This window comes from Marinomonas spartinae, from assembly GCF_900089775.1.
Lineage (GTDB): Bacteria > Pseudomonadota > Gammaproteobacteria > Pseudomonadales > Marinomonadaceae > Marinomonas > Marinomonas spartinae.
In genome coordinates, this window is record NZ_FLOB01000019.1 from 1 (window position 1) to 46,567 (window position 46,567).

Below are 46,567 nucleotides of genomic sequence, written 5' to 3' on the forward strand. Positions count from 1 at the left end.
GTCCATTCTTAGAAACTTTGGATCACAGAGTGGTTGAAATGTGGGAAAACGCAGAGTGGAAAACATTCTGTGAAATGCTGCCTGAATACGCGGCAAAAGGTCACGGTGAAGGGTTTATGCATGATACCGCCATGCTATTGGGGGCATTAGGTTGGTCGGATTATGATCAAAAAGTAGAAGTGGTGACGCCATACTTTGGGAGTTCTGGTACGGGGCAGATCAATGCTATTTTTCCTGTTTCACCACAAACGGGAGAGGCGGTTCCTGGTCCACAAGCCTCTGTGGAAAATGGCTCGTTTGTTTATGGTAAAAGTCGCTTGTAATGTTGACGCTTGGCAAGATGTTACCAGTTGATCAGAGGGCATGATCTTAGGGATAATCCGGCTGATTATCCCTAAGTGTGTTTGTGATCATCATAGCTACTGATGACTTGTTTTTTAATCTGCTTACCTAAAGATAGGGCAATTAATAAGGCAAGTAATGCGCTGGTTGATAGAGTTAACCAAGAGGGCAGCAACGCCTCTTCTTGACCCAGTTGTGGCATCACTTGAATGTTGAACTGTGTGACCGCTAGGTCAACCAAGTAACCGAAGAAGAGTGCACCACCCAATACGCCAGTTAAATACCCCATTAGGGCTCGTTTACCGAGCTCTTTGCTGACAACGCCAAGTGTTGCGATGTTTGTGGCAGGCCCTGCCATCATGAAAACCAACACGGCCCCAGGTGAAACCCCAGCCAAGAGAAGTCCTGCCGCGATGGGGGTGGAAGCAGTCGCGCAGATATACATTGGTATAGATACGATTACCATCACCAGCATAGCAAGTAATCCGTTACCCCATTGAGCTAAAAAACCATCAGGTAAATAAGCTTGCACTAACGCTGCGAAGCCAAGGCCAATTAATAGCCAAAGAGCGGTATCATCGAGTAATTCTGTCGCTGAGTAAACCAGCCCTGAACGTATTTTACCGACAATGCTGCTGGGTTCTTGTTTCCCATCATGGCCTTGACCGCAACAAGAAGAAGTTGCTTGTGTTTTCGACGAGCAACCGTTTGTATTGACCTCCTGTTTTTGCCCCGCACAGCAGGTTTTAGGTATTGATAGGGTCTGTCTGTCTTTGACTTCGCCTTCGTCTTTACCGACTAGTACCCCTGCAATAATGGCACTGCAAACTGCAGCAATAGGGCGCACAATGGCCATAAAAGGCCCAAGTAATACATAAGACACCGAAATGGAGTCCACTCCCGTTTCAGGCGTCGACACGAGAAAGGAGGTGGTGGCCGCTTTTGATGCCCCCGCACGACGTAAGCCAACTGCCGCAGGAATAACCCCACAAGAACACAGTGGCAGTGGAGCGCCGAATAAGGCGGCTTTTATGGTGGTTTTTAAGTCATGTCCTCCAAGTTGAGTCGTCATCCAAGACATGGAAACAAACATCTTTAACATGCCTGCAAGGACAAGGCCGATGAGTAGCCAAGGGGCAGACTCTAAAAAAAGGACGTAGAAATGCTCTAAGAAAATCATGCTAGGATGCCTCATGATGGTGATGTTCATGGCGAACTTGGCTGGTATCAGACTCCAGAGCCGCTAAAATCGTACAGTGCTCAGCGCTTTCTTCGCCGCCACAGCAAGCCTCAGATAAACGTGTTAGGGAGGTCTGAAAGCGTGTTAATTCGGCGAGTTTCTGCTCCACATCAAGCAGCTTTGCATCCACTAATTCTTTAACATCCGCGCAGGCGTTATTGGCTTTATCCACTTCAATGGACAATAACTCACGTATCTCCGCCAAACTAAACCCCACCCCTTTTGCGCGGAGAATGAACTGTAGTATTTCCTTGTCTTTTTCCGAATAAAGACGGTAGCCTGAATCAGAACGGTCAGATGGTCTCAGTAAGCCGTTCTTTTCGTAAAAACGCAGTGTGTCATTATTGATTTTGCAGGCCTTTGCCAATTCGCCAATTCGATACATAGTAATGACCCCTTCATGAGCGATGACATTAAGTAGTGAATGATCAGTATAAACCTTTGAGTTAAGTCACAGGTCAAGGCATTTTTTATCGAATGGTTTTTTTTCACGACATCTGTCCATGCGCAACAAAATAAGACAAACAAATGGAACAGAATCGACTAGATTTATAGAACGATCTATTAAATGTAACCATTTGCAGTAAATGTGATGAGTTTGTCGGGGTGGAATAGGGTGTCTGTATGAAAAAGATGTCGACTGTTTTAATTGTGGATGATGTTCCTGAGAATTTACGGGTGCTAAGTGACGTCATCGCCAGTGAAGAATGTCAGGTCATGGTTGCCAATTCTGGTGAGCGAGCATTAGAACTGTTAGAACGAAATAAGCCGAGTTTGGTGTTGTTGGATGTCATGATGGGCGGAATTGATGGCTTTGAAACTTGTCGTCAGATCCGTGCGAACCCCATGCTAGTGGATTTACCTGTTATTTTTGTCACGGCTTTAGTTGATGACATTACTAAGGGGTTTGCTGCGGGGGGGAATGATTACATAACCAAGCCTATTCGAGTCGATGAAGTACGGACCCGCGTTGAACATCAACTGGAACGCTTCTATTTACTGCAACAGCTTAAAGAGTTAAATAACACGCTTGAAGAGCGAGTGCGCGAACGAACTCACGATCTCAATGCTGTTAATCGCAGTTTGCAAAAAGAGGTCAGCGAGCGGCGCTATATGCAAGATCGTTTAAACTATCTTGCCCAGCATGATTTTGTCACCAAACTCTATAATCGAGATGCCTTAGAAGAACATGTGACCCACCTTATTTCAGGTGTTCAGCATAAGTCGAATGTGAGTGTACCTTACTTTCTCCTTATCGATATTAATGAGTTCCGTTTGATTAATGATGCTTGCGGCTGTGTGGCGGGCGATAGCTTATTGTTTCAAGTCGCACAGATTATCAATCATGTAGCCGATCCTAAAAAATATTATTGCGCGCGCCTTACCGGAGATAAATTTGCTATCGCCGTTGGCAGAAGCAGCGCACAGGATATCGAAGCCTTTTTTGAACAACTCAATACAGAAATCGAGAATTTTGTTTTTAGCTGGGATGGCCGAAACTTTACGACATCCATAACTCAAATCGCCATTCCTATTACCCTAGATATGGTGACCTTTGATCAAGTCATTATGATTGCGGATGAGGTGAGTTACGCTTCCAAACAATCCGGTTCTCATCAACGGGTTGTAGTTGATGAGTCAGAGTTGGCTCTTGATGAACGCCGTAGTAACTTAAATTGGGGGTTAACCATTATCGATGGGTTGGAGAAAAATTTATTTGAAGTGCATTTTCAACAGGTCTTTTCTCTTGATGACGACAATGATGATAAGAAAAAACGTATCGAGATATTAGTACGGCTACGAGATGACAAAACAGGAACGCTTATTTATCCGAATGATTTTATTCGTTCAGCTGAGCGCTTTGGGATCGTCTCCAAAATAGATCGTTGGGTTATCCAGCATACTATGATGCAATTGTCTGAACGTCCTGAACTTTGGAACAGCATTGACCAAGTGGCTCTGAATGTGTCTGCTTTATCAGTGAGGGAGCCGAACTTTGCTCCGTTTATATTGGAAAATTTACAGAAATATCAGTTAGATGGAAGTAAGTTTTGCTTTGAAATCACAGAAACAGAAGCCCTCAATAACTTCACGGAAACACGATATTTTATGTCTTTACTGCATGAGTCTGGCTGCACTATTGCTCTGGATGATTTTGGAACAGGGTTTTCGTCTTTCTCTTACCTAACAGACTTACCCTTTGATGTGATCAAGATAGATGGCGAGTTTGTCCGAGATATGCATGTGAATAGCATTCATCACGGTATGGTCGATTCCATTGTTAAATTGGCTAAGTTACTAAATAAGCCCGTTGTCGCTGAGTTTATTGAACATCAAGAAATTGTGGTGGCCTTACGGGAGTTGGGTGTGGAATGGGGGCAAGGGTACCACTTTCATCGACCTGAAAAATTATAACGGAGGCGCGTGGAATGCCTGACTTTGAGTTGTTTGATTGGGTGTTGTTTTTGTTTGTTGTGGTCTTCTTTATTGGTTCGTTGTTATTGGCTAGACAATGGCGGGCCTTGTCATTAGAAAAAGAGCGGCACTATAGAGCCATTCATAATGCTCAGTTTGGGCTATGGCAATGGTTTATTAAACCTGATCGCTTTGAATTGTCTTTGGATTTTATTGAAGGCTTTGATGAACACCACCTACAAGTTCAAACAAAAGACGATTGGCTAGAGCACTTAAGTGAGTACGATAAAGAAGCCTTTATTGACTGGCTGATGGCAATAAAAGAAGGGAGTTCAGAGCCCGGTCTACGACTAAGCATGAGCTCTGAGCATGGCGTTGCTCACTGGATAGAGATGCGTGGTAGTGTGGTCGAAAGTGATGGGGATAATCAGCCGACCTGCATTGCAGGCACCGTTCATTGCATTTATCACCTTGTGGCGCTGCAAGAGTCATTCTTAAAAGAGACAACACGTAAAAATAAGAAAATGACCACTGAAGAAGCACTTTATTACTTGGGTGAAAATGCAGACGTTTTAGATGGTGTGGAGGTATTTGGGGACGAAGTACTTCAGGAGGAAGCGCCTCATCGTACTTCTCCTGCGTTGGCTGCAAAAGAGCAAAATTCACGTATATCAGGCATTAATGAGCTACATATTGATCCCGCTTTACAAAAAGAGGCTCAGCAACAGCAAAGTCAAAGTTACTTCCTAGCAAATATGAGTCATGAAATTCGTACGCCGTTAAACGCCATCATTGGCTACGCGCAACTATTGAGTGAAGATACGCACTTTGAGGGCGTTGCTCATACAAGGTTTCAAGCGATTATTGCCGCAGGCGAGCGCCTATTAAATATGCTCAATGATATTATTGATATTGCGCGTATTGAGGCAGGCCGTTTGGATCTGCAGGGTCACAAAATCAAACTTCATAAGGAAATTAACCAAGCGATTGATGTGATTAGTCAAACAGTTGAAGACAAAGGGCTTGATCTTAGAGTGAACAATCAAGTGAGTGAAGGTCTGTGTGTTTTGGGGGACTCTGTTAAGTTACAACGTATCTTCCATAATATTCTAACCAATGCCGCGAAGTTTACGCATCATGGATATGTTTCTGTCAGTGCCTTATATGAAAATGAAATCTTACGCCTTACGATTCAGGATACGGGCGTTGGTATGGATGATCAGTTAATTGAGCACTTGTTTACGCCATTTGTTCAAGAACGAAATGGCTGTGCTGAAAAGAGCTCTGGGCTAGGGCTGGCGTTAACAAATACCTTAGTGAAGTTGATGGAAGGGCAGTTAAACATTGACAGTATTTTAGAGGAAGGGACGAAAGTAACCATCCTGTTGCCTCTTAAAGAGGAGGTGGAAGACATTATGCCGATATTATCTGGTGAAGATATGAGTCATTTACACTTGAATCGAGGTATTCAAGTGTTGGTGGCGGATGATGATGATTGGTCTCGAGATATTCTTATTACGCTACTCGAAAAAGCGGGGTGTCAGGTTTGGGAAGCAGAGAACGGAGAAGAGGCTTTAGCCTTGTTTAAGAAGCACTCTCCTGATCTGGTGTTGACCGATATTCGCATGCCCAAAATGGATGGACGTGAGTTGCTGCAAGCAATTAGGGGGCTTCCTCAAGCTGAGCCTATTCCCATTATTGCCGTAACGGCTTCGACACTGATTCAAGAGCATCAAGCCTTGATTGATGTCGGCTTTTGGGAAGTAATATCCAAACCTTACAAAGTGGCGGAGCTTTATCAAAGTTTGGTTAACCATATTGAGGATCTGTCCTTTGTTTATGATAAAGAGGTTCCAGAGACAGGTGAAGGAAAGGAAAGTCATCACCCTGAGAGCGATGACGATATGAAAGCCACTCCACAGGTGACGAGTTTAACTGCTGAAGATTGGCGACCACTTCTATTTGCTGCCAAGGAAGGGGATATACAGCAAGCGGAAAAGTGCTTCCATTCTATCTTTCACAGTATGCCAAGTCAGCAGCGCCATGCGATCAGGCAGGCGTTGGAGCAGTTTGATTTAGGGTTGGTGGAGCAGCATGTGAAACAGTATTGTCCAGAAGCGATCAAACAGGACTTAGGGGATGTGTGAACCAAAAATTAGACGGTCATGTGCCATGTCATAAGACCAAGGTTTAGCTCAGAGCTTTGTGTTTGACTTAAAATAAGGCCTGTCCTAGTGTCTCCACAAGACAAACCGCATGAAAACCGCCTACAATAGGGCGGTTTTTTTTACATGTCACTTATTGAGTGCTTGATTGGGTTTATGCCACTCTTTTTGATTATATGAAACAGGTAACGCCAGCATGAGCAGTTTAGCCTATTGTAATTTTCCCTTTACCGCCGTTGCGGGGCAAGAGTCCTTGAAGCTTGCCCTTATTTTGGTAGCGATTAATCCGAAAATCGGTGGCGTGCTCATTAGTGGGCCGCGTGGCTCTGCGAAATCGACCCTAGCTCGTGGGTTATCTGGTGTTATGCCGACGCTGAGTGACGGGGCATTTGTGCCATTTGCTACGTTACCTTTAGGTGCCAGTGAAGATCGTCTCTTAGGGGCATTAGATTTAGAACAGGTTTTGCAAGACAAAGAGGTGGTGTTCAAACCTGGGTTGTTAAGCCGTGCCCATGGCGGTGTTTTGTATGTGGATGAAGTCAATTTGTTGGCGGATCATTTGGTTGATCAATTGTTGGATGTGTCTGCCAGCGGCGTAAACCGTGTAGAGCGTGATGGTATTAGCCATGAACACGAGGCGAAGTTCTTGCTGATTGGTACGATGAATCCAGATGAAGGGGAATTGCGTCCGCAGCTACAAGACCGTTTCGGTTTGATGGTGTCTTTGAGTAACCAATACAGTTTAGAAGAACGAATACAAATTGTGCGATTGCGTGATGAGTACGATCAAGACCCTAAAGGGTTTTGTGACGCGTTCAAATACAAGCAACGCAATCTTAGGCACAGTGTGAAGGCGGCCCGCGAGTTACTGACAGAAGTACGCTGCGCTGATGCCTTGCGTATGGACATTGCCACCCGTTGCTATGAAGCCAATGTGGATGGGGTGCGAGCCGATATCGTGTGGGTACGAGCGGCCATGGCGCATGCCGCCTGGCGTGGCGCACAGAGGGTCTCGATTGATGATATTCAAGCGGTTGAAGCGTTTGTCTTGGACCACCGTCGACAACCTCATCAGCAAGTCCCTCCTTCTAGTGTGCCGCCATCGCGTAGTGTGCCGCCATCGCGCCGTCCTGCTGATTCTTTTAAAGATCCAAAAATGCCGCCTTCACAAGCGCCAGACAACACTCGTAGCGAGCAGAAAGAGGGTCCAACCTCACAAGGAGAATGGGGCAGTATGATGCCAGAAAGTGCAGATAGTCATGGTCGAATAGCGCTTTCCGCAAGTGATATTCCCTCTCGCTCCGCATCGTCTAGTTCATCGATCAGTGAGGTGACGCCGGGAAAGCGCCGAGGTAAGCATCAAGGTGGCTATCGCCCTGATGCTTCAACAAGTAGTACGAGTGTGGATTGGTTTCGAAGTCTGACAAAAAATCCGCAAACCTGGCCACCAGAAAGCCTAACATCCAAAATGGCTAACACTGGTCAGCCAGTTTTGCACTTAGTCTTATTGGACTCGTCTGCTTCTACGTTGGGTCAGGGGAGTTTTGCAAAAGCCAAAGGGGTGATTATTGATATTGCGAAGCGCGCCTATCTTGCTCGAGAACACATGGCTATTTTAGGCTTTGGTCAGGACGGGGTCTCATCGGTTTTGCCCAGAGTACGTGCGCCAAAAGAGATCACCGAGTTATTAGATCAGTTAAGCGCAGGTGGCGGCACACCGTTTCGCCTGGTTATCGATAAGGCTTGTCAATACTTAAACCAGCAACGTAAGCGCCAAGCGGGTTTATTAAGTCGTACCTATATTTTGACTGATGGCCGTACCCAAGCGGATTTGTCAGACTTTTCAGGGTCTTCTGACAAAGGGGATTTATTGGGTGATTGCGTGCTGATCGATACCGAAAGCGCGGCCATTAAACGTGGTCGTGGACAAGACATCGCCCAACAATTAGGGGCGCAATACATATTATTGAATTCGATTTTAGGGACATCCTCATGACCAAGTCAATTGCTGCGCTGTGTCCGGCACTTTTTTTAACCGCACCGGCTTCTAATCAGGGGAAAACGACCATTACAGCGGCCTTGGCGCGGTATTTTACGAAGCAGGGTAAGGTGGTGCGTGTGTTTAAAACCGGGCCCGATTATTTGGATCCACAAATTCTGGCCCAGGCGTCTCAGCAACCTGTAGAACAGTTAGATATTTGGATGGCTGGAGACGATTACTGCCAAGATAGACTCTATCGTGCTGCCCAAGAAGCGGACTTGATTCTTGTTGAAGGGGCGATGGGCATGTTTGACGGCGAACCCTCCAGTGCTGATTTAGCGGCTCGTTTTGATATCCCCATGGCAATTGTGATGGACGTAAAGGGCATGGCACAAACCGCAGCGGCGGTTGCCTCCGGCCTAGCGAACTTTCGTCATGATGTTGAAATTGCGGGTTTGATCGCAAATCGCTGTGGCAGTGAGCGCCATGCTCAACTGATTCGTGATGCATTGCCAGATAATTTGCCCTTACTAGTAACGCTCAAGCGTGATGAAGAGGTGACGTTGCCAGAGCGCCATCTAGGGTTAGTGCAAGCCGAGGAAGTCAAAGATGAATTAGAATTGCGTTTTGAAGCCGCTGTCGATTGGTTGCAACAAAGTGCGGATAAAGGCTTATTAGCGCTGCCTAAAGTCGTGTCTTTTCAACCCGCGAAAAAACCAGTAAACACTATAAAGACTGAGCCATTACTGCAGGGAAAAACCATAGCCGTTGCCAACGATGCAGCCTTTAGCTTTATCTACGACGCCAATGTAAATGTGTTAACAGATCTAGGGGCGAAGGTGGTCTTTTTCTCGCCATTAAATGATGCAGAGGTGCCCGAAGCTGATGCTTTATGGTTGCCAGGTGGTTACCCAGAATTGCATGCCAAGGCGTTGTCAGAAAACGTCAGTATGCGCACGTCCATTCAGGCATTTTACCAATCCGGTCAGCCGATTTTAGCCGAGTGTGGTGGCATGCTTTATAGTTTAGAAACCTTGACGGATTTAGAGGAAAGCGAGTACCGCATGTTAGGTATTCTGGAGGGACAAGGCGCGATGCGGGGGAAGCGTGGTTGTCAAGGTATGCAAACGGCTGTTATGCCAGAAGGTGACATTCGTGGACATGCCCATCATCGGTCCCGTAGCGCCAATACCCCCACTCCTGTGGGTTATGGTCGCCGTCAGCGTCATCCTGCACCGGGGGAGCCAATTTATCAGCAAAAAGCGTTAACGGCGAGCTATCTACATTTGTTCTTTCCCTCTAATGTGGAAGCGACTGCAAAGTTATTTTTAAAGCAAGCTTCGTCCTTAGCGAGCGAGTAAGGCTAGGTAATTATGTGGCCAGAAAGTGCTGACGAGCCTGCTCCCCTTCGCACAGGGTTGACCACAGGAACCTGTGCAACAGCCTGTTGTGTGGCCGCGGCACAAGCGCTTTTAGGTGGTCATCAAACCTCACAGGTGAGTGTGACTTTACCTAAGGGGCAAACGGTTGAACTGACCATTGAGTCCTATCAAGCGTTGGACTTAACCTTGGAAAAGGGTATTAGAACATCAACGGTTAAGGATGCAGGAGATGATCCAGACGCGACCCATGGCGCAACGGTGTTCGTTGAGCTGCGTTTGACAGCCGAGCAAGGGGTTCAATTTTTTGCGGCTCAAGGGGTCGGTACGGTAACCCGAACGGGCCTTGTATTAGCCGTTGGTGAGCCTGCCATTAATCCCGTGCCTAGAAACATGATGGTGAGCCATTTGACCGAGTTCGCTAAACGTTATGATTATAACGGCGGCTTTGCTGTTTCTGTTGGCGTAGTCAATGGTGAGCAAATTGCCCTGAAAACCATGAACCCTCGTTTGGGCATTGTGGGAGGGCTATCTATTCTTGGCACCACGGGAATTGTGCGGCCTTTTTCTTGCGCTGCTTACATCGCCTCGATCCATCAAGGGATTGATGTGGCCCGAGCCAATGGTCTGACACATATTGCGGCCACGACGGGCAATGCCAGTGAAGTGGCAATAAAACAGCATTATGGCTTAACAGACATGGCTTTGATTGAAATGGGTGACTTTGTCGGCGCCGTGTTAAAGCATATTCGAAAAGTGGAGCACGCTGCCTCGATTCAATTAAGCAAACTCAGTATTTGTGGTGGCTTTGGTAAAATCAGTAAACTGGCCCAACAGCATATGGATTTAAACAGTCGAGTCTCGAGTATTAATTTAGAGGCCTTGGCGGATCTTGCGGCCACTCTGGGTGCCAATGAATCACTTCAAACGCGTATGCGAGGGGCCAATACCAGTGTGGAAGCCTTGGCGTTGTTTAAGCAACATGCTAATGGCAACCAAGAAAATTTGGCGGATGCTGTGTGCCAGCAGGCGCTGTTGTTTGCTCGCCGCTATATTCCTGATCATATGGCATTGGAAGTGTGGTCGATTGATCGCAAAGGCCAGTTTGTAGGCTTTGCCACCGATACAAAGATTGAATAGAGGGGATGATGGCGTTGGATGCAAAAGAGCGAACAAAAAAGCTGCTGCTACTTGGTGGAACGGCGGATGCCAGACGGCTGGCGGATGCGCTGCATCAAGCGGGCATCCGCGTGATATACAGTTTGGCTGGCTTGGTGCGCGTCCCTAAAGTGGATTGTGAATTAGTGGTCGGTGGCTTTACGCAATTTGGTGGGTTAGCCAACTATCTAACCGAACAGAATGTTGCTGCTATTTTGGATGTCACCCACCCTTATGCGCAAACCATGAGCAGCAAAGCGGTTGAGGCCGCTAGGGAGGTTGGTATCCCTTGTTGGCGTTTCCATCGCCCCGCGTGGCAAGCTGTCGCGGGAGATCAATGGCGTTATTATGACGACGATGAAGCACTTATTTTGCAATTAGCTCATTTTAAGCGTCCATTACTGAGCGCGGGTCAAGTGAACGAAGACTCGTTGCAACGCATTTTACAGCTGCCAAGTATTGAATATGTAGTGTTGCGAACGGCAGTGGCGCCTGCATTTGATCTGCCTAGGGCAGTACATTGGGTAAAAGCCATTGGGCCTTTTCACCTGGAAGAAGAACAGCATTTATTGCAGGCTCAACAAGTGGATGTCATTGTCAGCAAAAGCAGTGGAGGCAGCGCCACCTATGCTAAGTTGGAAGCGGCCCGAGCGTTATCTATCCCTGTTTTGCTACACACAAGGCCACGCTTGCCGGAAGCGGATCAAGAATTCAGCGACACAGATAAGTGCCTGCAAGCGTGTTTAGCGGCTTGGGGGAACATCATTCCGACTTTTAAAAATCAACAAAAAGACAACCAACAGTGACTCAAGATACTTTTTTTCAACAGGTTTCCGACAACGCTTATCAATATGAGAACAACCCTCAGGCGATTGAGCAGGAGAGCTTTCGGCAAATTCGCGAATTGACCGATCTATCGGCTTTTACTCAAGATCAACAACAAGTAGTGATGCGAGTGGTGCATAGTTTGGGCTTTCCTGATGTGTCGACCCAAATGCGTTTTAGCCAACATGCCACCCAAGCAGGGCGCGAGGCGTTAGCAAAACATTGTGCCATTTTGTGTGATGTGGAGATGGTCAAGCAAGGTGTGACCAAACGCATGATAGAACGTGAACCCTTGTGTTTTCTAAACGATCCTCGTACTGCTGAACTGGCAAAAAACAAAGGGGAAACTCGATCTATGGCAGCCTTGAGTTTATGGCAAGACACTCTAGCGGGCAGTGTGGTGCTTATTGGGAATGCACCGACGGCGCTGTTTCGTTTATTGGAGATGATCGCACAAGGGGCGCCCAAGCCCGCTTTAATTATAGGAATGCCAGTGGGGTTTGTGGGGGCGGCTGAGTCGAAAGAGGCGTTGTGGCAAGTCCATGAAAGGCTTGGTATCGAATGCATGACGTTGCTTGGTCGCATGGGGGGCAGTGCAGTGACTTCCGCCAGTTGTAACGCTTTATTGCGTTGTAATATTCAAGAGTATTATTAGTGGAAGTGGGCGGTAAAGATAATTGATGGAAAAAATACCGATGAAAATACATGTTGTTGGCCTTGGGGTCGCGGAACAGGCGATACTCTCGGAAGAAGCGCAATTACTGCTTGCGAATTTATCTGCCAAGGACATTGTCTTGGGGGCCTCTCGCCAACATGACACCATTGCTCACTATTCTCATCAAGCCCAGAGACAGGCGTTACCTAAGCTAACACAATTGGCAGAGTTGTTTGGTCAGTGGCAAACCCAAGGGGCTGAGCAGGTGGTGGTCTTAGCGTCGGGGGATCCTCTCTATTATGGCATTGGGGCTTGGTTAGTACGTACTTTTCCGTTTGAAGCCTTGTGTTTTTATCCCAATGTGTCCAGCGTGCAAGTGGCTTGTCATCGCCTTGGTTTGTCTTTGCAAAACGTTCAGGTCGTGAGTTTGCATGGCCGTCCACTGGCCAGTTTACGTCGCCATTTGCAGTCAAACAAAACCTTGGTGTTACTGACCGACCAATACAGTCAACCGAAACAGATCGCTCAAGAATGCATCATGGCTGGGATGGATCACAGTGAAATAACGGTGTGTGAGGCGCTAGGCTATGCCCATGAAAAAGTACGAACCTTTGTGGCCAAAGAGGGGCTTGAGAATGACGCTGTGTTTGATCCATTGAATGTGATCGTGGTGAAAACCAGTCAACAAACGTCAATTTACCCAAGTGCTCCAGGTATTCCAGATGTGTCTTTTATTACCGATAAAGGTGAAGGGAAAGGCATGATAACCAAGCGGGAAGTACGTCTGGCGGTTTTGTCTTATATGAATATCAATCAGGATGACACTGTTTGGGATATTGGTGCAGGTTGTGGTGGCGTCAGTGTGGAGTTGGCCTATTGGCATCCTCATAGTCGGATCATTGCCATTGAGCATCATGCCGAGCGTTTGGCATGTTTAAGGGCCAATCAAGAGCGCTTTGGTGTTGTACAGAATTTGTCTATTGTGGCGGGTCGGGCTCCTGATGCGCTGGTGGATTTACCCTTACCGAATAAAGTTTTTATTGGCGGCAGTGATGGGGAGCTCTGCGTTTTACTTGAGAGTGTTTGGTCGATTTTACCGCTTGGTGGCACGTTGACAGTGAGTGCTGTGACCGAAGAGACTAAATACCAAGTAATGCAATTTGTTCAGCAACGTGATCTAAAGCAAGACGCAAACGAACAGAGTGTGCAATTGTCTATCAGTAAGGGGGAGCGACTAGCAGGGCAACGCGTGTTTCGCCCAAATTTGCCCGTGAGCCTTTTTCATTTTTCTAAGCTTAGTGGTAAAGTCGCGCCCCATTATCATTATGTTCTCAAAGAAAGCACGAATGCCTTTAAGGAAAACGCCTAATGAATGGCATGGACACAGAAGAAAAACAGGGTCGATTTATTGGTGTCGGTGTCGGACCCGGCGACCCAGAGTTAATTACCCTAAAAGCCTTACGTTTAATTCAATCCGCCGATGTGATCAGTTATCTTGCGAATGCCGAAGGAGGCTCTCAAGCGAAAAGCATTGCCTGTGAAGCGTTTGTTGGTGTGGCTCATAAACAGCATGAAATAGCCATCGTGATGCCCATGTCTACCGACCGTCAGCTGGCTAACGACGCTTATGATCGCGGTGCTAAGGCTATTGCCCATGAATTATCACAAGGTAAGGATGTGGTATTTTTATGTGAGGGGGATCCCTTGTTTTTTGGTTCCTTTGCCTATTTACTAGAGCGCTTAGAAGGACGCTTTGCATGCCAGGTAATACCTGGAGTGTCGTCCATCAATGCGGCATCGTCAGCCCTGAATCACCCGTTAACGGTCTTAAAAGAATCGTTAGCTGTAGTGAGTGGGCGTCATTCGCCAGAGCAAATTGATAGTGCACTTGAGCAACATGATAGTGTCGTCATTATGAAAGCAGGGCGAGCGCGTCCGCGTATTTTAATGGCCTTGCGTAAGACCAATCGAATACAGGATGCGAAATATCTAGAATATATCGGTCGCGACAATGAACGTATTGTTCATGATGTATCGACCTTGGAAAATGGTGCTGGGCCGTACTTTTCACTTTTTGTCGTGACCAAATCGGAGCGAGGCACCCGATGATTCGAGTGATTGCGTTAACGCCAGCCGGAAAAGAACTGGCCCAGCGCTTACGGACTTTTTGGCCCGACAGTGCCCTAGACTATAAACCAAAGCCGTTCGCCGAGCAGGTGCAAAGGGCATTTGAACAGGGGGAGTCGCTGATTTTTATCTGTGCCACTGGCATTGTTATGAGAACGCTTGCTCCTGTGATCCAAAACAAGCGTCAAGATCCTCCAGTGTTGGTATTGGATGAAGAAGGCAAGTTTGTCATCCCGCTTTTGTCTGGTCACGAGGGGGGAGCCAATGAGTGGGGGTCACAAGTGGCACAAACACTTGGCGCCCAATTGGTAGTGACGACGGCAAAGCCTTATCTGAATCCGGTTTACACTCTTGGTATGGGGTGTGAGCGTGGGTGTCCGTTGGCGTTTCTTGAAAGCTTAATGCTCGAAGCGTTAGATCAAAACGACTTAACCCCAAGTGATATTAATTCACTCAGTAGCATTGATATTAAAGCGGATGAAGTGAATCTTATCGCGTTAGCGGAAAAATACGATTGGGTCTTTCATACTTTTTCAGCCGATCAACTCTCTACCATGGAAGCTTTCCTTAGTTCTCGCTCTGAATACGTTTATAACACCGTTGGCGTCTACGGTGTGGCGGAATCCGCCGCTTTGTTCGCTGCCCACAATGTGACGGGCTCAGAGCCAGAGCTAATGCTTAATAAAATAAAAAATGCCAAAGCGACTTGTGCTATAGGGCGTTCCTTTCCATAAAGCTGATGACGTTTAGTCATCCCCAATCGTCGGCATTTTTCTGAAAAATGGCGCTGTGTTATCGGCGTACTTTTGTGCTGGTTTTTCATTGTAAAGACTGGATGAGTACAAGGTGATGCTTGATAAAAGCGACATGCTATTGATGTCGTGACAGCAAAGTTGTAGAAATGTGTACTTTTGTCAATAAAAAGTAAAAAAATTAAGACTGGGGGATAGGAAGAATGCCCTCATTAAGGTACTCTTCTAGCAAATTAGCTATGGAAGCGTCTTCTAAACGGATTTTTATTCTGAGTGTTTTACCACTCACTCCTTGTGAAAAAAAAATTATAAATCATAAGGTTGAATTCTCTTATAAAAATGTTTTTTCAGTGTGCTGTCTTTTACTTCTATTTTATATGTAGTTAACTGATTTTATTATTTTTTTGAGAGGTTCGAATAGAAAGTATGTCTTCTATATTTTTTGTATTGGTCATTTTAATGGTGTAACTAATAACGGCCTCGTTGATAAGGGACATAACTATGCAAATCTCCTTAAAAAATAGAATTCTATTTTTTACTCTTTTTCTCATTTTGATTATTTCATGTATTTTAACTTGGAACGGTTATTACCGGTTCAGTTCATTTAATACAAAGTCTGCTCTAGACAATCAAAAGGTTGAAACCAGTCTTGTTGCAGAGGCCCTTGATGAAAAAATAAATGGCTACTTCAAGGCTTTAAATAGTTTTTCGGTGAGTTTTAACGACGATTTAAACTTTTCAGATCAACAGCAGGTGATTAAGGCTCTAGATAAATTGAAAAAAACAGACCCTCATATTCTGGCGGCGTTTGTGGGACTGAAAAATGGTAAGTCTTTTGAAGGAGGCCGATTTTACCCTGGTTTTAACGCAAAAGAGTTAAATAAAGAATGGTATGTTCGCGCCTTTTCTGGTGAGAAAAATATCATTACTAAAGCGTATTTTGGCGAGGGAGAGCAAGCTGATGTGTTTGCATTGGCTTCACCTATTTATCATGATGGTAATGTGGTCGCTGTGGTTTGTATTACATTAAAAGTGGCTGAGCTCACGGACTATATTAAAACCTTAGTGCCTAAAAATAATGTGTTTGTATATGATGACTCTGGGTATGTCGTCTCAGCCCCTAGTAAAGAATTGTTGGGTAAAAATATTTACGATATTCGACCAGACTACAAAAAATTTTCTTCAAGTCATCCTGTTCTTGACTATTCGATCGATGGTCGTGGTGTGAAAGCCTTTGCAGGAAAGTTAAAAGATCGTAATTGGACGGTTGTTTCTTTCACCTGGGATGATGTGGTTTCCAAGCCAAGTCAGGACATGTTAATTGGTTCCATCATTATTTTTGCTGTTTTGATTATTCTATCCCTATGTATTGTTTATATAGGTGTAGTAAATTTGGTTTACAAACCCATTGGCGGGGAACCAAAAGAAATCTCTCTGATCATTTCTCGAATTGCCAAAGGGGATTTATCCCAACCCTTAAAACAAAACGGTGATGAAACAGGAATTTATTCCTCAATTATTGCTTTGAATAATAAATTATCAGACATTATCAAAGGTAGTCTGTCGATTTCTGACAGTGTGTCATCGGCTTCCGAGGAATTAACCTTGGTGATGAAGAGCACGGCGGAGAACGCGCAAGAAGAACTTAAAGAGGTTGAGTCGATTGCCAATGCGGTGAATGAGTTGTCTAATGCGTCAGAAGAAGTCAGCGCGAACGCTGTTCAGGCAGAAGACCAAGCGAATAAGGCCATAGAGAGTGTAACGAAAGGACACCAAGGGTTAGAAAAGTCGATTAACTTAACCCGCTCTATTAATACGACGTTTAATCAAACCGCAGAGATGATTGCCAAGTTACGTGAAGAAACGCTCAATATTGGTGAAGTCACTAATGTCATCAGCTCCATTTCTGAGCAGACAAATTTATTGGCACTCAATGCCGCCATTGAGGCCGCGCGTGCAGGCGAACAAGGTAGAGGCTTTGCAGTGGTCGCCGATGAAGTTCGAAGTCTTGCTGCGAAGACCCAAGAATCAACATCAACCATTCAAGCAATTATTAATACATTGCAAGATCAGTCCAAAAAAGCCAATGACAATATGATCGAGAATGTGAGATCAATTGAGGAGTCCGTAGAGCTGGCTGAAAATGTGAAAGTGTCTTTTGATGAATTAACGACATACGTTCGCACGCTTTCTGACATAAATACTCTCGTCGCTGCAGCGTCTCAAGAGCAGTTTAATGTCACGGCAGACATTAATAAAAATACCGCGACAACGGTGGATTTAGTGAATCAAAATGTGTCAGCGGTTGAACAGACTCAGCAGGCGGCAAAAGAGTTGGCACAGTTAGCGTTGAAGCAAAAGGACACATTGGATTTCTTTAAGCATTAGGAGCCTTGCCAGACTCAGAAAGATTGGTTCTATCGTTAAAAAAGGAGTTGTTGTATATGAAAAGGGACAAACAGGCCTGTTTGGCTGTATCTGAGATGTCTTATTCTCGTCGTGATGTATTAAAAAAGACTTTAGCTTGGTCTGGTGTGGCGCTAGGCGGTGCTGTTTTATCGGGTAAGTTATTAGCGCAGCCTTTAAGCCTCAACTACCCTGATGAGCATGTCAAAATATTGGATGAGAGCTTTGCCAAGTATCGTTTATTTAATGCCAGCGTTGAACGCCTCGCGACCGGAATGCGCTGGGTAGAAGGTCCTGTTTGGAGTGGTGATGGACGTTATTTATTGGTCAGTGACATTGCGAATAATCGTATTATGCGTTGGGACGAACTTACGGATGAGTTGAGTGTTTACCGTTATAAATCGAATCATTCTAATGGTCTTTGTCGCGATCTTGAAGGACGTCTTATTGCTTGTGAGGGTTCAACGACGGATGTAGAAGGACGTCGTGTAACAAGAACCGAGCACAATGGTACGATTACGGTATTGGCTGATAATTTTGAAGGTAAACGCTTTAACTCTCCTAATGATGTTATTGTAAAACGTGATGGCTCAATTTGGTTTACGGATCCGCCGTTCCAAGCTGGCAGCATGTATGAAGGTAATATTGTGAAAACTGAATTGCCGGATGCTGTCTATCGAATAGATGGACAAACCGGAAAGTTAACGCAAGTGATCACAGAGATTGCTGGCCCTAATGGTTTGTGCTTTTCGCCAGATGAATCCATTTTATATGTTGTTGATTGTTTGACTGGGCCGAATCGCAAAGTGTGGGCCTACGATGTGGCGTCCGACGGTACACTAGGGGCTCGTAAAGCATTTATTTCCAACATTAAGCATGCAGCTTTTGATGGGATTAAATGTGACCAAGATGGCAATCTTTGGTGTGGTTGGGGCAGTGACGGCTCTAAAGGGCAGGATTCTAAGGCGTTAAATGGAGTGATGGTCTTTAACAAACATGGAAAAGCAATAGGTCACATCTCATTGCCCGAATACTGTGCCAATATTTGTTTTGGAGGCACCAAAGGGAATCGACTCTTTATGGCGGCTTCCCACTCTATCTATTCGCTCTATGTGAACACTCGAGGGGCAACCTTCGTTTAGTGCGAGTATCTTGATTGACGATAAGTGCAGCCACTTCAGGTTGTTCGCTTTCTGTCAGCATATCAAGATAAATGAGCGCCCATTCTAGGGCGCTTTTTTAACTCGAAAAGTATCCATCGATTACAGCGGATGGGTGGCCTAATGCTCAATCGAACTGACGGTTGAGGATGTCACGATCATGTAACTTTCTTAGTTTATACATTTGTTATGGTTGCTTAATCGGGATCTTTCCCCCATGCTTTTAATACGATTGATTTTTATTTATCAGTCATTGGTCACGTATTTTGGGGTTACAGCATTAAGAAAGGGAGCTTATATGAGAGTAGCCATGTGATCCGTTGCTCAGGTAAGTGAGTGCACTTACGCAATGAGAAAAAAATTATGGAGAAAGCAAGTTATGTCGACAGCAGTTTCTAATTCTAATCGAGGGCAATCTTTAGGCGAAGAGATTGCCAACAGCATCAGCCATGGGCTAGGGCTGGTTGCAGCGATTGTCGGTACGCCGTTTTTAATTATTAGCGCAGTAAAATACGCTGATGTGAGCTTTGTGGTTGGCGTGAGTATTTTCTCTGCCACCATGATAATCTTGTATTTAGCATCTACCTTATATCATGCTATGCCAGCTGGCTGGCAACGAGTCAAAGAGATTTTTCGGGTCATTGACCATGCGGCGGTCTATTTATTGATCGCAGGAACCTATACTCCCTTTATGCTGGGTGTATTAAAAGGGGCGTGGGGGTGGTCTTTACTCGGCGCTGTTTGGGGGTTGGCGCTGACTGGAGTGGCCTTAAAGGCTTTTGGTCGAGTGTCTCACCCAGCTATTTCAACGGGTTTGTACGTTCTATTAGGTTGGCTGATTTTGGTCGCTATCAATCCATTGATTGAACGTATGCAAACCGAAGGCTTGTATTTATTGGTGCTAGGTGGCGTACTTTACACCATTGGTGTACTGTTTTTTGTATTTGACTCACGAATTAAATACAGCCATTTGATCTGGCATTTGTTTGTTCTATCCGGAACGGTAAGCCACTTTTTTGCTATTATGTGGTATGGCGCTTAGCGCCCAGACCTCTTTTTTCGTCGATTCTAAAGCCCTAGCATGTTCGTGCTAGGGCTTTTTTATACTAAAGGCACAAGTTATTACGCTATATTATCTCTTTTCATTGGGTGTCTGTATAACAAGGAAATGATTAAGGTATTTGTTTAGTGAAGCGTTTACTGTGTAAGGCTTTGAGAGTGAGTTTAATCGCTAGTGTCAGCTAGGTTAACGAGAAAGTCAGCAGGGAATCTGTATTATGACGACAATTCTAGCCAAGTAATTCAACCAGTCAAACAAATACGCTGGGTACTAAAATAGGTGAGATAAAAGCGGGAGCTATACTTTAATATCGATCAATGAACCAATGGTCTTGTTCGACGCATCGATGACTTTAGCATTGGCTTTAGATTCTAGCTCGCTTTGTTTGGCTTCAATTAATCCATCCTGAATCGGTGAGCCGTATCGAGCATTGTTAGTGGTTGCTTCGTTTTGATTCACATTTCTCTGATTGACGGTTTGAGTCGATGCTTGAGCGACTTTTTGGCTCGCTTGGTCCAGTCTATTTTGACTACCTTGCAGACCATTTTGACCGTATAAGAATGAAGAACCTTGTATATTCATGCTGCTGACCTTGATTTCATAAATCTAGTTTAATGCTAAATCAAATACAGTGTAATGCAAATTGAAGCGCTTGTCTGTGATATGGCTGGGTTATTTTGTAACCAAGATGGTAGCGGATGTGTTTATCGTCAGGTCGCTATTGAAGAGGATGTAGTCCTGAATAGGTCGTTTTCGTCAGTTTTTGGTAAAAAAATGTCCGTAGCTAATGGTTATCTGCTTGATTTTACATTATAAGAAGGTATTGGCATCAAGATTGCCTATTTTTTGACAAATTCACAAGTTGTTGCGAATTTGTTTACAAAATGATTATCCTATCGGAATGAAATTGTTGTTTGACTTGAATTGTGCTCCAAAAAGGTGCTTTGTCAATGAGTGAGAATGTTTCTTTTTGGTGCGTTTTTTTGTCTTTTTAGCAATACAGGGTGATTAAGTCGAATTTTCTTTTTATAAGCCACTTTGTGTTTACTGTAAGTTGGCAATAATAGTACTCAAGCAAGAGAGAGACAGGTATGAAGAAACTAGTTGCAGCGGTTGTAATGTTATTTTATGTGGGTGTTGCATCCGCATCTGATAACGCTCTATGGGAAAAGTCCACTCTTAATCAAATCGTTAAGCGTGGTTCACTGGAAGTGTGTTTGGAAGCAGGCTATATGCCGTTCGAAATGCGCGATAAGGGCGGTCGTATAGTCGGCTTTGATGTTGATATGGCGAAAACAATGGCGCATGCCATGGGCGTTAAATTGTCTCTTCGTAACACTGCTTGGGACGGTATCATCCCGGCGTTGCTAACATCTAAATGTGACATCATCATGTCTGGTATGACCATTACGGCTCAGCGTAACCTGAAAGTGAATTTTGCTAACCCCTACATTGTGATTGGTCAAACGATCCTAATTAACCCTAAGTTAAAAGGCATCGTTAAAAGCTATAAGGATTTGAACAACCCTAAATACACCATCGCGACAAAATTAGGCGTAACGGGTGAAATTGCGACCAAGAAACTGATGAGCAAAGCTAAGCTGCAATTGTTTGAAACAGAATCTGAAGCGGCGCTACAAGTTGTCAATGGTAAAGCCGATGCGTTTGTTTACGATTTGCCATACAATGCGATTTATGCGGCTCAAAACGAAGGGAAGGTGGACCTTCTTGATAAGCCATTTACCTATGAACCATTGGCATGGGCGATCCGCAAAGGTGACCCTGATTTCCTGAATTTTCTTAATAATTACTTAGCTCAAGTAAAAGGTGATGGTACTTACGATAAAATTTATCATAAGTGGTTCAAAACCAAAGAGTGGTTAAGCACCGTTCAATAATTTCAATCACGCCTTATAGGCGAGGCAAGGTTGCCTCGCCTCTTATTCGCAAGATAGCGCCTTCTATTCTTTACTTTGTTGGTATTCGATCATTGTTATTCACACTCTATCGCCGCTACGACAAAGTAAAATGCAACATACGGGGAATGCTTCACCGATGAAAAAGCAACAAAATCTGCTTTTATGGAAAATGTTATATGTCCTTATCATGATTGGAATTGGATATGGGGTATATGCATCGAGTAAAAGCCTTAGTTATAACTGGCGTTGGGAGCGTATTCCCCAGTACCTTATTAGCTTCCAACCTACTGATATTAAAGCACCTTTTGATGGGTCTATCGAATCAGTAGATCCGAAAGAACATAAAATTGTGGTGCAATCTGACTCTGGTCAAACCTTTGTGGTCACAAAATACGATAAAGCCATCGCTCATACGGGGGATCTGGTTTTTGAAGGTGATACGGTCGCGACGATAAAAGGCTGGCATTTGGGCTCTATTTCTTGGGGCCTAGTCATGACGCTGAAAATTTCTGCGGTGGCATTGGTTTTTGCAATGATCATAGGATTATTTACTGGGCTTGCACGTATTTCTCATAATCCCGTGTTGCGTTATCTGTCGGTGACTTACATTGAGGTGATTCGTGGGACGCCGCTATTGGTGCAGATCTTTATCTTCTATTTCTTTATTGGCACCGTGCTGAATTTGGATAGATTTACGGCAGGTGTGGCCGCGCTTTCTGTTTTTACAGGTGCCTACATTGCTGAAATTATTCGAGCGGGGATTCAGTCTATTCATCCAGGTCAAATGGAAGCGGCCCGCAGTCTAGGAATGAATTATATTAAGGCAATGGTCTATGTTATTTTGCCACAAGCTTTTAAACGTACTTTGCCTCCTTTAGCCGGGCAGTTTATTAACTTGATTAAAGACTCTTCCTTGGTGTCGGTCATTTCGATTACGGATTTAACAAAAGCAGGTCGTGAGGTCGTGAGCTCAACGTTTGCTCCATTTGAGGTATGGTTTACAGTGGCGATCTTGTATTTGGTACTTACTGGAAGCCTATCTTGGGTCATTCAAAAGTTAGAGAAGAGGTTATCAGCCAGTGACTAATCCCATTTTGAAAGACAGTATTATTGTCGCTGACAGCGTGGACAAAATTTACCCAAATGGGTGCCACGCCCTTAAAAAAGTATCGCTTAATATCAAAAAAGGCGAGGTTGTGGTGATTATTGGGCCAAGTGGTTCGGGTAAATCGACATTTTTGCGGACCTTGAATCAGCTAGAGACTATATCGGATGGGACGATTCATATTGATGATATCAACTTGACCCATAAAGAGACCAATATCAACAAAGTGCGAGAAGAAGTGGGGATGGTTTTTCAGTCCTTTAATCTGTTTCCACACAAAACCGCATTGGGTAATGTGATGTTGTCCCCCATGAAGGTGCTTAAAAAGTCCGCCAAAGAGGCAGAAGCAGAAGCAAAAGACTTAATGGCTAAAGTGGGGTTGGCGGATCGGATGAATAACTACCCGTCACACCTTTCTGGAGGACAACAACAGCGTGTCGCCATTGCTAGAGCTTTAGCAATGAGCCCCAAAATTATGCTATTTGATGAGCCAACCAGTGCGCTTGACCCAGAAATGGTAGGGGAAGTATTGGATGTCATGAAGAGTCTTGCTGGTGGTGGTATGACCATGGTGGTTGTCACACATGAAATGGGCTTTGCTAGAGAAGTGGCGGATCGAGTGGTGTTCATGGAGGATGGTGAATTGGTGTTTGAAGAAACGCCAGATCGATTCTTTGAATCCGATAACCAGCGCTTACAGCGCTTTCTTGGTCAAGTGCTTTAACCTTCTATTTTCAGATGTGGTATAAAGGAGCCTTGGCAGGGTGCACCTGCCAAGGCTTTTTTGAGCGTTCTTCATATCCATGACATGCAATAGAGTGAGCAATAATGAGTTCAAAAGAGATTTTGTTGATTTATGATAGGGACTGTCCTGCTTGCCATTATTATTGCCAAATTGTCCGTATTCGTGACAGTGTGGGAACCTTAGTCCTTATCGATGCTCGCGAAAACAATGCCGTAATGAAAGAGGTTACGGATCTCGGTTTGGATATTGATCAAGGCATGGTGCTGAAAATGCACGATCAGTTTTATTATGGTGCAGATGCTATTCATGCTTTGTCCTTGCTTAGCAGTCGATCAGGAGTGTTTAACCGTTTTAACTTTTGGTTATTTCGCTCGAAAAAGCTTGCTTCAGTGCTTTACCCTGTGCTGCGCTCTTGCCGCAACCTATTGTTAAAAATACTGAGGAAAACAAAGGTCAATAATTTGGACTTGCCTAATAATGACCATTTCTAGCCAAGTAAGGTAGGAATAAACCGTCTAATTCTCTGCTTTTCAGGGGGCCCCTTAATAAAGGGGGAACGCTGGTGGAATGTCGATTCCTTCCCTAGTATCTGTGCTGATAGGCTAAATCAATCGTATTTTATTTTTCCATGATTTACACTAGCGCCTTAATATTGAGCAGGGCCATGTGTTGCCTATCAATAGAGTGTCAAATTTTTATTAAGAAAATTATCATGAAAACATTAAAAGACATGACTTTCTTTGAGCGCTTTGAGGCCGATATTCTATGTGGCAAAAAAGTCATTACGATTCGCGATGAATCCGAAAGCCATTATCAAGTTGGCTCGGTGGTGGATGTGTCGACTTTTGAAACGGGTCGTTATTTTTGTCAGTTACGTATTTTATCGGTAGAACCTATAGCTTTCTCGTCGCTTGATGAGGACCATGCAAAACAAGAAAATATGACACTACCAGAGTTAAAAAGTGTTATTCAAAATATCTACCCAGGAATTGAAAGGCTTTTTGTTATTACCTATGAACGATTAGCATAGTCAAATATTTAGCCAAAATATAGTATAGCATTTTAGTCAATGTTTCTTTTTTATAAGATTTTGATAATAGAATAATTTCTTGTGGACATTCTTACTAATAGGCCTTTTGTTTTAATAAAGTGATCATTGCTCTCGATATAATGGGCTCTACAATTTATTTTTTATTTGTCGCTATCATTTATGGGTTAAGTGGTAGTTTTTTGTCGGCATATTTATAAAACAGTTTTAGCTGTTAGAGCTTCTTTAGTGAAGTGAGGAAAAGTTATGAGTGATCTGGTTGGTATTGGTATATTAATCATGGCCAGTGCATTTTTTGCTATGTCTGAAATTGGTCTGGCGGCCGCGCGAAAAATAAAATTGCGAGTCATGTCGGAAGAAGGTAACAGCAAAGCAGATGCGGTGATCGCATTACAAGCAAACCCCGGTGCCTTTTTTGCTATGATACAGATTGCTCTCAATGCGATTTCTATACTAGGAGGGATTATTGGTGAGCAGGCCTTAACGCCGTATATCAAGGAGGCAGTTGGATTAGTGTATGAGGGGGCGTTGCTCGATCACATCAGTTTTATGCTCTCTTTTTTATGTGTCACCTCTTTGTTTATTTTATTTGCTGACCTTTTACCTAAGCGCTTAGCGATTATTATGCCGGAAGCCATTGCAATACGCATGGTTACACCGATGCGCTGGATTACGTTTTTATTAATGCCCGCCGTGTTTTTATTTAATGGACTGACGAACATCGTTTTGAGACTTTTTAACATTCCGACCCAACGTGAAGATATGGTTACCACAGAAGACATTGTTGCCATGATGGAAGCGGGAGCGGAATCGGGGAGTTTGCAAAAACAGGAATATCAATTAATTGGTAACGTATTCGAGTTGGATTCGTTAACAATTGGCAGCGCCATGACGACACGAGATCAAATTATTTATTTCGATATTCAAGAAAGCAGTGAAGATATTAGTAATAAAATTATCGATCATCCGCACAACGATTTTTTGGTATGTGATGGTAGTTTGGATAAACTCATTGGTATTATTGAGTCAAAAGAAATTCTGCGAATGGTGCTAAAGGGAGAGCCAGCTAAGATTTATCCGGAGCGTATTGATAAAGATATTTTCTACTTGCCGGAAACACTGACTCTGTCTGAATCGTTAAATGCCTTCAAAGTAGCGCCTCAGCCTTTTGCGGTGGTGGTGAATGAATATGGCACAATTGTTGGTATTGTAACCATGAAGGATTTGTTGAGTAGCTTTATGGGGGAATTGATTACCCCTCAGGATGAAGAACAGATTGTGCAGCGTGATGCGGATTCTTGGTTAATTGAGGGGTTAACCCCCATTATTGATGTGATGCGCAGCTTAGGTATCGAGGATTTCCCCGATCGAAGTCAGTATGAAACCATTGCGGGGTTTATGATCTACACCTTAAAGCGCGTACCTAAAAAAACAGATTTTTTTATCCATCAGGGCTATAAATTTGAAGTGTTAGATTTAGATGGGGTGCGTGTTGAGCAACTTCTTGTAACACGAGTAAAACCCTAAAGGCGACAATGTGAGTCTTTTTTGACTATTATGTTATAATGAAATACTAAAAAGCTATTAAAGGCTTTTTCTCAAAAAAATTAAACTATAACTGTGTAACTATTGTGCCAATCAAACCTGTTTACTTTTCCTTATTTTCACTCTCGCTTAAAATAAGCGTAATTAATTCTCTAGGAATATGAAATCATGAAAAAATTATTAGCAACCAGTCTGTTGCTATGTCTGAGTAGTTTCTCTGTGTTGGCAGCCACCCCACCTAATGCGCTAGTGGTTGCTCAGTCCTTAGATGATGTGACCAGTTTGGATCCTGCTCAAGGTTTTGAATTAACCTCAGTGCAAACCTTTACCAATGTGTATCAACGTTTGGTTCAGTCAAATCCAAAGAAACCAACTGAGTTAGAGCCAACCTTGGCGGTAAGTTGGGTGTCTACACCAAAGAGTTTGACCATTACCTTACGTAAAGGAGCTGAGTTTGCCAGTGGTAACCCAGTGCGCCCTGAAGATGTGGCTTTTTCCCTTGCCCGTGTGGTGAAGTTGAACTTGGCGCCGTCTTTTATTTTGACGCAATTGGGGTGGAATAAAGATAATGTGGACAGTCACATTCAAAAAGTGGCAGATAACAAAGTAAAAATTACTTGGGATGTTAATGTCGGTCCATCGTTCGTTTTGAGTCTTTTATCTGCACCAGTGTCTTCGATTGTTGATGAAAAAACTGTGATGGCTCATGCGAAAAATGGTGACTTTGGCCATGCTTGGTTGAATGATCATTCGGCAGGCAGTGGGCCATTCCAAATCAGACAATACACACCCCATGAAGCCTTGGTGTTAACGGCGAATAAAACCTCTCCTGGTGGCGCGCCAAAATTGGGCATGATTTTGATGAAAAACGTGCCAGATGCGGCAACCCGTCAGTTATTGATCGAACAAGGCGATGCGGATATTGCGCGTAACTTAGGGGCAGATCAGTTCCAATCTTTAAAAGATAAGCCCGGTGTGAAAACACTGGCGTTGCCTTATGCGTCTTTGTACTACATTTTGTTTAATACCAAAGCGAAAAACAATCCCGATTTAGCAAACCCTGCGTTCTGGAAAGCGGCACATTGGGCATTTGACTATAAAGGCATTGCTGTGGACTTGATGCGTGGTCAATTCCAAGTTCAACAGTCTTTTTTACCGCAAGGTTTTAAAGGTGCTTTAAAGGATCAGCCGTACCATTATGATCCAGAGAAAGCCAAAGCCATCTTGAAAAAGGCGGGCATTAAGAATCCACACTTTAAGTTGATCGTGAGTAATCAGCCTCCATACTTGGATGTCGCACAGGCGCTGCAAGCCAGTTTTGCCCGTGCAGGGATTAAAGTCGAGCTCATCCCAGGTGTGAGCAGCCAAGTATCAAGCGAAGTCAATACTCACCATTTCGAGGCTACCGTATCAGCTTGGGGGCCAGATTATTTTGATCCAAATACCAACGCGTCAGCGTTTGCTTATAACCCAGAAAATGGCTCAAAAACCCTTGCATGGCGTGCAAACTGGCAGATACCTGAATTGAGTAAAATGACGCTTGCGGCTCGTGCTGAGACGAATGAAGCGAAACGGACTCAAATGTATGAAACGCTACAGCGTAAAGTACGAGAAAACTCACCGATTGTGGTGGGCTTGCAAAACAAAAAACTGGTTGCCATTCGTAGCGATCTAAAAGGTTATGTGCAAGGCATCATGCCTGATATGGTTTATTACAAGAACGTTTCTAAATAATGAGCACTTCAACCTACTCAGTCGGCGCTAAGCGCCGACTTTGGATAGGCCGCAGCCGACAGTTGGTGAGCGGCCTTATTTCATTGGCGCTGACCTTGTTTGGTTTGCTGATATTTACTTTTATTTTGTCACGAGCGGCACCGGTTGACCCTGTGTTACAGCTAGTGGGGGATCATGCCAGCCAAGCGACATACGATCAAGCGCGTCACGAACTAGGTCTAGACCAACCCTTGCCGATGCAGTTTTTGCATTATCTGGGGCGTTTGAGCCATGGGGATTTAGGCGTCTCTCAACTGACGCAGCAGCCAGTTATTAATGACTTGATGCGTACTTTTCCTGCAACCATTGAGCTGGCAACTTGCGCAATGATCTTTGGAGCCTTGTTCGGCATCTTACTCGCGGCCATGGCGGTATTTAAGCCAGGCAGCTGGATGGATCACCTCGCGCGTTTTATCTCCTTATTAGGCTATTCGGTACCTGTGTTTTGGTTAGGTTTGTTAGGTCTCTTATTGTTTTATGCCACATTGCATTGGTCTGCAGGGCCAGGGCGATTAGACGACATTTATACCTATACCATGACGCAACATAGTGGTTTTGTCTTGTTAGATGCCCTTCGCAGCGGTGATCCAGCAATATTGAAAAATGCCATTGCCCATTTATGGTTGCCTGTTGCCGTTCTGGCATTACTTTCTATGGCGTCGATCACTCGCTTATTACGCGCCGTGATGCTGGAAGAAAGTAATAAAGAATATGTGATCTTGGCGCAAGCCAAAGGAGCGAGTCGGCTGCGTATTATCCTTGTGCATATATTTCCGAATGTATTAGGTACTCTAATTACCATCCTCGCGCTTTCCTACGCCAGCTTACTGGAAGGGGCTGTGTTGACCGAAACGGTATTTGCTTGGCCAGGACTGGGGCGGTATTTGACCAGTGCGCTGTTTGCATCGGATATTTCTGCTGTATTAGGGGCAACCTTGTTAATAGGTACCTGTTTTATTCTGCTGAACGCGTTTGCAGACGCACTGACAAAATGGGTGGACCCGAGAACACGATGATAAATTCTAGGCTTCAAAAAGACCCTTTAGAAAAGAGTACGAAGAGAATCGCCAGCGGACTTCATTTACCACATTGGCTAAATACCTTTAATGTGGGTTTGGTGATGGTGGTGGTTCTGCTTGGACTGGCGTTATTGGCGCCGCTTCTTTCCCCCTTTGACCCAAATCTTCAGAACATTCAAGATCGATTGTTAGCGCCTGATGCACAGCATTGGTTTGGTACAGACCGTTTTGGTCGAGATTTATTCTCACGCGTATTGTACGGAGCACGTCCAACACTCATTCTGGTAAGTTTAGTGGTTATTCTCACCGTGCCTATTGGTTTAATCGTGGGGATTTGCGCTGGCTATTTTGGTGGCTGGACTGAGCGTGTATTAATGCGTATGACGGACATTGTTATGTCGTTGCCAAGCTTGGTCATTGCGCTGGCGTTGGTGTCGATTTTAGGGCCGGGTTTGATGAATGGCGCTTTGGCGCTCGCCTTTACCAGTTGGCCGTCTTTTGCTCGCCAAGCGCGCACGGAAACCTTATCCATTCGTCGTAGTGATTATCTGTCTGCGGCAAAAATGCAGGGCGTAACTGGCTGGCGTTTGATTGTTGGTCATATTTTGCCTTTGGTGTTGCCTAGCGCGATTGTTCGGGCCGCTTTAAACCTAGGAGGGATTATTCTTGCGGCAGCAGGTTTGGGCTTCTTAGGTATGGGAATTCAGCCACCAACGGCAGAGTGGGGGTCGATGGTGTCTAGTGGTAGCCGGGTGATCTTTGATCAATGGTGGGTGGCCGCTGTACCTGGCTTTGCTATTTTGTTTGCTAGCCTTGCATTTAATCTGCTTGGTGATGGATTAAGAGATAAAATGGACCCTCGTCATGACAAATAATAGCAGTTTGATACAGGTCGAGAACCTACATATTAGTCTAGAAGACAGCACCGAATTGGTTAAAGGTATCGATTTTGCCATGGGGCGTGAGCGTGTTGCTTTGGTGGGGGAGTCCGGCTCCGGTAAGTCACTGACTGCGCGCTCTTTAATGGGCTTGTTGCCAGCATCACTGCATGTTCAGGCTAACCGTTTTGAGTTGCTTGGTGAAGCGGTGTTGGCATACAGCCAGCGTCAGTGGCTTCAATTGCGTGGTAAACAGGTGTCTATGGTATTACAAGACCCAAAATACGCTTTGAACCCATCGCAAAACATTGGCAGACAAGTAGAAGAACCTTTGGTGCTTCATCAATCTCTGGCCAAAAAAACACGAGTTGAAAAAGTCGAACATATGTTGGATGCGGTCGGCTTGCCTAACCCTGCTAAACTTCGCAAGCTTTATCCTCACCAACTATCTGGCGGTATGGGACAGCGTGTCATGCTTGCCATCGCGTTGATTAATGATCCGCAATTTTTGATTGCTGATGAACCCACTTCCGCCCTGGATCATGCTGTACGCGACCAAGTGCTAGAGCTGATTGCGTCTTTAGTTGAGGAACGGAATATGGGGCTGCTGCTGATCAGTCACGATTTACAGCAGGTAGCCGATTATTGCGAACGTGTATTGGTGATGTATCAAGGTCAACTGATCGATCAGTTACCTGCTTCCCAGCTGTCTAATGCGACACATCCCTATACGCAAACCTTGTGGTCTTGTCGACCCAATATTGATAAGCGAGGGCAAACGCTTCCGGTGCTGGATCGTGGAGCATTAGCGACCTTAACCGAAGGAGCAGCCAAATGAGTGTGCTTGAATTAAAAGACGTGAGCATCAGTCATGTACAAGGCTTGGAAAAAAACACGGTCGTTCATGATGTGAATGTATCGATAAAAGCGGGTGAATGTTTTGGTTTGGTGGGTCCTTCGGGTTGTGGCAAATCCACCTTGCTTTGGGTATTGGCGGGGTTGAACCCACATTGGAGTGGCGGTATACGGTTACTTGATCAGCCATTAACGCCAGGCAAAGTCTTTAGCGGTGAATTACGCCGTCGTGTACAAATGGTGTTTCAAGACCCGTATGCCTCGTTGCATCCAAAACATCGTTTGCGCCGAGCCTTGTCTGAACCACTAAAGTTGCTTGGCTATCAAGACATCGATGATCGACTCAGCGAAGGTTTCAAACTTGTGGGGCTGTCAGAGAATATGATTGACCGCTATCCCCATCAGCTGTCAGGAGGGCAACGTCAACGTGTCGCTATTATCCGAGCCTTGCTGCTGGAACCTAAGCTTCTTCTACTGGACGAACCCACATCTGCACTGGATATGTCGGTTCAGGCGGAAATACTCAACCTGTTAAACGAGTTAAAAGCCAAGCGTGATTTGACGATGATAATGGTCAGTCATGATCCTGAAGTGGTGGATTACATGTGTGATCATGCCGTTACCATGAAAGCTGGGCGGATTGATAAGGAAACTTTCTACGATTAGGCTCAAAGCCTATTGAATGGCAGACATTGAGCTCCTTGTAAATATCAATGGGTAAAAGCCCAAGGGAGCTTTTACCCGCGTTTTTCAGGTTTGCGTAGGATGTCTTCAAAGCGCAGTAAGCGACCAGTATTCACCAATACTAACAAGGTGCTTAAATTATGGAGAACGGCGGCAATAAGGGCGCCAGCCACACCCAGCATGCCAAATGCTGCCGCAGCCATGATGGCAATGGTCCAGCTTAATCCGATAATGACGTTCATATGTAAAGTGCGGCGGCAGCGTCGACTCAAGCGTACGCATGTGGCTAGACGGCGCAGGTCGCTGCCAATTAAGACAATATCCGCGGAGGCTAGGGCGATGTCCGCGCCCCCCGCACCCATGGCGACGCCCACCACACCTGCTTTCAGAGCCAGTGAGTCGTTGATGCCATCACCCACTACAAGGGGTTTAAAGCCCGTTTGAATCTCATGGCTGACGCGATGCAGTTTGTCTTCAGGTAAGGCTTGAGCAACGACATCATGAATACCGACTTCTTTGGCGAGTTTGTCCGCCACGGATTGACGGTCGCCGGTGAGTAACACTTGGCGACCGAGACCCAGTTCTCGTAAATCAGCCAACGCTTGGGCGGCTTCAGGGCGAACTTGATCGGCTAATAACATCCAACTTAAGAATTGACCATTGAGTGATAGTCCCGCAATAGGGCCGTCGTGCTGTGGTATATCTGGAAGCTTGATGCCTAATTGAGTGAACAGCTCAGGTCTGCCCAGCGCCGCTTCTCCTTGTTCGGTTTGTGCTACGACACCTAATCCTTGTCGTTCGCGAATATCTTGTAGAGGCAGGTAAACATCGCTAGAAGCGAGGCTAGACATGGCACGACTGACCGGGTGGCTGCTAGAGGCTCCCAAACTGGCCGCTAAAATACGTATCGCTTGCTCGCTTATGTTGGTGCCTTCAGCTGCTTTCAGCTTTTGCAGACTTAATGAGCCAAAGGTTAGTGTGCCTGTTTTATCGACCACTAAAGAGCTGAGTTCCGTGAATTCTTCTAAAAACGCCGAGCTGCGGATCAGTATGCCATGCCGTGCGGCCACGGCAATACCTGCAATGGCGGCAGCGGGGGCTGACAGAACCAAAGCACATGGACAAGCGGCCACCAATACTGCAAGCATTGCTTGAGCATCATAGGTGACGAACCAAGTGATGGCGGCCACCATGAGCACTAATAGCATGTACTGTCCTGCATAGCGCTCTAATAAACGAGTAATGGGTGGCTTAGCTTGTTCTGCTTGCTGCATTAGGGCAATCACTTTGCCTAATGTGGAATCATCACCGGTGCGAGTCACTTGAATGCGTAAGAGACCATCGAGGTTAATAGCGCCGCCAAATACCTCATCGCCTATTTTGGCATCTTGTGGAACGGACTCCCCGGTAATAGGCGCTGTATCAAGGCTTGCCATACCACTGATAACAATGCCATCAGCAGGGATTCTATCGCCAGCGCGTACCTCAACCTGATCGTCTTTGATCAGTTGTTGATTATCTATCTCGCTGATGTTGCCATCATGATCGATTTTTCTGGCTTTGCTTTGAGTGAGGTGACTTAAGGCTTCGATGGCCTCTTGTGAGCCAATCATGCTTCGTTCTTCTAGAATATGACCAAAAATCATAATAATAGGGAGCAACGCAGCGGTCATTAAGTCGCCTGTGGCCCAAGCGCCCAGCATCGCTAATGCGATAAGCTGATCGGTGATGCCATGCAAACTGGGGTGTTTTAAGCTATGCCAAGAGGATTTGATAACAGGAAAGGCGACTAGGATCGAAGCGATTCCTAGCAACATTTGACTCACACTTTGTTGTAAGGGAAAAAGCCAATGCCAAGCTAACCCAAGGGCTAATAAGCCTAATGACACCATGGCTAATGTCAGTTGCTTCGCGGCGGCTTTTTGCTCGCTCCTGCTTAGTGAGCCTGAACTAAAATGAATATGGCCGTGATCATGTCCATGGTGGTCGTGTCCATGGTGGTTGTGTCCATGGTGGTTGTGTCCATTGTGATGGCTGGTGTGAGAATGGGAAGGCTGTGTCATGGTTGCTTGCCTTGTAAAATCAATTTGGCATCGTCTTTAGGATCGACTGTCGAAACGGAGCCGGCTTGGGACAATAAAGTGGTAATGCGCTGGCGATAAAGGCGCCACAATAAGCCGGGGTCTGCGTTAACCTGCTGCACTTTGGCAAGTTTGAGTATGCTTGCTGTATTGGCTTGTGCATTAGCGATACGTTCACTGGCGTTCGCATTGGCTTCTTGTAAAATACGATCGGCTTCTTGGTTTGCTGCTTGTAAGGTGGATGCCGCTTTATTATTCGCTTTTGCAATGGCTTGTTTGGCAAGCTGACTGGCGGTTAATACCGCATTGAAGGCATCAACCGTTTCTACAGGAAGCTTGGGTTGAATGTCTACACGAGCCACTTTTATACCCAGACTGGCATGTTCTTGTGTCAGTTGAGCAAGGCGAAGATTGATTTGTTTCACCAAGTCTTCGCGCAGTTTTTCCCTTTCTTCTGCGGCTTTGGTGCTGGAACCCACCAGTTCAGGACGTGCTACCAATATAGTGTCTAAATCCCGTGATGCTGAAATCACTACAGCACTGCGTTCGACCAACCGATCTAACGCGAAATTCACATGTTTGCCTTGCAGCACATAGGCATATGGGTCGGTCACTTTATAATAAAGGTGGACACCGAGTTGCACGATGCCAGAGTCGCCTGTTAGTAAGTAACCCTCGCCAGCGGTTGCATCGGTAAGTATGCCGGAATCCAAGCCACTATAATCTATGGATTTTGGTCGAATAAGCGCTTTTACTGTGCGATCCACGACGCGATCGGCCGAGGGAATAATAACCACTTTTTCAAAAGGTTGAGGCCAAGCGAGCAGTAATCCAGAGTTCTGTTCACGATCAATGGCTCCAAAGCGTAAGACAACTGCACGGCTTTCTGGACCAATTTCCCGAATATTGCTGACTAACCAACTGATGGCGGTGACACTGGTTAATATGTACAGAGCAATAAAGGCTAAACGCCCAGCTTGAAACCAATGTCCTTGAGACTTACCTGGTGAGGTGCCAGGTTGCCCATTTCTTTTACTGGCGGACAAGAGGCTCATGGCTGGACTGTTCCTTGTTTCTTAATAGAGCGGTTCTGTAACATAACAGGACCGTCTTTGATATTAGCAGGACCGTCGATGAGGGCTTTAAAGGGCGCGGCGTCAGTACGAAGAACCAAATGAGTATTGCCGTTGATAATGCTACTTAATGTATCCAAAGAACGGAGCAAATCATACAGTTGAGGTGCTTCTTTATGGGCTTGTCCGTAAATATCCGCGGCCTGTACGATCAACTTCGCTTCAATATCCGCTGCTTTTACTTTCGCATTTGCGGTAATGATGCGGGCCTCTTTTTGTGCTGTGGAGACGATTTGTGCCGCTTGTCGTTTGCCTTCTGCCGTGCGTTGTGTGGCGATGGTTTCTCGTTCTGCACGCATACGATCTACTGTGGCGGTGAGGGTGACAACTGGAAGTGTTAGGCGCTCTATACCGACTTGCACAACCCGTACGCCGTAGGTGTTGAGTAAGGAACCTTCTATTTGAGCGCGGAGTTTGTTTTCAAAATCGTTAATTTGCACTTTGCTGCCATCCGTATTAACCAAGCTGGATAAGTTATAACTACTGGCGGTAGCTTCGAGAGCTGAACCAACAAAAGTGCGCAGTTGACGGGCTGCTTCAGAGGGCTTGTTTTGTACGGCGCGCATAAAGCGTTTGACGTCTTCTTTATCGGATTTCACCTGCCAAACCACATAGGCTTGCACGATAATACGTAAGCCGTCTTTGGTGCCCACATCTTGTAAGCCACTTGATGTGGTACGAAGTCGTAAATCAACGGGAGTGGAGAGTTCAATAGGAGTGGGTAAATGCCAGGCCAAGCCAGGAGTTAATATCACTCGAACTGGATCACCAAAGCGGGTAATCACCTCTGCTTCCCCAGATCGCACTTGTACTAAGCAGGCCGCTGCAAGCGCGAACAAAACCAGCAAAAGAGCAAAGGTCATGCGTCGCCAAGTGGCGCTCTTTTTTTCATGATGAGTTTCATTGTCCAGTTGGTCATGCTCATGGTCATGATGGTGGTGATGTGGCTGGCTCAATGTGTCTCTCCTGATTGAGTACTAGTGTTGGTCTTAGGGTCAACAGGGGGAACGAAACTTCTAAAGTCAATCGTTGGTGCGCCTGTTCCTTGAATGCGGCTGTCTATAATAAGACTATTGGCATTTTTCATGCTCTTGGCGAGTTGTTGGTAATATTGTTCTCGAATAAAGGTTTTACCAGCGGAGTCATAAGCATGCTTGTCAGCGGTAAATAGTGTTTTAGCGATGTTTGCTTGGCTAATATTTTGATGGGCCTTCGCACTGGCATCGTCTTCGAGTAGGCTTGCTTTTTGCTCGGCTTGGTTTAGATCCACCGCCGCTTTGCCTTTTTCTCTGGCTATTAAAGCTTGAACTTCGATTTGTGCGGATTGTACTTTGTGATAGGCGTTGGCAGCTTTCGCTGGTGGATGAATGGCTTCAATTGCCGTTGCAAGCAAGGTGACGCCTGAATTCAGGCGATTTAATTCACTTTGTACGGCTTTGTCTACGTCAGCCGCAAGTTGATTGCGCTGTTCGCTAAGAAGGTCATCTAAGGTGCGTCCAGCAAAATCATGAACTAATACGCGGCTTGCTGTGCGACGAATCAACATAGGCAGATTGTCTGTATTGTAGGTGGCTTTGAGTGCGTCTTCGTCAGTTAGGCCGATGCGGTAGATAAAGCGCACATCCATGTCGACAATCTGAAAACTTTGCTTGCCATCGCTACTGCTGGCGATGATCTGAGACTTTTCACTGCGATGCGTCACATCCCACAGGCGGTTCGCCGTGTATGGTGCTGGCCCTTCCGTTGGATCCGCTTGGTTGGGTATGGCTGGGGCCGTGGAGTTGTCATCGGTGCTGGCCGCTAATTCGTGTACGACACCATATTCGACATTAATAATGCGCCCAAAAGGCCATGGCAAGCTAACGTGGAGACCTGGCTTGAGTACGGCAACAGGCTTACCAAAACGCTCATAAATGCCTCGACCATTCATAGGGATTTCATGTAATCCAGACAAGAGCCAACCCGCCAATAGAATGAACAGAAGGATCGGTAGAAAAGCGCGACGTATAAATCCAAAGGCCCAAACTTGGCGTAAATCAATGCCAAAGCGTTGATGAAGGCTTGCTTGAAAAAGTTGCATTGGCTTAGGGGGCCAACGCATCATTTCCGCAAAAAAGCTGGTGGTAAAAAGTGCGGGTTCCAACGAGTCTCGGCGTGGTGTAAAAATGACCAGAATAGCTCGAATAATCAATTCCAACCCAAGAAGGCAAGGTAATAAGCCAACCAATACGGCCAAGCGAAGTGGCCAAATACGCTCCGCGTTAGCATAGAAAAGGCAGATCGCGGATAGCACAAACACAACAATGGCCACTCGAAGTTGTACAGCCAAGGGCAATGCTTCAGGCCATTCTTGTTTGTGTGCAGCAAGGTAGCGTTCAACGACCAGTAACGCAAAGGCTACTAATAACGCTAAACCGCCAAATAGGTAGGCATTGGCTCCCAGTGCTTTTGGTGTGGCGGATAGGTTCCAACCACTGTCAATTAAAAGAAAGGCAAAAAGTATCAGCAAGACGACCCAGGTCACGTCGATACCAATAGCGGATAATATCGGCTTAATTCGACTTTCTTTGATTCTGTCTGATAGCTGTTTGATGGGGTTGATTGTTTTTAAAACAGTTTTTCCCGTTTGCTCGGTATCGGGCTGAGGGTGAGTTGCTTCTTTTTCTGTTGAAAGTTCTTCTGGTGTAAGTTCCTCTGGAGCAATAATACGGGCGCGCCAAACCGCAATGCGCCATGCTGACTGAAAGGAGGCAAGTAGTATCAGTAAGGTTGCGGCGGCGTTGAGTTGTATCGGTATCCAGATAGAGGTTGGGGCAAACATATCGACGATAAGCCACATCAACAAAATGGCGAAAGCCAAACCTGCAAAGGCTATACAAGTACTAAAGAGTTGACGGGCATGGTTAGTGGCGAGCTGGAAGCGAGGGATAGCGGCTAATTCTTCGTCATCTGTTTTTAAGTCAACTCTCATTAACGCTCCAAGGGTGAGTTGTTTGGCATCGGGCAGGGCAAAATTACTCCTCATTCTATAATAAAATAATAAGATTGCACCCAACTCTTACGGTTATGTCTACTTTATGGATAAGTTTCCCTTTTTATTCACTGAATGTAAGGATTTTGCATATTTGTTTGTAAAAAGTGGGTCTCAGGGTTAAAAATCATCTATGCTAGGGTTAACTTATTGTATTAACTGATTATTTTAGAGGCGTTTATACTATGGCCGATACACAAATTCCTCGTTACCAATGGGTGCTATTAGCCGGATTGCTTTTGTGTTTTATTGCCTTGGCTGTCATCGCCAATACAGCTCACATTCCGGAGTTTGATCGGCGCATATTTTTAGCGCTTCGTGACCCAATGGACAGTACAAAAGAATGGGGGCCGACTTGGTTAGCCGAATTGATGAGGGATATTACTGCCCTAGGGAGTAATTGGATTTTGCTGTTTTTCTGCTTTGTTTATGCCGTCTTTTTATGCTTGATTCAAAGGCCATATTTAGCAAAATATTTGTTGCTGACTGTGATTGTGGGGATGCTCGTAAGTTTATTGTTGAAATTAGGGTTTGATCGTCCTCGTCCTTCTATCATCCCCCATGGGGTTCGGGTTTATACCAGCAGTTTTCCTTCTGGTCATGGTATGTCGTCGTCCTTTGTCTGGTTAACCTTGGCACTGGTGGCGACTTGGCATACAGATAACGTTAAGGCTAAGCGGTTTCTAGTCGGAGTGGCTTTGTTGACGACTCTTATGGTGTCGTTCAGTCGCGTCTATCTTGGTGTTCATTGGCCAACCGATGTGTTGGCTGGAATGGCGGTTGGGTTATTTTGGGCATTACTTTGTTATCGTTTAGCGCGTTATGGTCAGGCGCATTACTGTCAAGATAAGTCGCAGTTTTAGTGCGAGCGATGCATATTTAGTTGATAGTTGCATCTGTCTTGGCTTTTTCTCTTGCTATGAAGATAACTCGTCAAGATCTCAGACTATCTTATGGCTAATGGGGAAAGAGACTTTCTTTAGCTTTGGCTGACATATCCTTGCGGTTTTCAGTGCTAGCATGAAATCTCTTAATTCATTATAGCAGCAAGGAAAATTGTGATGGCTCGTTTAATTAGAAAACTAGTAAATGCACACTTTTTTAACCGTCATTCTAATCAAACCCCAGAAAAATCGATCGTGGTTTTTGATATGGATGAATATGAGTGGAAGGGCTGGGATGCCTGGGTTGAAGTCAAATAATAAAGTTTAATGTCCGGAAAAATTGTATAGGAGGGCATGGCCTTTACGGAGTGTTCGTGGCATTGACTCAGGTACAGTTGTTCTTTCAGGAGTGGATGCGTAGCGTAGTAGGAGTGAGTATGGCGTTATTTCAAAAAGGCGAAAACAGAGAAATCAGTGTTTTCGCCTTTTTTGTTTCTGCTTTTTCTTGTCGACATCCCTGTTTATGGGACGACTTTTTTCAGTCGGTAAGCCAACTGCGCTCTTGTTAAACCAAGGGAGCGTGCCGCCGCAGCCATATTGCCATGCGCGGTATCCATCGCTTCATGTAGCAGCCGCTCTTCCAGTTTGTTAATAGAAAACTGCTCATCCTCATTGCTTTGTTTTAGTTGCTCTAGGAGCGAGTCGGAGGCATCTGAGCTGTCTTGCTGTACCTTGGAGGTCAGTTCTCCTTGCTGATTGATCCAAAATGTTGATTGTTTAGTGAGATTTTCAGTTCTAAAAAAGTGGTGTGTTTCGATCTTTTCGTGGTCATTTGCTCCAATAACACCGCGTTCAACCAAATTCTGCAGTTCTCGAATATTCCCAGGGAAGTCATAATTGTAGAGTGCCTGTAGGGCTTTTATACTGATGCCTTGGAGTTCCCGCCCATGTAATTGGCAATAATGTTCGTAATAGTGGTTGACCAATAAAGGAATATCGTCGCGGCGTTCACGTAGTGGGGGTAGGGGAATAGGGTAGACATTTAGGCGATAATAAAGGTCTTCACGAAACTCACCTTTGGCAACTTTGTCTTTTAGGTTATCGTTGGTGGCGGCCACAATTCTCACATCAACTTTGATGGCTTTAGTGCCCCCCACGCGCTCGATTTCTTTTTCCTGTAGTGCCCGTAATAATTTGCTTTGTCCGACAAGACTGAGAGTTCCAATTTCATCTAGGAAAATAGTACCACCCTGAGCGCGTTCAAATCGGCCGGGGCGACTGTGAGATGCTCCTGTATAGGCCCCACGTTCGACACCAAATAATTCTGATTCCAATAGGTTTTCAGGAATAGCCGCACAGTTAAAGGCGATAAAGGGGCTATTTTCTCGTGGACTTAATTGGTGAAGAAGTGAGGCGAATAGCTCTTTGCCCACACCTGATTCCCCAGTTAATAACACCGTAGCAGATGTTTTAGCGACTCTGGTAATGGCTTGAGTGGCTGCTTTAAATGCAGAAGAGGCACCAATCGTAATAGGGCGATTAGTTTGGTCGGTTTGTTTCTTTGGTGTGGCATCTTGATTTTGGTTATGGTTGGCAGGTAAAGGACATACTTGTTTTGCAAGGTAATAAAGATCCTCTGAGGCGTCAGGCCAGAGATCCGCTGTTTTCGCAACGACTTTGCATGCTGCATGGCCCATGGATCGACATTCTACTTCGCGAAAAATGACCATATTACCAACAAGAGTGCTGACGTAGCCCATGGCATAGCCCAATTCTAGCCAACAAGCAGGGTCGGCGCCTACACCATAGGCGTTAATATGAGCATCATCTTCGCTGCTGTGGTGCCAAAGAAACTCGCCTTCATAACGACCTGTTTCTATATCAAATTCAAAATAAATGGTTTCGACTTTAACGATGCCTTCTAGAGCATGAAGCTGAATGCCTGCTCCAAAAATAGAGGTGATTTCAGCATCTGGCCAGCGTGATTTCACTAGATTAGCATCGCGCTTTCCTGATTCAAAGCCTGTTCGAGTTAATACGCCTCGTGCTCCCTCTAGACCTAGGGAATCGATAAGCTCTCTTCTTAATGTGGCAAGGGAAGCATTATGGATGAGTAGCATGCGCTCGTCGTTTAGCCAGATTCGACCATCCCCAGGGGAAAAACAAAGGCACTCGGTTAGTTCTTCTAATGTAGGAGATTCTTGCTTATTAAGCTGAGATGAATCGCCTTTGAGTAATACGTTAGCGTTGATGCGTGACATATCGGCTAGAGAAATACGGTGAGGCATTGTCATTATTATTTTCCTCATTGGTCGTTTAGTTATCTGCTTTATTGTTATACATCCAAACTATTTATTTGATCAACTGATCTGTTATCTTTTTTTATAAAATTGATCATTTGAGCAATCTAAATGAATGGCTTTTTCACCTGAGGCGGTAAGGGAAAAAATACAATGAAATGAAAAGTCTATAAAAATCATTTTGTTATGAGGTTTTTTTATCTTTAGGGAGACGGTGAAAGAAAAGTGGTACGTTCTATGCAATTTTTATGAACAGTTAATGACAGGAGACTAATAATGATAAGAAACTCTCTTTCTCTTGGCTTTCTTTGTTTGCGGTTTGGTCAATCCATCTCTATCTCAGAGCACCCTAATGAGGTTCTGGAAGAAAGGGGAGTAGAACGAAGAGGGCGCATTGTTTTCTTACATTGTTTTATGTTTCTTCTAGTCGAGGCGGTTAATCCGTCTCTAAATAGTTTTTCAGGTTTACGTCCATTATCGTTTTTTCGATGTTTTGTTCTGGGCCTTTCCCTCCCTGAGAGCAAGCTCTAAAAGGCTATTTTGGACGTATTTTGTTTTTCATATAACAACAATAATAGAAGCGAGAAAAAAATGAGACTGTTAGGTAAGACCTTAGTGGTTACAGGTGTTTCGTCAGGAATCGGGGCGGATGTTGCTCGTCTTGCGAGTTTCCATGGTGCGAAAGTGATTGGTATTGACCGAAATGAGCCAAGCCTCACCTTAGATGGTTTTATTCAATTGGATTTAACAGATATACATGCAATCGACAAAGCCGTCACGTCTTTACCTGTTGGTATTGATGGCTTGTGTAATATTGCAGGAGTGCCTGGAACCGCTTCTATAGAGTTGGTGAGTCGAGTGAATTATTTAGGACTACGCCATTTGAGTCAGTCAATATTGCCCAAAATGAATGATGGTGCCGCCATTGTTAATGTGTCATCAATTTTAGGGCGCGATTGGCCAGAGCGGTTAGAGGCACACAAAGCGCTGGCGTCTCAAGCGACTTTTCAAGACGGTGTCAACTGGTTAGAGGCACACCCTGTACCACAAGAAACCTGTTATCAGTACTTTAAAGAAGCATTAATTGTCTGGAGCACAGAAAAGGCCTTCGCTTGGTTTCGAGATCATGGCGTGCGCTTAAATTGTGTGGCACCAGGTCCTGTCTTTACCCCGATTCTAGGGGACTTTGTCAGTATGTTGGGTGAAGAGCGAGTACAAGAAGACGCTGCGCGTATGAAACGCCCTGCCTATTCCGATGAAGTCGCAGAAGTCATCGCTTTCTTATGTTCAGATGCCGCACGTTGGGTATGTGGTGCCAATATTCCTGTCGATGGAGGATTGGAGTCTACTTATTTATAAAGACGGTGAGGCCAGATCACAGGCTCAATGAGAGCTAGTTTGGGATGGTCTTATTTTTAATAATCTTGTATCAAAAATAAAAATAAAAGGTGGTAATAAAATGGCACTTAAAAAAACAGGACTTGCCTGTGGTATCGCGTTGGCTTCTTTTTCTGCAATGGCTTACGATCTGCCTGGGGGGAATATGGGGGACTCTAGCTTTTACGATGGTGCACCTGCGCCAAATGGCCCAGGTTGGTATTTTTTAGAGTACTTACAATCGATTCGTGCAGATACCTTAAAAGGTAATAATGGGAAAGATTTGCCCGTAGCGAATCCAAAAACCGATATGTTTGTTCCCCTTTCTCAGATTATTTATGTATCTCATAAAAAGTGGGGGAATATTACTCCAGGTTGGACAGCCTTACTGCCATGGATTGCTAAAGCTGACAATGGATCATCCCCATCACAAACAGGTATTGGTGATCTGACGTTGGGCGGTTTCTTACAATTTGATCCTATTATGGGAGAAAATGGGCCTAAGTTCTCGCAACGTGTTGAATTGGATATTACCGGACCGACCGGTCAATATGATAAAGATAAAATTGTCAATCCAGGTAGCCATGCTTGGAGTGTTGAACCTTATTACGCTTTTACTTATTGGGTCACCCCAAAATGGACCACTTCTGCTCGTTTTATGTATTTGTGGAATAGCAAAAATAATGATCCAAATTTTTCTACTGGTGCCAGTAGTAGCATTCAGGCAGGTCAGGCGTTTCACATGAACTTTGCGACGGCTTATGCCGTTAGTAAAACGGTGAGCATCGGGATTAATGGCTATATGTTAAAGCAGGTAACAAATACCAAAATAGATGGTCGTAGTGTGTCGGGCCGTAAAGAAAAAGTTTGGGCGATTGGTCCTGGCGCTTTGTTCTCGATAGGTAAAGATGACTCCATTACAGCCAACGTTTACTTTGAACAAGATGCCCATAACCGTGCGGAGGGAAATCGCTATATATTGCGCTACGCCCATTACTTCTAATCGCTGCTAAGCCCAATAGGCAAGGGCTTTGTTAAAGCATCACTCAAAATAAAAAACGGTTCTATACTAGTAGGGCCGTTTTTTATGCTCGCAATGTGAGGGGGGAGGACTCAGAAAATGACAATAAGATTGTCAACAAAAAGAAAAAATGATTAGAGAACAAAGTATATTCGCATCTTCTTAAAATATGCGCTAGTCTGTAAGCACGATTTACCTCTATCGCTATGACATGGTATTGAATCGTTAGTGGCGTTGAATATTAGTATCATTTCTGAATCCAAAGGAGAGTATAGAATGGCTACAACAACCAAAAGTACGACCCAATCCAAAGCACATGAGAAAGTGGATGAAGCAGCAGAGGCAGCGCATAAAGGGGTAGACAGTGCTGCGCAAGCGAAAGAACAGAGCCAAGAACGAATCGAAGAGGTTGCTCAGCAAATTAGTGAGCAAGCCCATAAAATTGCGGATACCGCGAAAAATCAATCTGAAAAAGTTACTTCTGCCATTGGTGAATACGCCAAAGAGCATCCCGTTAAGACCATAGGCATTGCTTTTTTAGCGGGTGCCTTAGCCGCAAGCTTCTTATGTAAGCGTAAATAGCACCAGAGTTTATCACAAGGGCGACGACTATAAATGGAGACATCATCGCACTCAGATTCAGACAAAGAGACTGCGGACTTATCCGTCGTCCTGAATGATCACAAACATTGGTTCAAGAGTGTGTTAGGGCTGGGAGCCTTGGAGGCCAAGTTGTGGGTGGCTTCCGGTGCTCAGCTCCTTGCTCTAATGTGTGGTGTGATTTTCTTATTATTGACAACCTGGTTGTTAATCATCGCGACGAGCGCCGTGATTGCTTGGAGTTATGGTTTTTCTTTGGTTGGCATTTTGGCAACCGCTACATTGGTAACCTTTGTCAGTGCGATGGTTTTGTTGTATTTGGTAAGACGTACGTTAAAAAACATGGGTTTTACACGTACTTTAGATGCCATTATTCCATCTCAAGAGGAGTAAATCATGTTTGGTCTTAAGAAAATGCAACGTGAGCGTGATCGTCTCTTCGAGAAAACTCAGCAGTTGGAAAAGCAGGCGACGACCTCTCGCAACAAAGCCAAAGACAGCATTTTAGCCATGGCTGTGAGTCCGACAGGATTGTTGGCGAGTTTTGTGCTCGGTGCGACAACGCAATGTGACATTAGCAAAAAAGCCAGACAAAACCTTCTCAATGGGGCAACGAAAGAAGTGTTGGGCTTTTTGTCGAGTCAAGTCATGGCGTATATGTCGGCTGATTCACAAAAAACACCTGCGTCAGAAGAAGAGGAAGCGCCGTCACAAACGGATCGGTTTTCTCAAGATTCCCCAGCAAGTCCTTCAAAAGGCCCTTCTACGACTGTTTAACTGTCTTTATCGACAAATAGGATCAAGTACTGAGTTTGTCGTTAGCGATATTTGTGCAAAAACGATACTTAAGCCTCGACTTTAATGGCTTAAATCTCTATATTCGCCCCTCTTTCTGTTTGTCTTTTGATCCCATTGTGGTCGGTATAAACGTTTTTCTTTTCTCTTTATTTAGGGCTTTTTCCTTTGATCTCCACGGCTAATATCACCATGCAATTCGGCGCAACGCCATTGTTTGAAAACATCTCGGCAAAATTTGGTAATGGCAATCGTTATGGTTTAATCGGTGCAAATGGATGTGGCAAATCCACCTTCATGAAAATTCTCAGTGGTGCGCTAACGCCAACCTCCGGCAATGTGTCCATCACTCCAGGGGAAAAAGTCGGTACGCTAAGCCAAGATCAATTCGCTTTTGAAGAGTACTCGGTGGTTGATGCAGTGATCATGGGCGATGTGGAACTATGGAAAGTGAAGCAAGAACGCGATGCTATTTATGCTAAGCCGGAAATGAGTGAAGAAGATGGCATGCGTGCTGGTGAGCTAGAAGCCGAGTTTGCTGAAATGGATGGCTACAGTGCGGAAAGTCGTGCTGGTGATATTTTATTAGAAGCGGGCATTGATGAATCCTATCATTTTGGTCTTATGAGCCAAGTGGCACCCGGTTGGAAATTACGTGTCTTATTAGCCCAAGCACTATTTGCAGACCCTGATATTTTGCTGCTTGATGAGCCGACAAACAACTTGGACATTCACACTATCAACTGGTTGGCCGGTATATTAAACCAGCGTAAATGCACTATGATTATTATTTCCCATGATCGTCACTTTCTGAATTCTGTGTGTACGCACATGGCAGACATTGATTTTGGTGAGTTACGTATTTATCCCGGCAACTACGAATATTTTATGGAAGCTTCGTCTTTGATTCGTGAGCAACTGTTGACAGAAAATGCGAAGAAAAGTGCTGAAATGGACGACTTACAAGCGTTTGTAAATCGCTTCTCTGCTAACGCTTCAAAAGCAAAGCAGGCGAGTTCCCGAGCGAAAAAACTGGAAAAAATTGAACTGGCGGAAGTGAAACAGTCTAGCCGAATGACGCCGTCGCTGTCTTTCAAACAGGACAAGAAACTGCACCGACATGCTTTGATTCTAGAAGACCTTGGTCACGGCTACGATGAGTTGCTGTTTACGGGGGGGAATATCATTTTAGAAGCGGGCTCAAGGCTGGCGGTTATTGGTGAAAATGGAGTGGGGAAAACTACCTTTCTGCGCTGCTTGATGAAAGAGTTAGAGGCGCAGCAAGGTAAAATCAAATGGGCGGAAAACGCTGTTGTTGGCTACTGTCCACAAGACACTACCGACGATTTTGATTGTGACCTGACCTTGTTCGATTGGATGTCTAAATGGCGTACGGTTAAGCATGATGATCTAAAAGTTCGCGCGATGTTGGGTCGTTTGCTGTTTACGGCGGATGATTTCAATAAGAAAGTGCGAGTGTGTTCTGGTGGCGAGAAAAACCGCCTCATGTTTGGTAAGTTAATGATGATGGACTTAAATGTCCTGGTAATGGACGAGCCAACCAACCATATGGATATGGAAGCCATCGAAGCGCTCAACAATGCCTTGTTAGACTTTGACGGCACACTGATTTTTGTCAGCCACGATAGGGCATTTGTTTCTTCCTTGGCGAACCGTGTTATCGAAATCAAAGGGCAAAAAGTCGTAGATTTCCAAGGTACTTATGACGAGTATCTTGCAAACCAGTTGATGTGATAATGGGCTGATTGTTTTGTTTGCTATGTGGTTGTCGAAGAGAACTTGCTCGCGGTAGCCAGATCTATGGATGAAATTGAAGGGATTATTTATTCATAACTCTGTTGAACAAGTAACGAGATAACAATCCGCTATTTATTATAGTTTGTATATGTAGTTGATTTGCAGCAATCAAAAGAAGACACCTAAATATATGTTTGTATGCACATATATTTAGGTGGTGGTTTTCCCCCTGTGTCAGGATAGTTGTCGCCTCATTTGATATTATAAATAGACAGGGGGCGGTAAGTTAAAACCAGTGGATTACCAAAGACATTCAAGAGCCTTTAAAGAAGCCATCTTACAGAAACTCAG

At 44.9% G+C, this 46,567-nt stretch carries 41 protein-coding genes; 33 read left to right on the plus strand and 8 right to left on the minus strand.

The annotated features are described in order from the left end of the window. Nucleotides 1-323, plus strand: a 323-nt coding sequence (locus MSP8886_RS20535) for a DODA-type extradiol aromatic ring-opening family dioxygenase (protein WP_503101286.1), incomplete at its 5' end; no start/stop codon positions are given. Nucleotides 324-394: 71 nt separating this feature from the next. Here MSP8886_RS20535 and MSP8886_RS20540 read toward each other — a convergent pair. Both MSP8886_RS20540 and zntR read right to left on the minus strand, forming a co-directional pair. Further along, nucleotides 395-1,522: an SO_0444 family Cu/Zn efflux transporter gene (locus tag MSP8886_RS20540; protein ID WP_067020534.1), complete on the minus strand. Its 1,128-nt coding sequence runs from the start codon at nt 1,520-1,522 to the stop codon at nt 395-397. Between the two features lies 1 nt (nt 1,523). Further along, complete coding sequence (gene zntR, locus MSP8886_RS20545) at nt 1,524-1,967, minus strand: Zn(2+)-responsive transcriptional regulator (RefSeq protein ID WP_067020537.1); 444 nt, start codon at nt 1,965-1,967, stop codon at nt 1,524-1,526. 239 nt (nt 1,968-2,206) lie between these two features. On the opposite strand from zntR, the gene MSP8886_RS20550 reads away from it, so the two are divergent. The 13 genes from MSP8886_RS20550 (at nt 2,207) to trhA (ending at nt 19,647) form a co-directional block, all read left to right on the plus strand. After that, nucleotides 2,207-3,997 (plus strand): EAL domain-containing protein, encoded by a 1,791-nt coding sequence (locus MSP8886_RS20550; RefSeq protein ID WP_067020540.1) that lies wholly within the window; start codon nt 2,207-2,209, stop codon nt 3,995-3,997. A 14-nt stretch (nt 3,998-4,011) separates the two neighbouring features. Further along, complete coding sequence (locus MSP8886_RS20555; RefSeq protein WP_067020543.1) at nt 4,012-6,144, plus strand: ATP-binding response regulator; 2,133 nt, start codon at nt 4,012-4,014, stop codon at nt 6,142-6,144. A gap of 214 nt (nt 6,145-6,358) precedes the next feature. Then, on the plus strand, nt 6,359-8,158 hold the full coding sequence (locus MSP8886_RS20560; protein WP_067020546.1) for an ATP-binding protein: 1,800 nt from the start codon (nt 6,359-6,361) through the stop codon (nt 8,156-8,158). Next, a complete protein-coding gene (locus MSP8886_RS20565) occupies nt 8,155-9,504 on the plus strand; it encodes a cobyrinic acid a,c-diamide synthase CobB (RefSeq protein ID WP_067020549.1) in 1,350 nt (449 codons plus the stop codon). The genes MSP8886_RS20560 and MSP8886_RS20565 overlap by 4 nt, the downstream gene beginning before the upstream one ends. Before the next feature lie 12 nt (nt 9,505-9,516). Continuing rightward, nucleotides 9,517-10,662, plus strand: a complete 1,146-nt coding sequence (locus tag MSP8886_RS20570; protein WP_067020553.1) for a cobalt-precorrin-5B (C(1))-methyltransferase — start codon at nt 9,517-9,519, stop codon at nt 10,660-10,662. A 14-nt stretch (nt 10,663-10,676) separates the two neighbouring features. Then, entirely contained in the window at nt 10,677-11,486 is an 810-nt protein-coding gene (locus MSP8886_RS20575) for a precorrin-6A/cobalt-precorrin-6A reductase (RefSeq protein ID WP_245659163.1), read from the plus strand. After that, a complete protein-coding gene (locus MSP8886_RS20580; protein WP_067020559.1) occupies nt 11,483-12,160 on the plus strand; it encodes a precorrin-8X methylmutase in 678 nt (225 codons plus the stop codon). The genes MSP8886_RS20575 and MSP8886_RS20580 overlap by 4 nt, the downstream gene beginning before the upstream one ends. A 40-nt stretch (nt 12,161-12,200) precedes the next feature. Beyond that, nucleotides 12,201-13,529: a bifunctional cobalt-precorrin-7 (C(5))-methyltransferase/cobalt-precorrin-6B (C(15))-methyltransferase gene (locus tag MSP8886_RS20585; RefSeq protein WP_067020562.1), complete on the plus strand. Its 1,329-nt coding sequence runs from the start codon at nt 12,201-12,203 to the stop codon at nt 13,527-13,529. Continuing rightward, entirely contained in the window at nt 13,529-14,269 is a 741-nt protein-coding gene (gene cobI, locus MSP8886_RS20590) for a precorrin-2 C(20)-methyltransferase (RefSeq protein WP_067020565.1), read from the plus strand. The genes MSP8886_RS20585 and cobI overlap by 1 nt, the downstream gene beginning before the upstream one ends. Further along, nucleotides 14,266-15,021 carry a cobalt-precorrin 5A hydrolase gene (locus tag MSP8886_RS20595; protein ID WP_067020568.1) on the plus strand — a complete coding sequence of 252 codons (756 nt, stop codon included), beginning with the start codon at nt 14,266-14,268 and terminating at the stop codon, nt 15,019-15,021. The genes cobI and MSP8886_RS20595 overlap by 4 nt, the downstream gene beginning before the upstream one ends. A 519-nt stretch (nt 15,022-15,540) precedes the next feature. Next, nucleotides 15,541-17,427 (plus strand): methyl-accepting chemotaxis protein, encoded by a 1,887-nt coding sequence (locus tag MSP8886_RS20600; protein ID WP_067020570.1) that lies wholly within the window; start codon nt 15,541-15,543, stop codon nt 17,425-17,427. Between the two features lie 56 nt (nt 17,428-17,483). Then, entirely contained in the window at nt 17,484-18,587 is a 1,104-nt protein-coding gene (locus MSP8886_RS20605) for an SMP-30/gluconolactonase/LRE family protein (RefSeq protein WP_083201070.1), read from the plus strand. Nucleotides 18,588-18,984: 397 nt separating this feature from the next. Continuing rightward, the gene (gene trhA, locus MSP8886_RS20610; protein WP_067020573.1) at nt 18,985-19,647 is read left to right on the plus strand and encodes a PAQR family membrane homeostasis protein TrhA; all 663 of its coding nucleotides are present in this window, start codon (nt 18,985-18,987) and stop codon (nt 19,645-19,647) included. A gap of 315 nt (nt 19,648-19,962) precedes the next feature. On the opposite strand, the gene MSP8886_RS20615 is transcribed toward trhA, so the two are convergent. Continuing rightward, complete coding sequence (locus MSP8886_RS20615) at nt 19,963-20,247, minus strand: hypothetical protein (protein ID WP_067020577.1); 285 nt, start codon at nt 20,245-20,247, stop codon at nt 19,963-19,965. A gap of 509 nt (nt 20,248-20,756) precedes the next feature. On the opposite strand from MSP8886_RS20615, the gene MSP8886_RS20620 reads away from it, so the two are divergent. From MSP8886_RS20620 to MSP8886_RS20670, 11 genes are all read left to right on the plus strand, one after another. Beyond that, entirely contained in the window at nt 20,757-21,563 is an 807-nt protein-coding gene (locus tag MSP8886_RS20620) for a transporter substrate-binding domain-containing protein (RefSeq protein WP_067020581.1), read from the plus strand. A 157-nt stretch (nt 21,564-21,720) separates the two neighbouring features. After that, entirely contained in the window at nt 21,721-22,671 is a 951-nt protein-coding gene (locus MSP8886_RS20625) for an amino acid ABC transporter permease (protein ID WP_067020584.1), read from the plus strand. Beyond that, on the plus strand, nt 22,664-23,413 hold the full coding sequence (locus MSP8886_RS20630; RefSeq protein WP_067020588.1) for an amino acid ABC transporter ATP-binding protein: 750 nt from the start codon (nt 22,664-22,666) through the stop codon (nt 23,411-23,413). Before MSP8886_RS20625 ends, MSP8886_RS20630 begins: the two co-directional genes overlap by 8 nt. 104 nt (nt 23,414-23,517) lie before the next feature. Beyond that, on the plus strand, nt 23,518-23,925 hold the full coding sequence (locus MSP8886_RS20635; protein ID WP_067020592.1) for a DCC1-like thiol-disulfide oxidoreductase family protein: 408 nt from the start codon (nt 23,518-23,520) through the stop codon (nt 23,923-23,925). A gap of 221 nt (nt 23,926-24,146) precedes the next feature. Then, a complete protein-coding gene (gene yqfB, locus MSP8886_RS20640; protein ID WP_067020594.1) occupies nt 24,147-24,464 on the plus strand; it encodes a N(4)-acetylcytidine aminohydrolase in 318 nt (105 codons plus the stop codon). A 264-nt stretch (nt 24,465-24,728) separates the two neighbouring features. Beyond that, on the plus strand, nt 24,729-26,009 hold the full coding sequence (gene paeA, locus MSP8886_RS20645; protein ID WP_067020596.1) for a polyamine export protein PaeA: 1,281 nt from the start codon (nt 24,729-24,731) through the stop codon (nt 26,007-26,009). Nucleotides 26,010-26,195: 186 nt separating this feature from the next. Beyond that, nucleotides 26,196-27,761, plus strand: a complete 1,566-nt coding sequence (locus MSP8886_RS20650; RefSeq protein WP_067020598.1) for an ABC transporter substrate-binding protein — start codon at nt 26,196-26,198, stop codon at nt 27,759-27,761. After that, complete coding sequence (locus tag MSP8886_RS20655) at nt 27,761-28,816, plus strand: ABC transporter permease (protein ID WP_067020600.1); 1,056 nt, start codon at nt 27,761-27,763, stop codon at nt 28,814-28,816. The genes MSP8886_RS20650 and MSP8886_RS20655 overlap by 1 nt, the downstream gene beginning before the upstream one ends. Further along, the gene (locus tag MSP8886_RS20660) at nt 28,813-29,694 is read left to right on the plus strand and encodes an ABC transporter permease (protein ID WP_083201071.1); all 882 of its coding nucleotides are present in this window, start codon (nt 28,813-28,815) and stop codon (nt 29,692-29,694) included. The genes MSP8886_RS20655 and MSP8886_RS20660 overlap by 4 nt, the downstream gene beginning before the upstream one ends. Continuing rightward, nucleotides 29,684-30,535 (plus strand): ABC transporter ATP-binding protein, encoded by an 852-nt coding sequence (locus tag MSP8886_RS20665; protein WP_067020603.1) that lies wholly within the window; start codon nt 29,684-29,686, stop codon nt 30,533-30,535. The genes MSP8886_RS20660 and MSP8886_RS20665 overlap by 11 nt, the downstream gene beginning before the upstream one ends. Continuing rightward, nucleotides 30,532-31,218 carry an ABC transporter ATP-binding protein gene (locus tag MSP8886_RS20670; protein WP_067020606.1) on the plus strand — a complete coding sequence of 229 codons (687 nt, stop codon included), beginning with the start codon at nt 30,532-30,534 and terminating at the stop codon, nt 31,216-31,218. The genes MSP8886_RS20665 and MSP8886_RS20670 overlap by 4 nt, the downstream gene beginning before the upstream one ends. A 71-nt stretch (nt 31,219-31,289) precedes the next feature. Here MSP8886_RS20670 and MSP8886_RS20675 read toward each other — a convergent pair whose 3' ends face one another. The 4 genes from MSP8886_RS20675 to hflK (MSP8886_RS20690) are packed head-to-tail and all read right to left on the minus strand — an operon-like array spanning nt 31,290 to nt 37,421. Then, nucleotides 31,290-33,299 (minus strand): heavy metal translocating P-type ATPase, encoded by a 2,010-nt coding sequence (locus tag MSP8886_RS20675; protein WP_083201072.1) that lies wholly within the window; start codon nt 33,297-33,299, stop codon nt 31,290-31,292. Continuing rightward, the gene (gene hflK, locus MSP8886_RS20680; RefSeq protein WP_083201073.1) at nt 33,296-34,372 is read right to left on the minus strand and encodes a protease modulator HflK; all 1,077 of its coding nucleotides are present in this window, start codon (nt 34,370-34,372) and stop codon (nt 33,296-33,298) included. Before hflK (MSP8886_RS20680) ends, MSP8886_RS20675 begins: the two co-directional genes overlap by 4 nt. After that, on the minus strand, nt 34,369-35,406 hold the full coding sequence (gene hflC / locus MSP8886_RS20685; RefSeq protein ID WP_217491377.1) for a protease modulator HflC: 1,038 nt from the start codon (nt 35,404-35,406) through the stop codon (nt 34,369-34,371). Before hflC ends, hflK (MSP8886_RS20680) begins: the two co-directional genes overlap by 4 nt. Continuing rightward, nucleotides 35,403-37,421 carry a protease modulator HflK gene (gene hflK, locus MSP8886_RS20690; RefSeq protein WP_067020609.1) on the minus strand — a complete coding sequence of 673 codons (2,019 nt, stop codon included), beginning with the start codon at nt 37,419-37,421 and terminating at the stop codon, nt 35,403-35,405. The genes hflC and hflK (MSP8886_RS20690) overlap by 4 nt, the downstream gene beginning before the upstream one ends. Nucleotides 37,422-37,666: 245 nt before the next feature. Between hflK (MSP8886_RS20690) and MSP8886_RS20695 the strand changes: the two genes are divergently transcribed. Together MSP8886_RS20695 and MSP8886_RS22380 are read left to right on the plus strand one after the other, a co-directional pair. Continuing rightward, a complete protein-coding gene (locus MSP8886_RS20695) occupies nt 37,667-38,344 on the plus strand; it encodes a phosphatase PAP2 family protein (protein WP_067020612.1) in 678 nt (225 codons plus the stop codon). 198 nt (nt 38,345-38,542) lie between these two features. Next, nucleotides 38,543-38,683 carry a hypothetical protein gene (locus MSP8886_RS22380; protein WP_175365331.1) on the plus strand — a complete coding sequence of 47 codons (141 nt, stop codon included), beginning with the start codon at nt 38,543-38,545 and terminating at the stop codon, nt 38,681-38,683. Nucleotides 38,684-38,886: 203 nt separating this feature from the next. Here the strand turns inward: MSP8886_RS22380 and MSP8886_RS20700 are convergent, their stop codons facing one another. Further along, nucleotides 38,887-40,659 carry a sigma-54-dependent Fis family transcriptional regulator gene (locus tag MSP8886_RS20700; RefSeq protein WP_067020620.1) on the minus strand — a complete coding sequence of 591 codons (1,773 nt, stop codon included), beginning with the start codon at nt 40,657-40,659 and terminating at the stop codon, nt 38,887-38,889. Between the two features lie 597 nt (nt 40,660-41,256). On the opposite strand from MSP8886_RS20700, the gene MSP8886_RS20705 reads away from it, so the two are divergent. The 6 genes from MSP8886_RS20705 (at nt 41,257) to MSP8886_RS20730 (ending at nt 46,213) form a co-directional block, all read left to right on the plus strand. After that, a complete protein-coding gene (locus tag MSP8886_RS20705) occupies nt 41,257-42,024 on the plus strand; it encodes a coniferyl-alcohol dehydrogenase (protein WP_067020622.1) in 768 nt (255 codons plus the stop codon). Nucleotides 42,025-42,124: 100 nt separating this feature from the next. Continuing rightward, nucleotides 42,125-43,045, plus strand: a complete 921-nt coding sequence (locus MSP8886_RS20710; RefSeq protein WP_067020625.1) for a SphA family protein — start codon at nt 42,125-42,127, stop codon at nt 43,043-43,045. 294 nt (nt 43,046-43,339) lie between these two features. After that, complete coding sequence (locus MSP8886_RS20715; protein ID WP_067020628.1) at nt 43,340-43,645, plus strand: DUF883 C-terminal domain-containing protein; 306 nt, start codon at nt 43,340-43,342, stop codon at nt 43,643-43,645. Between the two features lie 33 nt (nt 43,646-43,678). Further along, nucleotides 43,679-44,056 carry a hypothetical protein gene (locus MSP8886_RS20720; RefSeq protein WP_067020631.1) on the plus strand — a complete coding sequence of 126 codons (378 nt, stop codon included), beginning with the start codon at nt 43,679-43,681 and terminating at the stop codon, nt 44,054-44,056. A 3-nt stretch (nt 44,057-44,059) separates the two neighbouring features. Further along, nucleotides 44,060-44,440: a DEAD/DEAH box helicase family protein gene (locus MSP8886_RS20725; RefSeq protein ID WP_067020634.1), complete on the plus strand. Its 381-nt coding sequence runs from the start codon at nt 44,060-44,062 to the stop codon at nt 44,438-44,440. Between the two features lie 186 nt (nt 44,441-44,626). After that, the gene (locus MSP8886_RS20730) at nt 44,627-46,213 is read left to right on the plus strand and encodes an ABC-F family ATPase (RefSeq protein ID WP_067020637.1); all 1,587 of its coding nucleotides are present in this window, start codon (nt 44,627-44,629) and stop codon (nt 46,211-46,213) included. Nucleotides 46,214-46,567 lie beyond the last annotated feature (354 nt).

What these genes read in the sequence shown, in the direction of transcription:
- MSP8886_RS20560 (WP_067020546.1), top strand. Translation starts at nt 6,359, where the DNA reads ATGAGCAGTTTAGCCTATTGTAATTTTCCCTTTACCGCCGTTGCGGGG.
- MSP8886_RS20705 (WP_067020622.1), top strand. Translation starts at nt 41,257, where the DNA reads ATGAGACTGTTAGGTAAGACCTTAGTGGTTACAGGTGTTTCGTCAGGA.
- MSP8886_RS20540 (WP_067020534.1), bottom strand. Translation starts at nt 1,522, where the DNA reads ATGATTTTCTTAGAGCATTTCTACGTCCTTTTTTTAGAGTCTGCCCCT.
- MSP8886_RS20660 (WP_083201071.1), top strand. Translation starts at nt 28,813, where the DNA reads ATGATAAATTCTAGGCTTCAAAAAGACCCTTTAGAAAAGAGTACGAAG.
- MSP8886_RS20600 (WP_067020570.1), top strand. Translation starts at nt 15,541, where the DNA reads ATGCAAATCTCCTTAAAAAATAGAATTCTATTTTTTACTCTTTTTCTC.
- zntR (WP_067020537.1), bottom strand. Translation starts at nt 1,967, where the DNA reads ATGTATCGAATTGGCGAATTGGCAAAGGCCTGCAAAATCAATAATGAC.
- MSP8886_RS20725 (WP_067020634.1), top strand. Translation starts at nt 44,060, where the DNA reads ATGTTTGGTCTTAAGAAAATGCAACGTGAGCGTGATCGTCTCTTCGAG.
- MSP8886_RS20655 (WP_067020600.1), top strand. Translation starts at nt 27,761, where the DNA reads ATGAGCACTTCAACCTACTCAGTCGGCGCTAAGCGCCGACTTTGGATA.
- MSP8886_RS20665 (WP_067020603.1), top strand. Translation starts at nt 29,684, where the DNA reads ATGACAAATAATAGCAGTTTGATACAGGTCGAGAACCTACATATTAGT.
- MSP8886_RS20620 (WP_067020581.1), top strand. Translation starts at nt 20,757, where the DNA reads ATGAAGAAACTAGTTGCAGCGGTTGTAATGTTATTTTATGTGGGTGTT.
- MSP8886_RS20710 (WP_067020625.1), top strand. Translation starts at nt 42,125, where the DNA reads ATGGCACTTAAAAAAACAGGACTTGCCTGTGGTATCGCGTTGGCTTCT.
- MSP8886_RS20715 (WP_067020628.1), top strand. Translation starts at nt 43,340, where the DNA reads ATGGCTACAACAACCAAAAGTACGACCCAATCCAAAGCACATGAGAAA.
- MSP8886_RS20585 (WP_067020562.1), top strand. Translation starts at nt 12,201, where the DNA reads ATGAAAATACATGTTGTTGGCCTTGGGGTCGCGGAACAGGCGATACTC.
- MSP8886_RS20695 (WP_067020612.1), top strand. Translation starts at nt 37,667, where the DNA reads ATGGCCGATACACAAATTCCTCGTTACCAATGGGTGCTATTAGCCGGA.
- MSP8886_RS20595 (WP_067020568.1), top strand. Translation starts at nt 14,266, where the DNA reads ATGATTCGAGTGATTGCGTTAACGCCAGCCGGAAAAGAACTGGCCCAG.
- MSP8886_RS20550 (WP_067020540.1), top strand. Translation starts at nt 2,207, where the DNA reads ATGAAAAAGATGTCGACTGTTTTAATTGTGGATGATGTTCCTGAGAAT.
- MSP8886_RS20605 (WP_083201070.1), top strand. Translation starts at nt 17,484, where the DNA reads ATGAAAAGGGACAAACAGGCCTGTTTGGCTGTATCTGAGATGTCTTAT.
- yqfB (WP_067020594.1), top strand. Translation starts at nt 24,147, where the DNA reads ATGAAAACATTAAAAGACATGACTTTCTTTGAGCGCTTTGAGGCCGAT.
- MSP8886_RS20675 (WP_083201072.1), bottom strand. Translation starts at nt 33,299, where the DNA reads ATGACACAGCCTTCCCATTCTCACACCAGCCATCACAATGGACACAAC.
- paeA (WP_067020596.1), top strand. Translation starts at nt 24,729, where the DNA reads ATGAGTGATCTGGTTGGTATTGGTATATTAATCATGGCCAGTGCATTT.
- trhA (WP_067020573.1), top strand. Translation starts at nt 18,985, where the DNA reads ATGTCGACAGCAGTTTCTAATTCTAATCGAGGGCAATCTTTAGGCGAA.
- MSP8886_RS20570 (WP_067020553.1), top strand. Translation starts at nt 9,517, where the DNA reads ATGTGGCCAGAAAGTGCTGACGAGCCTGCTCCCCTTCGCACAGGGTTG.
- hflK (WP_083201073.1), bottom strand. Translation starts at nt 34,372, where the DNA reads ATGAGCCTCTTGTCCGCCAGTAAAAGAAATGGGCAACCTGGCACCTCA.
- MSP8886_RS20615 (WP_067020577.1), bottom strand. Translation starts at nt 20,247, where the DNA reads ATGAATATACAAGGTTCTTCATTCTTATACGGTCAAAATGGTCTGCAA.
- MSP8886_RS20700 (WP_067020620.1), bottom strand. Translation starts at nt 40,659, where the DNA reads ATGACAATGCCTCACCGTATTTCTCTAGCCGATATGTCACGCATCAAC.
- hflK (WP_067020609.1), bottom strand. Translation starts at nt 37,421, where the DNA reads ATGAGAGTTGACTTAAAAACAGATGACGAAGAATTAGCCGCTATCCCT.
- cobI (WP_067020565.1), top strand. Translation starts at nt 13,529, where the DNA reads ATGAATGGCATGGACACAGAAGAAAAACAGGGTCGATTTATTGGTGTC.
- MSP8886_RS20555 (WP_067020543.1), top strand. Translation starts at nt 4,012, where the DNA reads ATGCCTGACTTTGAGTTGTTTGATTGGGTGTTGTTTTTGTTTGTTGTG.
- MSP8886_RS22380 (WP_175365331.1), top strand. Translation starts at nt 38,543, where the DNA reads ATGGCTCGTTTAATTAGAAAACTAGTAAATGCACACTTTTTTAACCGT.
- MSP8886_RS20670 (WP_067020606.1), top strand. Translation starts at nt 30,532, where the DNA reads ATGAGTGTGCTTGAATTAAAAGACGTGAGCATCAGTCATGTACAAGGC.
- MSP8886_RS20650 (WP_067020598.1), top strand. Translation starts at nt 26,196, where the DNA reads ATGAAAAAATTATTAGCAACCAGTCTGTTGCTATGTCTGAGTAGTTTC.
- MSP8886_RS20720 (WP_067020631.1), top strand. Translation starts at nt 43,679, where the DNA reads ATGGAGACATCATCGCACTCAGATTCAGACAAAGAGACTGCGGACTTA.
- MSP8886_RS20635 (WP_067020592.1), top strand. Translation starts at nt 23,518, where the DNA reads ATGAGTTCAAAAGAGATTTTGTTGATTTATGATAGGGACTGTCCTGCT.
- MSP8886_RS20565 (WP_067020549.1), top strand. Translation starts at nt 8,155, where the DNA reads ATGACCAAGTCAATTGCTGCGCTGTGTCCGGCACTTTTTTTAACCGCA.
- MSP8886_RS20625 (WP_067020584.1), top strand. Translation starts at nt 21,721, where the DNA reads ATGAAAAAGCAACAAAATCTGCTTTTATGGAAAATGTTATATGTCCTT.